This window comes from Kitasatospora sp. NPDC127111, assembly GCF_042677465.1.
Lineage (GTDB): Bacteria > Actinomycetota > Actinomycetes > Streptomycetales > Streptomycetaceae > Kitasatospora.
Genome location: NZ_JBHXTG010000045.1, coordinates 1 through 57,671, shown reverse-complemented (window position 1 = coordinate 57,671; position 57,671 = coordinate 1). Strand labels below are relative to the sequence as shown.

Annotated in this window: 47 protein-coding genes, 2 tRNA genes and 1 pseudogene (1 of these 50 running past the window's edge); 36 read left to right on the top strand and 14 right to left on the bottom strand. The window is 72.8% G+C overall.

The genetic code is table 11. The annotated features are described in order from the left end of the window. The 5 genes from ACFVHB_RS25055 to ACFVHB_RS25035 all read left to right on the top strand — a co-directional run. Positions 1-123 carry the 3' end of a RimK family alpha-L-glutamate ligase gene (locus ACFVHB_RS25055; RefSeq protein WP_380326424.1) on the top strand. Its footprint begins 810 nt before the window's first position, so 123 of the gene's 933 nt are visible here — the last part of the coding sequence; its start codon lies beyond the left edge, outside the window; the stop codon is at positions 121-123. A gap of 51 nt (positions 124-174) precedes the next feature. Next, positions 175-1,005 (top strand): putative RNA methyltransferase, encoded by an 831-nt coding sequence (locus ACFVHB_RS25050; protein ID WP_380326421.1) that lies wholly within the window; start codon positions 175-177, stop codon positions 1,003-1,005. Positions 1,006-1,101: 96 nt separating this feature from the next. Beyond that, positions 1,102-2,679, top strand: coding sequence for an AAA family ATPase (locus tag ACFVHB_RS25045; RefSeq protein WP_380326418.1), 1,578 nt, complete (start codon positions 1,102-1,104; stop codon positions 2,677-2,679). 8 nt (positions 2,680-2,687) lie between these two features. After that, entirely contained in the window at positions 2,688-3,068 is a 381-nt protein-coding gene (locus ACFVHB_RS25040; RefSeq protein WP_380326416.1) for a nucleotide pyrophosphohydrolase, read from the top strand. A 166-nt stretch (positions 3,069-3,234) separates the two neighbouring features. Next, on the top strand, positions 3,235-4,014 hold the full coding sequence (locus tag ACFVHB_RS25035) for a DUF6099 family protein (RefSeq protein WP_380326413.1): 780 nt from the start codon (positions 3,235-3,237) through the stop codon (positions 4,012-4,014). Between the two features lie 288 nt (positions 4,015-4,302). Here the strand turns inward: ACFVHB_RS25035 and dapD are convergent, their stop codons facing one another. After that, on the bottom strand, positions 4,303-5,292 hold the full coding sequence (gene dapD, locus ACFVHB_RS25030) for a 2,3,4,5-tetrahydropyridine-2,6-dicarboxylate N-succinyltransferase (protein ID WP_380326410.1): 990 nt from the start codon (positions 5,290-5,292) through the stop codon (positions 4,303-4,305). A gap of 163 nt (positions 5,293-5,455) precedes the next feature. Between dapD and ACFVHB_RS25025 the strand changes: the two genes are divergently transcribed. The 3 genes from ACFVHB_RS25025 (at position 5,456) to argF (ending at position 11,089) form a co-directional block, all read left to right on the top strand. After that, positions 5,456-7,141, top strand: coding sequence for a 3' terminal RNA ribose 2'-O-methyltransferase Hen1 (locus ACFVHB_RS25025; RefSeq protein ID WP_380326407.1), 1,686 nt, complete (start codon positions 5,456-5,458; stop codon positions 7,139-7,141). Continuing rightward, complete coding sequence (locus ACFVHB_RS25020) at positions 7,138-9,849, top strand: polynucleotide kinase-phosphatase (protein WP_380326404.1); 2,712 nt, start codon at positions 7,138-7,140, stop codon at positions 9,847-9,849. Before ACFVHB_RS25025 ends, ACFVHB_RS25020 begins: the two co-directional genes overlap by 4 nt. Positions 9,850-10,087: 238 nt before the next feature. After that, positions 10,088-11,089: an ornithine carbamoyltransferase gene (argF, locus tag ACFVHB_RS25015; protein WP_380326401.1), complete on the top strand. Its 1,002-nt coding sequence runs from the start codon at positions 10,088-10,090 to the stop codon at positions 11,087-11,089. Positions 11,090-11,149: 60 nt separating this feature from the next. Here the strand turns inward: argF and ACFVHB_RS25010 are convergent, their stop codons facing one another. The 5 genes from ACFVHB_RS25010 to ACFVHB_RS24990 all read right to left on the bottom strand — a co-directional run bounded on the left by ACFVHB_RS25010 (position 11,150) and on the right by ACFVHB_RS24990 (position 14,819). Further along, entirely contained in the window at positions 11,150-11,716 is a 567-nt protein-coding gene (locus tag ACFVHB_RS25010; RefSeq protein ID WP_380326398.1) for a superoxide dismutase family protein, read from the bottom strand. Between the two features lie 223 nt (positions 11,717-11,939). Continuing rightward, positions 11,940-12,386: a type II toxin-antitoxin system VapC family toxin gene (locus ACFVHB_RS25005; RefSeq protein ID WP_380326395.1), complete on the bottom strand. Its 447-nt coding sequence runs from the start codon at positions 12,384-12,386 to the stop codon at positions 11,940-11,942. A gap of 48 nt (positions 12,387-12,434) precedes the next feature. Continuing rightward, positions 12,435-13,529 (bottom strand): hypothetical protein, encoded by a 1,095-nt coding sequence (locus tag ACFVHB_RS25000; protein WP_380326392.1) that lies wholly within the window; start codon positions 13,527-13,529, stop codon positions 12,435-12,437. Between the two features lie 177 nt (positions 13,530-13,706). After that, positions 13,707-14,228 (bottom strand): SigE family RNA polymerase sigma factor, encoded by a 522-nt coding sequence (locus tag ACFVHB_RS24995; protein WP_380326389.1) that lies wholly within the window; start codon positions 14,226-14,228, stop codon positions 13,707-13,709. 216 nt (positions 14,229-14,444) lie between these two features. Beyond that, a complete protein-coding gene (locus tag ACFVHB_RS24990) occupies positions 14,445-14,819 on the bottom strand; it encodes a hypothetical protein (protein ID WP_380326386.1) in 375 nt (124 codons plus the stop codon). A 30-nt stretch (positions 14,820-14,849) separates the two neighbouring features. Between ACFVHB_RS24990 and ACFVHB_RS24985 the strand changes: the two genes are divergently transcribed. The 4 genes from ACFVHB_RS24985 to ACFVHB_RS24970 all read left to right on the top strand — a co-directional run bounded on the left by ACFVHB_RS24985 (position 14,850) and on the right by ACFVHB_RS24970 (position 20,425). Beyond that, positions 14,850-15,932, top strand: a complete 1,083-nt coding sequence (locus ACFVHB_RS24985) for a hypothetical protein (RefSeq protein ID WP_380326383.1) — start codon at positions 14,850-14,852, stop codon at positions 15,930-15,932. Beyond that, complete coding sequence (locus ACFVHB_RS24980) at positions 15,929-16,078, top strand: hypothetical protein (RefSeq protein ID WP_380326380.1); 150 nt, start codon at positions 15,929-15,931, stop codon at positions 16,076-16,078. Before ACFVHB_RS24985 ends, ACFVHB_RS24980 begins: the two co-directional genes overlap by 4 nt. Before the next feature lie 231 nt (positions 16,079-16,309). Next, positions 16,310-18,955, top strand: coding sequence for an aconitate hydratase AcnA (acnA, locus tag ACFVHB_RS24975; RefSeq protein WP_380326377.1), 2,646 nt, complete (start codon positions 16,310-16,312; stop codon positions 18,953-18,955). A gap of 165 nt (positions 18,956-19,120) precedes the next feature. After that, positions 19,121-20,425, top strand: a complete 1,305-nt coding sequence (locus ACFVHB_RS24970) for a glycoside hydrolase family 18 protein (protein WP_380326374.1) — start codon at positions 19,121-19,123, stop codon at positions 20,423-20,425. Positions 20,426-20,494: 69 nt separating this feature from the next. Here ACFVHB_RS24970 and pepN read toward each other — a convergent pair whose 3' ends face one another. Continuing rightward, complete coding sequence (gene pepN / locus ACFVHB_RS24965; RefSeq protein ID WP_380326371.1) at positions 20,495-23,068, bottom strand: aminopeptidase N; 2,574 nt, start codon at positions 23,066-23,068, stop codon at positions 20,495-20,497. Positions 23,069-23,286: 218 nt separating this feature from the next. On the opposite strand from pepN, the gene ACFVHB_RS24960 reads away from it, so the two are divergent. Then, positions 23,287-23,928, top strand: a complete 642-nt coding sequence (locus ACFVHB_RS24960; protein WP_380326368.1) for a DsbA family protein — start codon at positions 23,287-23,289, stop codon at positions 23,926-23,928. A gap of 93 nt (positions 23,929-24,021) precedes the next feature. Here the strand turns inward: ACFVHB_RS24960 and ACFVHB_RS24955 are convergent, their stop codons facing one another. Continuing rightward, positions 24,022-25,437 carry an amino acid permease gene (locus ACFVHB_RS24955; RefSeq protein ID WP_380326365.1) on the bottom strand — a complete coding sequence of 472 codons (1,416 nt, stop codon included), beginning with the start codon at positions 25,435-25,437 and terminating at the stop codon, positions 24,022-24,024. A gap of 294 nt (positions 25,438-25,731) precedes the next feature. On the opposite strand from ACFVHB_RS24955, the gene ACFVHB_RS24950 reads away from it, so the two are divergent. The 4 genes from ACFVHB_RS24950 (at position 25,732) to ACFVHB_RS24935 (ending at position 29,180) form a co-directional block, all read left to right on the top strand. Next, positions 25,732-26,346 carry a biotin transporter BioY gene (locus tag ACFVHB_RS24950; RefSeq protein WP_380326362.1) on the top strand — a complete coding sequence of 205 codons (615 nt, stop codon included), beginning with the start codon at positions 25,732-25,734 and terminating at the stop codon, positions 26,344-26,346. 122 nt (positions 26,347-26,468) lie between these two features. Beyond that, positions 26,469-26,954, top strand: a complete 486-nt coding sequence (locus ACFVHB_RS24945; RefSeq protein ID WP_380326359.1) for a ribose-5-phosphate isomerase — start codon at positions 26,469-26,471, stop codon at positions 26,952-26,954. A 319-nt stretch (positions 26,955-27,273) separates the two neighbouring features. Further along, positions 27,274-28,503, top strand: coding sequence for a PP2C family protein-serine/threonine phosphatase (locus tag ACFVHB_RS24940; RefSeq protein ID WP_380326356.1), 1,230 nt, complete (start codon positions 27,274-27,276; stop codon positions 28,501-28,503). A 482-nt stretch (positions 28,504-28,985) separates the two neighbouring features. Next, on the top strand, positions 28,986-29,180 hold the full coding sequence (locus tag ACFVHB_RS24935; RefSeq protein WP_380326353.1) for a hypothetical protein: 195 nt from the start codon (positions 28,986-28,988) through the stop codon (positions 29,178-29,180). A gap of 45 nt (positions 29,181-29,225) precedes the next feature. Here ACFVHB_RS24935 and ACFVHB_RS24930 read toward each other — a convergent pair whose 3' ends face one another. After that, positions 29,226-30,020 (bottom strand): DUF6348 family protein, encoded by a 795-nt coding sequence (locus ACFVHB_RS24930; RefSeq protein ID WP_380326351.1) that lies wholly within the window; start codon positions 30,018-30,020, stop codon positions 29,226-29,228. Between the two features lie 214 nt (positions 30,021-30,234). On the opposite strand from ACFVHB_RS24930, the gene ACFVHB_RS24925 reads away from it, so the two are divergent. Next, positions 30,235-30,780 (top strand): hypothetical protein, encoded by a 546-nt coding sequence (locus ACFVHB_RS24925; protein ID WP_380326348.1) that lies wholly within the window; start codon positions 30,235-30,237, stop codon positions 30,778-30,780. A 122-nt stretch (positions 30,781-30,902) separates the two neighbouring features. Here ACFVHB_RS24925 and ACFVHB_RS24920 read toward each other — a convergent pair. Continuing rightward, positions 30,903-30,976: transfer RNA gene (locus ACFVHB_RS24920), tRNA-Gly, on the bottom strand. Positions 30,977-31,119: 143 nt separating this feature from the next. Between ACFVHB_RS24920 and ACFVHB_RS24915 the strand changes: the two genes are divergently transcribed. The 5 genes from ACFVHB_RS24915 to clpX all read left to right on the top strand — a co-directional run bounded on the left by ACFVHB_RS24915 (position 31,120) and on the right by clpX (position 36,129). After that, positions 31,120-31,193: transfer RNA gene (locus ACFVHB_RS24915), tRNA-Pro, on the top strand. 375 nt (positions 31,194-31,568) lie between these two features. After that, complete coding sequence (gene tig, locus ACFVHB_RS24910) at positions 31,569-32,972, top strand: trigger factor (protein WP_380326345.1); 1,404 nt, start codon at positions 31,569-31,571, stop codon at positions 32,970-32,972. Between the two features lie 278 nt (positions 32,973-33,250). Then, positions 33,251-33,868 carry an ATP-dependent Clp protease proteolytic subunit gene (locus ACFVHB_RS24905; RefSeq protein ID WP_305067940.1) on the top strand — a complete coding sequence of 206 codons (618 nt, stop codon included), beginning with the start codon at positions 33,251-33,253 and terminating at the stop codon, positions 33,866-33,868. A 59-nt stretch (positions 33,869-33,927) separates the two neighbouring features. Beyond that, positions 33,928-34,590 (top strand): ATP-dependent Clp protease proteolytic subunit, encoded by a 663-nt coding sequence (locus ACFVHB_RS24900; protein WP_380326342.1) that lies wholly within the window; start codon positions 33,928-33,930, stop codon positions 34,588-34,590. A 249-nt stretch (positions 34,591-34,839) separates the two neighbouring features. Then, entirely contained in the window at positions 34,840-36,129 is a 1,290-nt protein-coding gene (gene clpX / locus ACFVHB_RS24895; RefSeq protein ID WP_030309676.1) for an ATP-dependent Clp protease ATP-binding subunit ClpX, read from the top strand. Positions 36,130-36,213: 84 nt separating this feature from the next. Here clpX and ACFVHB_RS24890 read toward each other — a convergent pair whose 3' ends face one another. Both ACFVHB_RS24890 and ACFVHB_RS24885 read right to left on the bottom strand, forming a co-directional pair. Then, positions 36,214-36,990, bottom strand: coding sequence for a hypothetical protein (locus tag ACFVHB_RS24890; RefSeq protein WP_380326339.1), 777 nt, complete (start codon positions 36,988-36,990; stop codon positions 36,214-36,216). Positions 36,991-37,069: 79 nt separating this feature from the next. Continuing rightward, the gene (locus tag ACFVHB_RS24885) at positions 37,070-37,900 is read right to left on the bottom strand and encodes a hypothetical protein (protein ID WP_380326336.1); all 831 of its coding nucleotides are present in this window, start codon (positions 37,898-37,900) and stop codon (positions 37,070-37,072) included. Positions 37,901-38,094: 194 nt separating this feature from the next. Here ACFVHB_RS24885 and ACFVHB_RS24880 point away from each other — a divergent pair, with 194 nt between their 5' ends. Then, positions 38,095-40,734, top strand: a complete 2,640-nt coding sequence (locus tag ACFVHB_RS24880) for a valine--tRNA ligase (protein ID WP_380326333.1) — start codon at positions 38,095-38,097, stop codon at positions 40,732-40,734. 262 nt (positions 40,735-40,996) lie between these two features. Next, positions 40,997-41,524: a hypothetical protein gene (locus tag ACFVHB_RS24875; RefSeq protein WP_380326330.1), complete on the top strand. Its 528-nt coding sequence runs from the start codon at positions 40,997-40,999 to the stop codon at positions 41,522-41,524. Positions 41,525-41,556: 32 nt separating this feature from the next. On the opposite strand, the gene ACFVHB_RS24870 is transcribed toward ACFVHB_RS24875, so the two are convergent. Then, on the bottom strand, positions 41,557-43,110 hold the full coding sequence (locus tag ACFVHB_RS24870; RefSeq protein ID WP_380326327.1) for a chitinase: 1,554 nt from the start codon (positions 43,108-43,110) through the stop codon (positions 41,557-41,559). A 297-nt stretch (positions 43,111-43,407) separates the two neighbouring features. On the opposite strand from ACFVHB_RS24870, the gene ACFVHB_RS24865 reads away from it, so the two are divergent. From ACFVHB_RS24865 to rodA, 8 genes are all read left to right on the top strand, one after another. After that, positions 43,408-44,799: a bifunctional folylpolyglutamate synthase/dihydrofolate synthase gene (locus ACFVHB_RS24865; RefSeq protein WP_380326324.1), complete on the top strand. Its 1,392-nt coding sequence runs from the start codon at positions 43,408-43,410 to the stop codon at positions 44,797-44,799. Positions 44,800-44,801: 2 nt separating this feature from the next. Then, positions 44,802-45,146 (top strand): DUF4233 domain-containing protein, encoded by a 345-nt coding sequence (locus ACFVHB_RS24860; protein WP_380326321.1) that lies wholly within the window; start codon positions 44,802-44,804, stop codon positions 45,144-45,146. A 151-nt stretch (positions 45,147-45,297) separates the two neighbouring features. Then, positions 45,298-45,711: a nucleoside-diphosphate kinase gene (ndk, locus tag ACFVHB_RS24855; protein WP_380326319.1), complete on the top strand. Its 414-nt coding sequence runs from the start codon at positions 45,298-45,300 to the stop codon at positions 45,709-45,711. 313 nt (positions 45,712-46,024) lie between these two features. After that, positions 46,025-47,050: a rod shape-determining protein gene (locus tag ACFVHB_RS24850; RefSeq protein WP_305067939.1), complete on the top strand. Its 1,026-nt coding sequence runs from the start codon at positions 46,025-46,027 to the stop codon at positions 47,048-47,050. A 96-nt stretch (positions 47,051-47,146) separates the two neighbouring features. Continuing rightward, positions 47,147-48,097: a rod shape-determining protein MreC gene (gene mreC, locus ACFVHB_RS24845; protein ID WP_380326316.1), complete on the top strand. Its 951-nt coding sequence runs from the start codon at positions 47,147-47,149 to the stop codon at positions 48,095-48,097. Positions 48,098-48,100: 3 nt separating this feature from the next. Then, entirely contained in the window at positions 48,101-48,742 is a 642-nt protein-coding gene (gene mreD, locus ACFVHB_RS24840) for a rod shape-determining protein MreD (protein ID WP_380326313.1), read from the top strand. A gap of 66 nt (positions 48,743-48,808) precedes the next feature. After that, on the top strand, positions 48,809-51,070 hold the full coding sequence (gene mrdA, locus ACFVHB_RS24835) for a penicillin-binding protein 2 (RefSeq protein WP_380326310.1): 2,262 nt from the start codon (positions 48,809-48,811) through the stop codon (positions 51,068-51,070). Then, positions 51,067-52,269 (top strand): rod shape-determining protein RodA, encoded by a 1,203-nt coding sequence (rodA, locus tag ACFVHB_RS24830; protein WP_380326307.1) that lies wholly within the window; start codon positions 51,067-51,069, stop codon positions 52,267-52,269. The genes mrdA and rodA overlap by 4 nt, the downstream gene beginning before the upstream one ends. A gap of 136 nt (positions 52,270-52,405) precedes the next feature. Here rodA and ACFVHB_RS24825 read toward each other — a convergent pair whose 3' ends face one another. Next, entirely contained in the window at positions 52,406-53,698 is a 1,293-nt protein-coding gene (locus tag ACFVHB_RS24825) for a M14 family zinc carboxypeptidase (RefSeq protein ID WP_380326304.1), read from the bottom strand. A 292-nt stretch (positions 53,699-53,990) separates the two neighbouring features. Here ACFVHB_RS24825 and ACFVHB_RS24820 point away from each other — a divergent pair, with 292 nt between their 5' ends. The 3 genes and pseudogenes from ACFVHB_RS24820 to ACFVHB_RS24810 all read left to right on the top strand — a co-directional run. Next, entirely contained in the window at positions 53,991-55,916 is a 1,926-nt protein-coding gene (locus ACFVHB_RS24820) for a TIGR03960 family B12-binding radical SAM protein (RefSeq protein WP_380326301.1), read from the top strand. 216 nt (positions 55,917-56,132) lie between these two features. Next, on the top strand, positions 56,133-56,933 hold the full coding sequence (locus tag ACFVHB_RS24815) for a TIGR03936 family radical SAM-associated protein (RefSeq protein ID WP_380326298.1): 801 nt from the start codon (positions 56,133-56,135) through the stop codon (positions 56,931-56,933). A gap of 396 nt (positions 56,934-57,329) precedes the next feature. Next, positions 57,330-57,671: pseudogene (locus tag ACFVHB_RS24810) on the top strand (hypothetical protein); the annotation flags it as partial.

Genomic DNA, 57,671 nt, shown 5'->3' with positions numbered 1-57,671 from the left:
GGCGGGAACCCCCGGCTCCCGGGCCCCCGGCTCCCGGGTCCGCTTCCGGGCCTGCTCCCGGGTCCGCTTCCGGGCCTGCTCCCCGGTCAGCGGGATGCGCCGCCGCGCACCGCCGGTCGTTAGGCTTGCCCTTCCGGCCGGGACGCACGACCGGATGGCGAGAGAAGACGGACGTTGCTGCAGGACATCGAGCCCTACCTGGCGTGCCCGCACTGCGCGCAGGCCCTCACCCTCGACGGGCGCACCCTGCGCTGCCCGACCGGGCACAGCTTCGACGTCGCCAAACAGGGCTACGTCAGCCTGCTCGCCGGCGACGCCCACACCGGCACCGGTGACACCGCCGAGATGGTGGCCGCCCGCAGCGACTTCCTCGCCGCCGGTCACTACCGACCGATCGCCGACGCGCTCGCCGACGCCGCCGCGGCCACCGCGCCCGAAGGCCTCGTCGCCGACCTGGGCGCCGGCACCGGCCACTACCTCGCCCACGTGCTCGACGCCCTGCCCGCGCTGCCCGGCGCCGCCCTCGACATCTCCAAGTACGCGCTCCGCCGCGCGGCCAAGGCCCACCCCCGGATCGGTGCCGTCGTCTGCGACGCCTGGCGCCCGCTGCCGTTGCGGGACTCCTCCGCCGGCCTCGTCCTGAACGTCTTCGCCCCGCGCAACGGCCCCGAGATCCGCCGGGTGCTGCGCCCCGGCGGCACCCTGCTGCTGGTCTCGCCCACCCCGCGCCACCTGCGCGAACTGGTCACCGCGCTCGGGCTGCTCTCCGTCGACGAGGAGAAGCAGCGCCGGATCGACGAGAAGCTCGGCCCCCACCTCGCGCCGGCCGGGCAGCAGGAGGTCGAGTTCACCCTGCGGCTCTCCGCCGCCGACGTCCGCACCGTCGTCGGCATGGGCCCGAGCGCCTGGCACACCGACCGGGAGCGGCTGGCCGCCTGGCTCGCCGACCTGCCCGACCCCGTCGAGGTCACCGCCTCCGTCACGGTCGCCGCCTACCGGCGCTGAGCGGGGCGTTTGCGCCCCGGGCCCGCCCTCCCCATTGGGATGAATCTGCCGGGCAGGCACGTTTCTGCCGCCCGGGCGGCGGCTAACGTCCGACGGGTGAACCGCGACGCCACCCGGCCCGCCGTGCCGGCCCACCCTCACCAGCGGACCTCGGACCTCGGCCTGCGGGCCCCGGAACCCGGGCGGTGGATCCCGGAGCCCGAGCCGCGCGCACCCGACCTCGGCCGCCCGCCCGCGCAGCGCCCCACCGTCGAGGAACTCCGGCTCACCTCGTTCAAGTCCTACCGGCGCGCGAGCCTGCCGCTCGCGCCCCTCACCGTGCTGCACGGGCCGGCCGGCGTCGGCAAGTCCAACGCGCTCGACGCCCTCGCCGTCCTCTCCCGCCTCGCGCTCGGCGAGGAGATCACCGACTCGCTCGACGGCCTCCCCGGCCGGCCCGGTCCGCTCGCCACCCCCGTCCGCGGCGGCCTCGCCGGCTGCGTGCCGCACGGCCGCAACGCCCTCATCCTCGGCTGCACCGTCCGATCCGCCGACGGGCCGATCGGCCTCGAAGTCGTCGTCCGCACCGACGGCCCGGTCCGGATCGCCCGGGAGCAGCTCACCCTCGACGGCCGGACCCTGATGGAGACCGGCGAACAGGACCTCCGGCACCAGCGGATCAACGTCAGCTGGCACAACGACACCCGGCAGGGCGACATCCGCGCGCCTTTCCCCAACACCGCCCTGATCACCGCACAGCTCCCGCTGCGCGTCGCCGGCTCCTCACCCGGCGAGCGCACGGTCCTCGCCGCGGCGGAACACCTGCTCACCGCGCTGCGCGAGGTCTTCCCCGTCCACCCCGTGCCCGCCCTGATGCGCGGCTGGGCCCGCCCCGACCCGCAGGCCCGGCTGGTCAGCACCGCCGCCAACATCTCCGCCGTCATCGCCCGGCTCAGCAACGAGTGCTCCCGCCGCTACGGCCAACTGCTGCGCGTCGTCCAGTCCGCCGCTCCGCACCCGCTGCTCGGACTCGACCTGGCCCGGCGCGGGATCGGCACCGGAGAGCGCGTCCTCGCCGTCTTCGACGAGGGCGTCCTCGGCCGCACCGGCGCCGACCAGGCCTCCGACGGCATGCTGCGCCACCTCGCGTTCGCCGCCGTGCTGCTCACCGGCGCCGGCGTGCTCGACCTCGACCCCGCCGCCGAGGTGCCCTGGGCGCACCGCCAGCTCACCGTGCTCGCCGGGGACCTCGGCGCGGGGCTCGGCACCGAACAGACCGCCTCACTGCTCCGGCTCGCCCGCGACATGGCCGGGCGCAACCAGCTGCGGGTCCTGGCCGCACTGCAGGAGCCGGCCGCCGCCCGGGAGGCGCTCGGCGGGGACGGGGAGCTGCCGCCGGGCGTGGCGCTGGTCGAGTGCCGGCGCGACCCGGGGTCCGGGCACACCGTGCTGCGCACCGAGACCGCGCGGGTGCCGGCCCAGGGCGGGGCGCGGGTCGCGGGGGCGGTGGGGGCCGGCGCGGCGGGGGACGCCGGGCCGCCCGGGTCGGTGAGTGGAGCGGTGGCCGGGTCGGTGAGTGGGGACGCGCCCGGGGCGGTGAGTGGGCCGGTGAGCGGAGCGGTGGCTGGGTCGGTGAGTGGGGACGCGCCCGGGTCGGTGGCCGCGTCCGGGGATGCGGTAGACCTGGAGGAGTGAGTGAACGAATGACGGAACCCGCGGACCCGACCCTGGAGAGCCTGCGGCAGCGGCTGACGGCGTTCGCGGCGGCCCGCAGCTGGGAGCCCTTCCACACGCCGAAGAACCTGGCGGCGGCGTTGACCGTGGAGGCCGGCGAGCTGCTGGAGATCTTCCAGTGGCTCACGCCCGAGCAGGCGGCGGCGGTGATGTCCGACCCGGACCGCGCACACCGGGTGCGGGACGAGGTGGCCGACGTCCTGGCCTACCTGCTGCAGTTCTGCACGGCGGTCGGCGTGGACCCGCTGACCGCCCTGGCTGCCAAGATCGACCGCAACGAGCTGCGCTTCCCCGTGCCCGGTGCGGGTGGCGGTTCCGGGGCCGACGTCAAGCCGGATGTGGGCGAATAACCCTTGTGAGGGACGGAAGTTATCCACAACCCCGGGTTGTCCACAGCTTCCGAAGAGGTGGCTGCGCCGATCCGTTTCCGGGCGCACGCTTTCGCCGTGACCAGGTGCCTCCGCGGTCGAGCGACCGCGGAGGCACGGCGAGAACGTGCGGAAGGGGTGGCGGCCGATGGAGGCGCTGCGACTGATCAAGACGGCCCGGCACGCCCTGGCCGAGGCCAGGAACGTGCCGGACGTGCTGGCCGAGGCGCGGCAGGCCGCGCTGCTCACCGAGGCGGTCGGCGCCCGGCTAGCGGAGCTGGACGACGGCGAGTCGGCCGGCCTCGGGCAGCAGCTGGCGGAGGCCGGCAGCCACGCGGCGGGCTGCCTGGACCACTCTTCGGGGGAGTCCTCCGCCCTGTCGGGCCTGGGCGCGGGCGGCCGGGCCGGGCGGCTCACCGAACTCGGTGCGCCGGCCCCGATGCTGGCCGAGCTCGGCGGGCTGCTGCGGGACGTCGGCGAGACGCTGGTGGTGCTGGCCTGCGGCGCCGACACCGAGAGCCTGTACTGGACGTGCATCGACGGGGTCGACGCGGCCGCCGACTGCACGGACCTCGTCACCCGGCTGGGGCAGGTGGTCCGACAGGCGGCGGGGGAATGTGCGCCGGAGCCGGCGGAGCCCGCGGCGGCCGGCCCGCAGCTGCCGCCTCAGACCTCGGAGGCGGAGAAGTCGTTACTCGTGCTCAGGCTCGGTCCGCCGGCCGGCCGGTCGGCGGTCGCGGCACCGGACGACTGCAGCTCCGCGAGGTCCGCGGTGACCGAGGCGAGCAGCTCCTGCATCTGCTCCAGCAGGGTCTTCGGAGGGGCCGGCACCGCCGACGCGTCGGCAGCCGGATGCTGCGGCACGGCGGATGCCTCGGACCAGGGTTCGGACATGAGCGGACCTCTTCGGATCGGTAGTGCGGTGTGAAGCGGCTGGTGACGGCCCGGCACACCGGAGCCACCGCCGTTGCAACCAACGAACCGCCCGGTAGCGGGTCACCGGGCACCACTCAATGCGGTCCAACTCCCGTCGGTGGTCAGCCTCCCGGGTGAGGCGGGCTTGCCGTCGCCGAGCCGCCTCGGTTAGGGCGCGTCCCGTGGCCGGGTGGCCGGGCGACGGCGGTCGGGCGGACCGGGGACGGAGTGGTCGTACGGAGGAAACCGAAAGGGCCCCGGCGCCGTGGTGGCGCCGGGGCCCGGAACCCCGGGAAGGGGGTCAGTTGTGGGCGTGCAGCTCCGCGTTCAGACCGCCCCAGGAGCCGGAGCGGGCGATGACCTCGACCGCGCCGGTCTGGGAGTTGCGGCGGAAGAGCAGGTTGTCCTGGCCGGAGAGCTCCACGGCCTTCGCCACCTTGCCGTCCGGGGTGGTGACCCGGGTGCCGGCGGTGACGTAGAGGCCGGCCTCGACCACGCAGTCGTTGCCCAGCGAGATGCCGATGCCCGCGTTGGCGCCGAGCAGGCAGCGCTCGCCGACCGAGACGACCTGCTTGCCGCCGCCGGACAGGGTGCCCATGATCGAGGCGCCGCCGCCGATGTCGCTGTGGTCGCCGACCACGACGCCCGCACTGATCCGGCCCTCGACCATGGAGGTGCCCAGGGTGCCGGCGTTGAAGTTGACGAAGCCCTCGTGCATCACGGTGGTGCCGGAGGCGAGGTGCGCGCCGAGCCGGACGCGGTCCGCGTGGGCGATGCGCACGCCCGACGGGGCGACGTAGTCGGTCATCCGCGGGAACTTGTCGATCCCGTACACGGCGAGCTGGCCGCCCTGGGCGCGGACCGCCAGGCGGGCCTGCTCGACCTTGTCCACCTGCACCGGGCCGATGCTGGTCCACGCGACGTTGGCCAGCAGGCCGAAGAGGCCGTCCAGGTTCTGGCCGTGCGGCTTGACCAGGCGGTGGCTCAGCAGGTGCAGGCGCAGGTAGGCGTCGTGCGCGTCGATCGGCTTCTCGTCCAGCGAGGCGATCGTGGTGCGCACGGCGACCACCTCGACGCCGCGGCGCGCGTCGGCGCGCAGCGCCTCGGCCGCACCGGCGCCCAGCTCGGCCTCGGCCTGCTCGGCGGTCAGGCGGACGGTGCCGGCCGGGCCGGGCTCGGTGGCCAGCGCGGGGGCGGGGTACCAGGTGTCGAGGATGGTGCCGTCGGCGGCGATGGTGGCCAGACCTGCGGCGACGGCGCCGCTTGCGAGGGAGGTGGATTCTGCAGTCACATCGTGCACGTTAACGAATGCGGGCCCCCGGTGCCGAACACGCTCACCGTGCGGACAGGCCGCCCGCGGCTCCCGTCCGGGTCGGCGCCCAGGCGGGCGGCGGGGCCGGGCGCCCGCGAAAAGGCGGTGCCCGGGTGGCCGCTCCTCGGCAATACTCGGGCGGGTGTTCATGTCGATCTCCACCACCGGTACGGCCGAGAACCCCGCCACCGACCTGGGCTTCCTGCTGCACAAGCACCCGGGCAAGGTCCAGCGGTTCTCGACCTCACACGGCGAGGCCCACGTCTTCTACCCCGAGGCGGGCGACGAGGCCTGCACGGCCGCGCTGCTGCTCGACGTCGACCCGATCGCGCTGGTCCGCAAGGGCCGGGGCAAGGGCCGCGGCGGCTCGCCGGACTTCGCGCTCGCCCAGTACGTCAACGACCGCCCCTACGCGGCCTCCTCGCTGCTCGCGGTGGCGCTGCGGACGGTGTTCCGGACGGCGATGAAGGGCGTCTGCGAGGCCCGCCCCGGGCTGGCCGAGCAGCCCCGTCCGTTGCGGATCTCGCTGCCCGCCGTGCCGGCCAACGGTGCGGGCGACGGCGGTGGGCCGGCGATGGCGGGTCGGCTGTTCGAGCCGCTGGGCTGGCAGGTCGAGGCGTCGGCGGTCCCGCTGGACGAGACCTTCCCCGAGTGGGGCGAGTCGCGTTACGTCCGGCTGGAGCTGGCCGCGGCGGAGATCCGTCTCGCGGACGCGCTGCAGCAGCTGTACGTGCTGCTGCCGGTGCTCGACGGCGCCAAGCACTACTGGGTGGCCCCGGACGAGGTCGACAAGCTGCTCGCCGCCGGTGAGGGCTGGTTGGCCGACCACCCCGAGCAGGCGCTGATCGCGCGCCGCTACCTGTCCCGGCGGTGGACGCTCACCCGGAGGGCGATGGAGCGGCTGGAGCTGGCGCGGCTGGCGGAGGCCGACGACCGCGAGGTCGAGGAGATCGACAACGCGGTCGACGACACCGTCGACGAGGCCGCCGACGAGACCGGCCCGCAGGGGACCGGCCCGCAGGCGTCGGTGCTGCGCGGGGCGGTGTCGCCGGGGGCGGTGTCGCAGGAGCAGCGGTCCGCCGCGGACGAGGCTGCCGGCGAGAAGCCGGTCTCGCTGGCCGAGCAGCGTCGTACGGCGATCACGGCCGCGCTGCGCGAGGTCGGGGCGGCCCGGGTGGCCGACCTCGGCTGCGGGCAGGGCGAGCTGATCGGCAAACTGCTCAAGGACGCCCGGATCACCGAGGTGCTCGGCGTGGACGTGTCCGCGCGGGCGCTGTCCGCGGCCGCGCGCAAGCTGCGGCTGGAGCGGTTGCCCGAGCGGATGGCGTCCCGGGTCAAGCTGGTCCAGGGCGCGCTGACGTACACGGACGCGCGGCTCAAGGGATTCGACGCGGCGGTGCTGTGCGAGGTGATCGAGCACCTTGACCTGCCCCGGCTGCCGGCGCTGGAGTACGCGGTGTTCGGATCGGCCCGCCCGGCGGCGGTGGTGGTCACGACGCCCAACGCCGAGTACAACGTGCGCTGGGAGAGCCTGCCGGCCGGGCACGTCCGGCACGCCGACCACCGCTTCGAGTGGGACCGCGCCGAGTTCCGGGCCTGGGCCGAGCGGGTGGCGGCGGCGTACGGCTACACCGCGGTGATCCGCCCGGTCGGCCCGGAGGATCCTGAAGTGGGTGCGCCGACCCAGCTCGCCCTGTTCCGCATCGGCACCACGGACGAGCCGATGGCCGAGGCCACGCCCACGCCCGCGTCCGAGCGCGCGAACGTGAGCACCGAACCGAACCCCGCCGAGACCGCCACGACGCCCGAAGGGGGCGAGACCCGATGACCGACGACGCACAGTCCCCGGAACCCACCACCGACGCCCCCGCGACGGATGCCCCTACCCCGGAGGCTCCCGCGACGGAGGCCCCCGTCCCGGACGGGTCCGCCCCGGACGCCGTCCCGCCGGCCGCCGCTGCGAAGCCCCGTCGCCTCCCCGTCACCGACGTCTCCCTCGTCGTCCTGATCGGCACCAGTGGCGCCGGGAAGTCCAGCTTCGCCCGCAAGCACTTCCTCCCAACCCAGGTGGTCTCCTCCGACTTCTGCCGCGGTCTCGTGGCGGACGACGAGAACGACCAGTCCGCCTCCGCCGAGGCCTTCGACGTGCTGCACTACATCGTCGGCAAGCGCCTCGCCGCCGGCCGGCTGACCGTCGTGGACGCCACCAACGTCCAGCCGGAGGCCCGCAAGCAGCTGGTCCGGATCGCCCGCGAGCACGACGTGCTGCCGATCGCGATCGTGCTGGACGTCCCGCCGGGCGTCTGCGCCGAGCGCAACCGGAGCCGCCCGGACCGGCAGCTGCCCGCGCACGTGGTCCCGCGCCAGCACCGCGAGCTGCGCCGCTCACTGCGGGGCCTGGAGCGCGAGGGCTTCCGCAAGGTGCACGTCCTGCGCGGGGAGGCGGAGGTCACGGCCGCCGAGATCGTGCCGGAGAAGCGGTTCAACGACCTGCGCCACCTCACCGGCCCGTTCGACATCGTCGGCGACATCCACGGCTGCCGCTCCGAGCTGGAGACCCTGCTCACCCGCCTCGGCTACTCGCTGACCAGGGACGAGGCCGGCCGTCCGGTGGACGCCGCGCACCCCGCGGGCCGCACCGCCGTCTTCGTCGGCGACCTGGTCGACCGCGGCCCGGACACGCCGGGCGTGCTGCGCCTGGTGATGGGCATGGTGGCGGCCGGGCACGCGATCTGCGTGCCGGGCAACCACGAGAACAAGCTCGGCCGGGCGATGGACGGCAAGAAGGTGACCGTCTCGCACGGCCTCCAGGAGTCGCTGGACCAGCTGGCGGGGGAGTCGGAGGAGTTCCGCGCCGAGGTCCGGGCGTTCATGCGTGGCCTGGTCAGCCACTACTTGCTGGACGGCGGCGCCCTGGTGGTCTGCCACGCCGGCCTGCCGGAGAAGTACCACGGCCGGGCCTCCGGCCGGGTGCGCTCGCACGCGCTGTACGGGGACACCACCGGCGAGACCGACGAGTACGGGCTGCCGGTGCGCTACCCGTGGGCGGAGGAGTACCGGGGCCGGGCGCTGGTGGTCTACGGCCACACGCCGGTGCCGGTGGCGAGCTTCCTCAACAACACCATCTGCCTGGACACCGGTTGCGTCTTCGGCGGCAGCCTGACCGCGCTGCGCTACCCGGAGCGCGAGCTGGTGAGCGTCGAGGCCGAGCAGGAGTGGTACGCGCCGGTCCGGCCGCTGCACACGGACGCGCCGGGTCCCCGCGAGGGCCGTCCGCTGGACCTCGCCGACGTGGCCGGTCGCCGGGTGGTGGAGACCTCGCTGCACGGCCGGGTCGCCGTGCGCGAGGAGAACGCGGCGGCCGCGCTGGAGGTGATGAGCCGGTTCGCGATCGATCCGCGGCTGCTCGCCTACCTGCCGCCGACCATGGCGCCGAGCGCGACCTCGCGCCGCCCCGGCTACCTGGAGCACCCGGAGGAGGCCTTCTTCGCCTACCGCGAGGACGGCGTCCGCGAGGTGATCTGCGAGGAGAAGCACATGGGCTCCCGCGCGGTGGTGCTGGTGGCCCGGGAGGACACGGCACTGGAGAAGCGGTTCGGCCTGGCCGGGCCCGGGGCGATCTGGACCCGCACCGGCCGGGCGTTCCTGGGCGACGACGAGCTCACCGCCGCCGTCCTGGGCCGGCTGCGGGCCGCCGCCGAGCGTGCCGGGCTCTTCGACGAGCTGGACACCGGTTGGCTGCTGCTGGACGCCGAGCTGATGCCGTGGTCGCTGAAGGCCGCCGAGTTGCTGCGACGTCAGTACGCGGCGGTCGGCGCCGCGGCGGGCGCGGCCCTGCCGCAGGTGCTCGCCGCACTGGAGCAGGCGGCCGGGCGCGGGCTCGACCTCGCCGAGTTGACGGCCCGCCAGCGGCAGCGCGCCGCCGACGCGCAGGCGTTCACCGAGGCGTACCGGCGGTACTGCTGGCCGACCGAGGGGCTCTCGGGCATCCGGCTGGCGCCCTTCCAGGTGCTGGCCGCCGAGGGGGCGAACCTGGCGGTGCGTCCGCACGACGAGCACCTCGCCTGGATCGACCGGCTGGTCGAGGCCGACCACGCCGCCGAGCCGCAGGCGCCCGTCCTGCACCGCACCGGCCGGCTGCTGGTGGACACCGCCGACGAGGCGTCCGTCGCCGCGGGCGTGGCCTGGTGGGAGGAGCTGACCGGGGCCGGCGGCGAGGGCATGGTGGTCAAGCCGCTGGCCTCGATGGTCCGGGGCAAGGCAGGGCAGGGGCGCCCGGGCGGGCTGATCCAGCCCGGCGTCAAGGTCCGTGGCCGCGAGTACCTGCGGATCATCTACGGTCCGGACTACACGCAGTACCTGGACCAGCTGCGCCAGCGGTTCCTCGGGCACAAGCGCTCGCTCGCGCTGCGCGAGTACGCGCTCGGCCTGGAGGCGCTGGACCGGCTGGCGGCGGGCGAGCCGCTGTGGCGGGTGCACGAGCCGGTGTTCGCGGTGCTCGCCCTGGAGTCGGAGCCGGTCGACCCGCGCCTCTAGGGCCTTTCCGGCGCTGTCTCGTGGGGCGGGCCGGGTCGCGCGGTCAAAGCGCGCGACCCGGGCCGCCCCCCCCGGCAGGGTCCTCGGCGGGGGCGGCCCGGGCTGCGTCGAGCCGGGTCAGGGCGAGGCGGGGCGAGGTCGGGCGGGATGAGCTGGACCTCTTTGCATATAAATTCCGAAGGTCGTATACAATTGCCGCTTCGCATCCCCGTCCCGTCCGTCACCCCAGGAGCCCGGCATGGCGTTCAACCTCCGGAACAGGCACTTCCTCAAGGAGCTCGACTTCACTCCCCAGGAGTTCCGCTTCCTGGTGGACCTCGCCGCTCAGCTCAAGGCGGCGAAGTACGCGGGCACCGAGCAGCCCCGGATGCGCGGCAAGAACATCGCGCTGATCTTCGAGAAGACCTCCACCCGGACGCGCTGCGCCTTCGAGGTCGCCGCCCACGACCAGGGCGCCACCACCACCTACCTGGACCCGTCCGGCTCCCAGATCGGCCACAAGGAGTCGATCAAGGACACCGCGCGGGTGCTCGGCCGGATGTTCGACGGCATCGAGTACCGGGGTCACGGCCAGTCGATCGTCGAGGAGCTGGCCGCCCACGCCGGCGTCCCGGTCTGGAACGGCCTCACCGACGAGTGGCACCCCACCCAGATGCTCGCCGACGTGTTGACCGTGCGGGAGCACACCACCAAGCCGCTCACCGAGGTGGCCCTGGCCTACCTCGGCGACGCCCGCTCCAACATGGGCAACTCGCTGCTGGTCACCGGCGCCCTGCTCGGCATGGACATCCGGATCGTCGCCCCCCGCGAGCTGTGGCCCGCCGAGGAGGTGCAGAAGGCGGCGCAGGAGCTCGCCGGGACCAGCGGTGCCCGGATCACCCTCACCGAGGACGTCGACGAGGGCGTGGCCGGTGCCGACTTCCTCTACACCGACGTGTGGGTCTCGATGGGCGAGCCCAAGGAGGTCTGGGCCGAGCGGATCGCCCTGCTCAAGCCGTACCAGGTGTCGATGGACACCGTCCGGGCCACCGGCAACCCGGCCGTGAAGTTCCTGCACTGCCTGCCCGCCTTCCACGACCTCGGCACGGTGGTCGGGCAGCAGATGTTCGAGGCGACCGGGATGGCCGAGCTGGAGTGCACCGACGAGCTGTTCGAGTCGGAGCACTCCGTGGTGTTCGATCAGGCGGAGAACCGCCTGCACACCATCAAGGCCGTCCTGGTCGCCACCCTGGGCTCCTAGGACTCCGAGGGCTGCTGGACTCCTGGGCTCCTGGGTTCGTGGGTTCCCGCGAACCGGGCTTCACGGCTCCAGCTTCACGCAGGCGGCGCGGTCGCCCGCGCCGTGCGGGCCGGCCGGGGTGCCGGCGTGCAGCACCAGCGAGCGGGCCTCGCCCGGCCTGGGCTGCCAGGACACCGCGGCGGCGGCGCTGCCGTCGCCCCGGTGGTCGGTGCGCAGCGTGAGCCGCAGTTCGTTGCGGTCGTTGGCGAACGCGGGGTCGGTGGACGGCCGGACCGGGTCCGCGACGTCCTGGTAGTGCGGGCCGGACGCGGCCGGGTCGGCCCCGCACGAGCCGGTGTGCAGGTGCGCCGGGAACTCGTGGTCGGGGGCGAGCCCGGTCGCGGTCAGCGTCAGCACCGTCCGCCCGGGCAGCGTGCGGTCGACCACCACCCGGACGTGCGAGCCGTACGGCACGAGGTCCGGCGCGTGGCTGATCGCGGTCGGCGGGACGAAGGCCGTGGCCGGGTCGAAGTCGGCCTCGACGACCGAGACCGGCGAGTCGTCGGCAGCCGCCGGCACGGTGGGCGGAGCGGCGGCCGGGGTCAGGAGGGCGAGCGGGAGCAGCGCGGCGGCGAGCGGAGCGGACATCGGCGGACCTTCCGGAGGCGGTGCGACGGACGCCCTGCACAACGGCGTCCCGCCCCCGGCGGACACCCCCGGCCCGGCGGACGGCCGCCCCGCGGACGCCCCCGGCCCTCCGGGCCGGCGGACACCCCTGCGCCCGGCGGACGCCCCCGCCCCGGGCGGACGCGCCCCGCAGAGGCTTCCCGAGTCCGGGCGCCCGTCCGGGCCGCCCGCCCTGACCCGCGCCTTACGGGTGGCGGTGGGAGCCCTGGATGCCCCGGATCTCGCAGCGCGGCCCGCTCGCCCGCATCAGCCGCAGGTCCGCCGTGATCAGCGGCGCCCCGAACTGCTCGGCGACCGCGACGTACGCGGCGTCGTCCGGTGTGAGGTTGTCCTTGAGCTCCCAGATCCGGCCGAGCAGCGGGGCCACCTCGACCTTGCGGATCGCCAATCCGGGCAGGCGCGCCGCGAGTTCGCCGACCCGCTCGGCGCTCAGCTCCTTGGCCAGGTAGAGGCCGCGCAGCGACTGCATCACCTCGATGACGATGTGCTCGGGGGCCACCCACTCGCCGCCCGCGTCGAGCTCCGCCCGGGCCGCCGCCCCGCGCTCGCCCTCGTCGGCGAGCGCCAGTACCAGCGCGGACGCGTCCACCACGATCATCAGTCGGCCCCCGGCCTGTTCCAGCGTGTGCAACTCACCGGCCACCGTACCCGGGGGAGCCGGTGGGAGCGGCGGCCGCCCTCAGTGCCCGGGGGAGACGGGGGCCAGCGTGGCCGAGGCGGTCGGATCGGGCCGGTCCTTGCCCGGGGTGCTGTCGCGGAAGGGCCGGATCGCCCGGTCCGCCTGGTCGGCCCGCTCCGGCGTGATCCACTCCTGGAGGCCCTGGCCGGTCACCGCGGCCTTCAGCTGCTCCAGGCCGAGCGGCAGCTCGCGCGGCTCGCCGAGCACGCCGCCGGAGAACTCGGTCAGGGTGATCCGGTTGTTGTCCGCGCGCAGCAGGTCGGCGGTGCGGGAGCGGAAGCCGTCGTTCGAACTCTCGGTCAGCAGCAGGGTGCTGCCGTCGGGGAGCTTGGCGACCTCGCAATGGCTGAGCCGCCGGGAGGCGTTGACCTTCTCGCAGGTGTAGCGGTCGTCGTAGCCGATGTAGTGCGGGTCGGCGTTGGGGCCGGGCGGATTGGAGCCGGGCCGGAACAGCACACCGAGGCCGCCCTCGAACTTGACGTCGAGCTGGACCGGGCCCTTGCCGTCGTCGTAGCTGAGCTCGCCCGCGGACATCACGTCGGCCGCCTCCGGGCCCTTCCAGCCGACCCGTCCGTGGTAGCCGGCGTAACCGCCGGTCGTGCCGCTCGTCGGCAGGCCCTCGACCACCGCCAGGACGGCCGCGTGGCCGGTGAGGGCGACCTTGCCGGCGTTCACCCCGGTACCGGGGTTGCGCTTCTCCGGGCCGTCGTCGGCCCTCGGGTCCTTGGTGGAGGCGGGAAGGGGCTTCTTCGTGCCGCCGGCCCCGCCGCCGGACGGCGAGGCCGAGGCGGCGGCCGACGCCGACGCTGACCCCGACGCCGATCCCGATACCGACGCCGACGCGGCCCCGCCCGCCGCCACGACAGCGGAGGCGGCACCGGAGCCGCCACCGGGGGTCAGGGCCACCGCGCCGCCGACCGTCAGCAGGACCGCCGCGGTGACCGCGCCGGCGGTGGCGACGCGGCGACGGCGCCGCAGCGCCCGGCCCTGCGCGGCCGCGCCGGCGACCAGCGGTCCGAGGTCCGGGCCGACCTCGGCCAGTGCCCGGTCGAAGGTGGCGGACAGCCGGCGGCCGTCGGATTCCAGTTCGTCCATGTCTTCTCGGTTCCTTCCCTCTGAGGTGCGCCGACGGGCAGCGCAGTGCGTGTTCAAGGCAGCCCTGTACCGGAGGCAGCCCTGTACCGGGCAGCCCTGCACCGGAGGCGGTGCTGTACCGGAGGCGGTGCTGTGTCGAAGGTCGTGCCGTACCGAGGGCGGTGCCGTGCCGGTTCGTCAGGCGGCCAGCCGGCTCGCGTCCTGCGGGCCGAGGACGGTGCGCAGCCGTTCGAGGGCGCGCAGGCTCTGGCTTCGCACCGCGCCCGCGCTGACGCCGAGTTCGGCCGCCGTCTCGTCGACGCTGCGGTCCTCCCAGTAGCGCAGCACCAGCACGGCGCGGTCCCGCGGCGACAGTGCGCCCAGGGCCGTGAGCAGGGTGACGCGCAGGTCCGGGTCGCCCTCGGGGGCGACGCCGTCCGGCAGTTCACCGAAGGCGGGCTGCTCGGCGCTGCGCCGCAGCCGCCGGTGGGAGAGGTAGCTGCGGACCAGCGCGCTGCGGGCGTAGGCGTCCGGGTGTTCGGCCTTGCGCACGCGTGACCAGGAGGAGTAGAGCTTCGCCAGCGTGGTCTGGGTGAGGTCCTCGGCGAGGTGCCAGTCGCCGCAGAGCAGCAGCGCGGTCCGGAAGAGCTGGTGCCCCCGGCTGTACGCGAAGGCCTCGAACTCCGCGGACTCCTCGGCCCGTCGCGTCTTCCTGATCACCGGTGTTCCCCTCGTCCCGTGATGTGCGTTCCCCCTGCGCCCGGTTAGACGCCTGAGCCCGACGGGCGCGTTACGACCGACACGGCTTCACGGTTTCACGACCTCGCGACCTCGCGACCTCGCGACTTTACGGCTTCGCGACCCGCGCCCCCGCGCCTCCCCCGCGCCCCGCGACCTCACGGCGCCGCGGCGGCCGTCAGCGGGTGCCCGCGGACCTCACCGCAGCAGGGAGCCGGCCAGCAGCCCCGCCAGCACCGAGGCCGCGTTGGCCGTCCCGGACGCGGCCCACGGGAGCGGCCCGCCCGGCCGCAGCCCGGTGAGCGGGCGCAGCAGCGCCGCCTCCACCGCGCAGACCGCGGTTTCGCCCGCCGTGAAGGCCGTCCAGTACGCTGCGCCCGACCCTCCGGCTCCGGCGGACCCGGCCGCGCAGCGGCTCAGGGACCACCAGAGCAGCGGGTGCGTCGCCAGGTTGACCAGGACGGCGGCCGCCGCCGCGCGGGCCGGGCGGACGCCGCCGGCCCGGGCCAGGGCAACGGTGTAGAGGGGTACCTCGACGAGCAGGGTGAGGGCGAGGGCCGACGGATAGGGCACGGCGGGGATCGTGCCACGGGGAGGGGGAGCGTGGCCATCGCCACCGTGGAAGGGGCGGCCGGCCGGCCCCTCGCCGGGCCGGCCGGCCGGCTGGGCACCGCACCGCTGGCCGGGTTCGCGCTGGCCGCCGCGGCGGCGCTGGTCCTGGCGCTGCGCGCACCGGCGGGGCTGGCGGTGCTCGGCCTGGCCGCGTTCGGGGTGCTGCACAACGTGCTGGAGCTGCGTTACGTGGCGGGCCGGTTCGCCGCCGTGCTGGCCGGACCGCTGCTGCGGCTGCTGCTGGTCCTGGTGACCGGCATCGTGTGCTGCCGGCTGGTGCCGCCCGCGCTGGTGCCGCACCCGGTGGCGCAGGGCGCCGAGATCGTGCTCGCGTACGGGCTGCTGGCCGCGGCCTGCTGGTCGGGGCTGCGCCGCCGCCCGCTGCTGCTGGCCGGGAGCGGGGTGGTGCTGGCGGTGGCGTCGGCGGCTTCAATGGCGTTCCCGGCGTACCACTTCGTGGTGCTGGCGCACCTGCACAACGTGGTGCCGCTGCTGTTCCTGTGGGAGTGGTCGCGGCGCCTGGTGCGCGGCCGGGCGGCGTTCCTGGCGCTGCAGTGCGGCTGGGTGCTGCTGGTGCCGGGGCTGCTGCTGGCCGGGGTGCTGGACCGCTGGCTGGCGCCGGGGGCGGCCTGGACGGGCTGGACGGCGAGGCTGGCGGCGGCGTACACCCCGCCGGGGTGGCTGACGCCGGGGGTGGGGCTGCGCTTCCTGGCGGTGTTCGCCTTCCTGCAGTCGATGCACTACGTGGTCTGGGTCTGGTTCCTGCCGAGGTACGCGCCGGACGCGACCGGGGCCTTCGAGCGCCGGCTGCCGGCCCTGCGCGGCGGGCGGGCGTGGCTGCTGGGCGCGGTGGCGGGCGCTCTGCTGGCGGTGCTGTTCGCGGCGGACTACGCGCAGGGCCGGATGCTCTACGCGGCGCTGGCCAGCTACCACGCCTACCTGGAGTTCCCGGTGCTGCTGATGCTCGTCCTCGGCCTGGGCGCCGGGCCCGCCGCGGCAGTCGAACACCCGCAGTCCGGGCTGGAACGAACGTCCGCGCACCCGCGCGAACGCGACCGTGAGGAGAACGCATGATCACCCTGCTGGCCGATGTCGCGCCCGAGCCGAGCGGCTCCGGTGGCTCCCTGGTGGCCGTCCTGCTGGTGGCCGCCGCCGTGGTGGCGGGGGCCGTCTGGCTGATCCGGCTGGAGCGCAAGAAGCGCGGCCCCGACGGACACTGAGCACGGCGTTCGCGGTAGACAGGTCCCGGGGCATGCCTGCGGTGGTGTCCGCGGCGCCATGCACTATGGTTTATCTCGACATCGAGATAACTGCCCCTTAGGATATATCTCGACATCAAGATACTTGCCGAGAGGCGCTCACCGGCGGTGCGGGCAAGGTAAGCCTAAGTAAGGCTGACCTTACCACCGTGGCGGCCGGATACCGCACGAAGCACCTAGAAGGAGTCAGTCGTGTCCGCGAACAGCTTCGACGCCCGCAGCTCGCTGCAGGTGGGCGACGAGTCGTACGAGATCTTCAAGCTCTCCGCCGTCGAGGGTTCCGAGCGGCTGCCGTACAGCCTCAAGGTGCTGCTGGAGAACCTGCTCCGCACCGAGGACGGCGCCAACATCACCGCCGACCACATCCGCGCGCTCGGCAACTGGGACGCCTCGGCCCAGCCGAGCCAGGAGATCCAGTTCACCCCGGCCCGCGTGATCATGCAGGACTTCACCGGTGTGCCGTGCGTCGTCGACCTCGCCACCATGCGCGAGGCCGTCAAGGAGCTGGGCGGCGACCCGGCCAAGATCAACCCGCTGGCCCCGGCCGAGCTGGTCATCGACCACTCCGTCATCGCCGACAAGTTCGGCACCCCGGACGCCTTCGTCCAGAACGTCGAGATCGAGTACGGCCGCAACAAGGAGCGCTACCAGTTCCTGCGCTGGGGCCAGACCGCGTTCGACGAGTTCAAGGTCGTCCCGCCGGGCACCGGCATCGTCCACCAGGTGAACATCGAGCACCTGGCCCGCACGGTCATGGTCCGGGGCGGCCAGGCCTACCCGGACACCTGCGTCGGCACCGACTCGCACACCACCATGGTCAACGGCCTGGGCGTGCTGGGCTGGGGCGTCGGCGGCATCGAGGCCGAGGCCGCGATGCTCGGCCAGCCGGTCTCCATGCTGATCCCGCGGGTCGTGGGCTTCAAGCTGACCGGCGAGCTGCCGGCCGGCACCACCGCCACCGACCTGGTGCTCACCATCACCGAGATGCTGCGCAAGCACGGCGTGGTCGGCAAGTTCGTCGAGTTCTACGGCGACGGCATCGGCTCCATCCCGCTGGCCAACCGCGCCACCATCGGCAACATGTCGCCGGAGTTCGGCTCGACCTGCGCGATCTTCCCGATCGACGCCGAGACCATCAACTACCTGAAGCTCACCGGCCGTGACGAGCAGCAGCTCGCCCTGGTCGAGGCGTACGCCAAGGAGCAGGGCCTCTGGCACGACCCGTCGGTCGAGCCGGTCTACTCCGAGTACCTGGAGCTGGACGTCTCCACCGTCGTCCCGTCGATCTCCGGCCCGAAGCGCCCGCAGGACCGCGTGATCCTGGCCGAGGCCGCGTCGAAGTTCGCCGAGGCGCTGCCGGCCTACTCGGCCGAGGCCTCCAAGCCGACCACCGTCACCGCCCCCGACGGCTCGTCGTACACCATCGACAACGGCGCGGTCGTGATCGCCTCGATCACCTCCTGCACCAACACCTCCAACCCCTCCGTCATGCTGGGCGCCGCCCTGCTGGCGAAGAAGGCCGTGGAGAAGGGCCTGCACGTCAAGCCCTGGGTCAAGACCACCCTGGCGCCCGGCTCCAAGGTCGTCATGGACTACTACGAGAAGGCCGGCCTGCTCCCGTACATGGAGAAGCTGGGCTTCAACCTGGTCGGCTACGGCTGCGTCACCTGCATCGGCAACTCGGGCCCGCTGCCCGAGGAGGTCTCGGCCGCCGTCAACGAGGCCGACCTGGCCGTCGTCTCGGTGCTCTCCGGCAACCGCAACTTCGAGGGCCGGATCAACCCCGACGTCAAGATGAACTACCTGGCCTCCCCGCCGCTGGTGGTCGCCTACGCCCTCGCCGGCAACATGAACGTCGACATCACCAAGGACGCCCTGGGCCAGGACGCCGACGGCAACGACGTCTTCCTCGCCGACATCTGGCCGTCCGAGCAGGAGGTCGCCGACGTCGTCGCCGGCTCCATCGACGAGGCCATGTTCGACAAGGGCTACCAGGACGTCTTCGCCGGTGACCACCGCTGGCAGTCGCTCCCGGTCCCGACCGGCAACACCTTCGAGTGGGACGCCGAGTCCACCTACGTCCGCAAGCCCCCGTATTTCGAGGGCATGGCCAAGACCCCGAGCCCGGTGACCGACATCGCCGGCGCCCGCGTCCTGGCCAAGCTGGGCGACTCGGTCACCACCGACCACATCTCCCCGGCGGGCAACATCAAGCCGGGCACCCCGGCGGCGCAGTACCTGACCGCCAACGGTGTCGAGAAGCGCGACTTCAACTCCTACGGTTCCCGTCGTGGCAACCACGAGGTGATGATCCGCGGCACCTTCGCCAACATCCGCCTGCGCAACCAGATCGCGCCGGGCACCGAGGGCGGCTACACCCGCGACTTCACCCAGGCCGACGCGCCGGTGTCGTTCATCTACGACGCCTCGCAGAACTACCAGGCCGCCGGCATCCCGCTGGTCGTCCTGGCCGGCAAGGAGTACGGCTCCGGCTCGTCCCGCGACTGGGCCGCCAAGGGCACCGCGCTGCTCGGCGTCAAGGCCGTCATCGCCGAGTCCTACGAGCGCATCCACCGCTCGAACCTGATCGGCATGGGCGTCCTGCCGCTGCAGTTCCCGGAGGGCCAGAACGCCGACTCCCTCGGCCTGACCGGCGAGGAGACCTTCTCCATCACCGGCGTGACCGAGCTCAACGAGGGCCGCACCCCCGCGACCGTCAAGGTCAAGGCCGGCGACAAGGAGTTCGACGCGGTCGTCCGCATCGACACCCCCGGTGAGGCGGACTACTACCGCAACGGCGGCATCCTGCAGTACGTGCTGCGCAGCCTGATCGGCTGAACCGAGCAGTAGCGCCGAGAGGCCGGACCGCGCACGCGGTCCGGCCTCTCGTGCGTTCCCCGGTCGTTCCTCCGGCGTTCCCCTTGTGCGTTCCGGCGCAATGGACTAAACCTCTTTGTCGTCTGGTCCAGACCACTTGACGATGCCTCAGAGGACAGGTCCGGTATGCCCACACGCGCCTCCGCCATGCTCGCCGCCGCCACCGTCGCCGTACTGCTGACCACCACCGCCACCGCGACCGCCGCCGAGGCCCACCACGGCCCGAAGCCGCCGGGGCAGCGGGTCGGCTACTTCACCCAGTGGGGCGCCGAGAGCTCCGCGAAGCGGGTGCAGGAGTCCGGCCAGGCCGGGAAGCTCACCGTCGTCAACTACGCCTTCGGCAACGTCTCCGCCGACGGCACCTGCTTCGAGACCAACGACCCCGGCCAGGGCGACGCCCGCAACGACTACCAGCGCGCGTTCTCCGCCGCCGAGTCGGTGGACGGGGTGGGTGACACCGCCGACCAGAAGCTCAAGGGCCACTTCAACCAGCTGCGCAAGCTGAAGGCGAAGAACCCGCAGCTCAGGACCGTGATCTCGCTCGGCGGATGGAGCTGGTCCAAGTACTTCTCGGACGCCGCCGCCACCGACGGGGCGCGGAGGAGGTTCGTCTCCTCCTGCATCGACCTCTACCTCAAGGGCGACCTGCCCCGGCTCGCGGACTCCCCGGAGGGCGGCGCGGGCGCGGCCGCCGGCGTCTTCGACGGCATCGACGTCGACTGGGAGTACCCGGGCGGCGGCGGTGACGCCGGCAACGTCGTCCGGCCCGAGGACGGTCGCAACTTCACCCTGCTGATGGCCGAGTTCCGCAAGCAGCTGGACGCGCTGGGCGGCCGGAAGGGCAAGCACTACCTGCTCACCGCCGCCGTCGCCGCCAACGAGACGGTGGCCGACCGACTGGAACTGCCCGAGGTGGCCAGGTCCGTGGACTGGCTCAACCTGATGACCTACGACCTGCACGGCCCGTGGGAGGGCAAGGGCCCGGCCAACCACCAGGCCAACCTCTACTCCGACCCGGCCGACCCGGAGCCGCTGCAGCGCAGCGCGGACAAGGCGGTCGACCACTACGCCCGGCGCGGCCTGCCCGCCCGGCAGACCGTGCTCGGCGCGCCGTTCTACGGCCACGGCTGGACCGGCGTCCCGGCCGGCGACCGGGGCGGGCTCCACCAGCCGGCCACCGCGGCCGCCGCCGACCTCACCTACCGGGAGATCAACGCGCTGCCCGGCAAGCTGTACGTCGACCGCGAGCACGGCGCGTCCTGGAAGTACGACGGCACCACCTTCTACAGCTACGACAGCGCCGAGGTGCTCACCCGGAAGGCCCGCTACGCCCGCTGGAACGGCCTGGGCGGCGTGATGGTCTGGTCGCTGGACGGCGACGACGACCGGGGCAGCGCGATCGCCGCCCTGGACCGCGGCCTGCGCGGCTGAGCCCGCGACGCACGGGGGCCCGCCGCGCGTCCACGCGGCGGGCCCCGGCGGTGCGGGACTGGCCCGGGCTCAGAGCCGGTCGCAGGCCTGCGCCCGCAGCGCCCGGGCCAGGTCGTCCCGCCGCTCCGTCACCAGCCGGCGCAGCGCGGGCGCCGCGTCCGGGTGACCGTTCAGCCAGGCGTCCGCCTCGGCCAGCGTCGCCCCGCTGATCTGCGCGTGCGGGAAGAACCCGCCGACGATCCGCATCGCGATCTCGATCGTCCGCTCGGACCAGACCCGCTCCAGCAGCTTGAAGTACGGCGCCGCGTACAGCGCGGTGAGGTCGCGGTGCGCGGGCAGCGCGAAGCCGGCGATGTTCGCCTCGACCAGGGCGTTGGGCAGCTCGTCCGAGTCGACCACGGCCGACCAGGCGGCGGCCTTCGCCTCAGGGGTCGGCCGGGCGGCCAGGCACTGGGTGTACTGGCGCTTGCCGCCGGCCGTGTTGTCGGCCGCCAGCTCCCCGGCCAGCTCCTCGTCGGAGGCCTGGCCGGCCGCGGCCAGCGCCAGCCAGAGCGACCAGCGCAGCTCCTGGTCGACGTCCAGGCCGTCGATCCGGGCGGTGCCGGCCAGCAGGCCGCGGACCAGGCCGAGGTGCTCGGAGCCGTTGGCGGTCTGCGCCAGGAAGCGCGCCCAGGCCAGCTGGTGGTCGCTGCCCGGCGCGGCGGCGCGCAGCTCGCGCAGCGCGCCGTCGGCCAGCAGCCGGCCGCCCTCGCCGCGCCAGTCCGGGTCGGCGTACAGGTCGACGGCGCCCTTCGCCTGGAGGTGCAGCGACTGCAGCACGCCGATGTTGGCCTCCCGGCCGGCGAAGCGCAGCACCAGGGCGACGTAGTCGCGGGCCGGCATCAGGGCGTCGCGGGTCAGGTTCCAGACCGCGGACCAGGCGAGCGCCCGGGCCAGGTCGTCCTCGATGTCGCCGAGGCCGGTGCGCAGCGTCTCCAGCGACCCGGCGTCGAAGCGGATCTTGCAGTACGTCAGGTCGTCGTCGTTGAGCAGCACCAGCGCGGGCCGCGGGCGGCCGGTGGCCTCGGCGACGACGGTGCGGGCGCCGGTGACGTCCAGCTCGATCCGGTCGGTGCGCACCAGCGCGCCGTCGGCGTCCCGGTCGTAGAGGCCGACCGCGATCCGGTGCGGGCGCAGCACCTCGCCGTTGCCGGTGTCCTGGAGGACGGCGAGCTCGGTGATCCGGCCCTCCGCGTCGACGGTGACCTCCGGGGTGAGCACGTTGACGCCGGCGGTCTGCAGCCAGGCGGCGGCCCAGGCGGTGAGGTCGCGGCCGCTGGTCTCCTCCAGGACGTCCAGCAGGTCCTTGAGCTCGGTGTTGCCGAAGGCGTGCCGCTTGAAGTACCGGCGGGCGCCCTCGAAGAAGGCGTCCGAACCGACGTACGCCACCAGCTGCTTGAGCACCGAGGCGCCCTTGGCGTAGGTGATGCCGTCGAAGTTGAGCTTGGCGTCCTCGAGGTCCCGGATGTCCGCGGTGATCGGGTGCGTGGTCGGGAACTGGTCCTGCCGGTAGGCCCAGGCCTTGCGCTGGTTGGCGAAGGTGATCCAGGCCGCCGAGTAGCGGGTGCGGGCGCCGATCAGCGCGTAGGAGCCCATGAAGTCCGCGAAGGACTCCTTCAGCCAGAGGTCGTCCCACCAGCGCATGGTGACCAGGTCGCCGAACCACATGTGCGCCATCTCGTGCAGGACGACGTTGGCGCGGCCCTCGTACGCGGCGTCGGTCACCTTCGAGCGGAAGACGAACTCCTCGCGGAAGGTGACGCAGCCCGGGTTCTCCATCGCGCCGATGTTGTACTCGGGGACGAAGGCCTGGTCGTACTTGCCGAACGGGTACGGGTAGTCGAACTCCTCGTGGAAGAAGTCGAGTCCGAGCTTGGTGACGCCGAGGATCTCCTCCGCGTCGAAGTAGGGGGCGAGCGACTTGCGGCACATCGCGGACAGCGGGATGTCCAGCACGGTGCCGTCCGCGAGCGTGCGGCTGTAGTGGTCGCGGGCCACGTGGTACGGGCCGGCCACGACGGCGGTGAGGTAGGTGGAGATCGGCCGGGTCGGTGCGAACTCCCAGGTGCGGGCGTCGCCCTCGTCGGTCACCCGGGTGTGCACGGCGTTGGACCGGACGTCCCAGGCGGCCGGGGCGGTGACGGTGAAGGTGAACGGCGCCTTCAGGTCGGGCTGCTCGAAGGTGGCGAACACCCGGCGGGCGTCGGCCGGCTCGTAGTGGGTGTAGAGGTACGTCTCGCCGTCGGCCGGGTCGGTGAACCGGTGCAGGCCCTCGCCGGTGCGGCTGTACGCGCAGTCCGCGTCGACCACCAGGACGTTCTCCGCGGCGAGGCCGTCGACGTGCACCCGGGCGCCGTCGAAGGCGGTGGCCGGGTCGAGCGCGCGGCCGTTCAGGGTGACCGAGCGGACGGCGGACGCCAGCAGGTCGAGGAAGGTCGAGGCACCCGGCTCGGCGCAGCGGAAGGAGACGGTGGTGGTGGAGCGGAAGGTCGCGGCCGCGGGGTCGGGGGCCGAGGTCACGTCCAGCCGGACCCGGTAGCCGTCCACGGCCAGGATGCTGGCCCGCTGCTGGGCTTCGTCGCGGCTCAGGTTCTTGCCCGGCACGGCGGTACTCCTTTGTCCGGCACGCACGGTGGTGCGGTTCGCTGGTGCGGTTCAGTGCTGCGCGTTGTGGTGCTGCGGGGGCATCCTTTCACGCCCCCCGCGCCGGTACCATTGCACAATTCGCGGCGCGGGCCCGGAATCAGGGGTGCCGGGCGGGCGTTCAGGTCGGGGGAGCCCCGCGCGGGGGCCGCCGCTTCCGACGAAGGACGAAGGACGACGTGACGACTGCCGCTGATGCCGCCGACCGCAAGACCGCCGACTTCTGGTTCGACCCGGCCTGTCCGTGGGCCTGGATGACGTCCCGCTGGCTGATCGAGGTCCAGCAGCTGCGCCCGGTGGACGTGAACTGGCACGTGATGAGCCTGTCGGTGCTGAACGAGCACCGTGACCTGCCGCAGGAGTACCGCACCCTGCTGGACAACGCCTGGGGCGCGGTCCGGGTCTGCATCGCCGCCGCCGAGAAGCACGGCGACGAGGTGCTCGGCCGGCTCTACACCGAGCTGGGCACCCGCTTCCACAACCAGGGCCTGCCGCAGAACCGCGAGACGATCGAGGCGGCGCTGGTCGCCGCGGGCCTGCCGGCCGAGCTGGCGGACGCGGCCGGCACCGACGCGTACGACGAGGCCCTGCGCGCCTCGCACAAGGAGGGCATCAGCCTGGTCGGCGAGGACGTCGGCACCCCGGTGATCGCGGTCGAGGGCGCGGGCGGCGAGCGGGTGGCGTTCTTCGGCCCGGTGGTCACCCCGGCACCGCGCGGCGAGGCCGCCGCCCGCCTCTGGGACGGCACCCTGCTGGTCGCCTCCACCCCGGGGTTCTACGAGATCAAGCGCACCCGTACCGCCGGCCCGTCCTTCGAGTGACGGACGGGCCCCGGCAGCGCTCACCCGCCCGGGGCAGCACGAAGGGCCCGGTACCGCCGAGCGGTACCGGGCCCTTCCGCGTGCGCCTCGCCGCTACCGGGCGGCCGCGGCGTCCCGGCGCTGCTTGACCAGGCCGGCGGCGATGAGCAGCGCGACCAGCACGCCGGCCGCGTACAGCTGCTCCCGGTTGCCCTCGGTGGTGGTCATCAGCCCGAGGATGCCGACCACGGCGGCCATCGCCGCCCAGGTCAGGTACGGGTAGCCCCACATCCGGACGGTGAGCAGCTCGGGCGCCTCGCGCTCCAGCCGGCGGCGCATCTTCAGCTGGACGACGCAGATGAAGAACCAGACCACCAGGATGGCGACGCCGGTGGTGTTCATCAGCCAGGTGAAGACGGTGTCCGGCCAGAACTTGCCCGCCAGCACCGCACCGAAGCCGAACAGGCAGGAGGCGAGCACGGCGATCCGGGGCACCCCGCCGCTGACCTTGGCCAGCGCCTTCGGGCCCTGCCCGCGGGAGACCAGCGAGTACGCCATCCGGGAGGAACCGTAGATGTTGGCGTTCATCGCGGAGAGCAGGGCGATCAGCACCACGGCCTCCATGATGGTGCCGGCGCCGGGCACGCCCAGGTGCTGCAGGACGGTCACGTACGGGCCGTTCTCGACGACCGACGGGTCCTTCCAGGAGACCAGCGTGACGACCAGGGCCATCGAGCCGATGTAGAAGACCGCGATCCGCCAGACCGCGGTGCGCACCGCGTTGGCGACGTTCTTCTTGGGGTCGTCGGACTCGGCGGCGGCGATGGTGACGGTCTCCAGGCCGCCGTAGGCGAAGACCGAGGCGAGCAGGCCGACGATCAGTCCGCTGACGCCGGTGGGCAGGAAGCCGCCCTGGCCGGTGAGGTTCGTCGTGCCGGGGGCGCCGGGGCCGAGCACCCCGGCCACGCCGAGCGCGCCGAGCACCAGGAAGGCGATGATCGCGGCGACCTTGATCGCGGCGAACCAGAACTCGAACTCGCCGAAGTTCTTCACCGCGGTGAGGTTGCTGGCGCAGAAGAAGACCATGAAGAGGCCGACCCAGACCCAGGCGGAGACGCCGGGGACCCAGCCGTTGACGATCTTCCCGGCGGCGGTGGCCTCGGCGGCCACGCCGCAGCAGAGCATCACCCAGTACATCCAGCCGGCGGTGATCCCGGCCCAGGGCCCGATCTCCTTCTCCGCGTGCACCGAGAAGGAGCCGGAGGCCGGGCGGGCGGCGGACATCTCGCCGAGCATCCGCATGATCAGCATGACCAGCAGCCCGGAGAGGGTGAAGGCCAGGATGATCGCGGGTCCGGCCGCCGCGATGCCCGCCCCGGAGCCGACGAAGAGGCCGGCGCCGATGACCCCGCCGAGCGCGATCATCGAGAGGTGGCGCTGCTTGAGGCCGTGCGAGAGCTGCCGGCCGCCGGCCGGGTCGGCGGGGGCGGAGGTCGCCGCGGGCGCCGGGGGCGCGGAGGTACGGGCCATGGAGAGGGATCCAGACTGTTCGGATTGCGGTGCGAGTTGCCCAATATCCGGTGGCGCGGCCGACCGTGCCAAGATTCCCGGCCCCGGGCCCACGATGCGGACCGGATCGTGACGGAGATTGGCCGGAACCGTCACGTTCCGTCGTGACGGGTGGGCCGGATCCGACAAGGACGGCCTCCGGGGCTTTGTCCGGTTCCCCATCGTGCACGAAGCGGAACAGCGCGTAGGTTCACAGCTGTTCACTCATCTGATCATCAGACCGATTCTCAAGAGGAAACCCGGAGGAAGATCCCGATGGCCACCGCCAGCGCCCCGACCGTCAGCACCCCGACCACGAGCCGCGCCGTCCTCGCCGATCTGCTGCCCGCCGCCTCCACCCGGCTCGGCGCCCAGGCCCGCGACCTCGCCCTGGTGGCCGGCGGCGCCGCCCTCACCGGCCTGGCCGCCCAGCTGTCGGTGAACGTCCCCGGCTCCCCGGTGCCCGTCACCGGCCAGACCTTCGCCGCGCTGCTCGTCGGCACCGCGCTCGGCGCCCGCCGCGGCATCGCCTCGCTCGGCCTCTACCTGCTCGCCGGCATGGCCGGCCTGCCGTGGTTCGCCCAGGGCACCTCCGGCTGGTCGATGCCCTCGCTCGGCTACGTGCTCGGCTTCGTCCTGGCCGCCGGCCTGACCGGCGCGCTGGCCCGCCGCGGCGCCGACCGCACCCCGGTGAACACCGCCGTCACCATGGTCCTCGGCAGCCTCGCCATCTACGCCGTCGGCGTGCCCTACCTCGCCGTCTCGCTGCACGTGTCCCTCGCCCGCGCCGCCGAGCTGGGCCTCTACCCGTACCTGGTCGGTGACGCCCTCAAGGCGGCCCTCGCCGCCGGCGCCCTGCCGCTCACCTGGAAGCTCCTCGGCCGCCGCTGAGACGCCCCCTTCCCGGGCCCCGGCCCGCTCGGCTCGCGGGCCCCGGCTCGCCTTCCGGAGGCGGCTCGCTCGGCCTCGGCCCCCTGCGCGGCCCAGGTGGACGCGCATGCCACACTCGTGCCATGCGCGTCTACCTGGGCTCCGACCATGCCGGATACGAACTGAAGAACCACCTCGTCGAGTGGCTCAAGGAGGCCGGCCACGAGCCGGTCGACTGCGGGCCGCACATCTACGACGCCCTCGACGACTACCCGCCGTTCTGCCTGCGCGCCGCCGAGCGCACCGCCGCCGACCCGGAGGCGCTGGGCGTCGTGATCGGCGGCTCGGGCAACGGCGAGGCGATCGCCGCCAACAAGGTGAAGGGCGTGCGCGCCGCGCTGGCCTGGAGCGAGCAGACCGCTTCGCTCGGCCGCGAGCACAACAACGCCAACGTGATCTCCATCGGCGGCCGGATGCACACCCAGGAGGAGGCCACCAAGTTCGTGGAGATCTTCCTCAACACCCCGTACAGCGGGGACGAGCGGCACACCCGCCGGATCACCATGCTGAGCGAGTACGAGACCACCGGCGAGCTCCCGCCGATCCCGGCCCACCACCCGCAGGGCTGATCCACCCTCCCACCCTCCTGCCCTCCCGACGGCCGGCCGCGCTCCCGCAGCGCGGCCCGCCGCCGCGTCCGCCGGGGGCGCGCGCCCCTGTGTGATCGGCCACAGCGGCCCTCCGCCCGCCGGGCGCACCGAAAGCCCCGCGCGCGGGGCGCATGCGTCACCCGCGTGGTTCGTACGCCCAGCCCCCGCACGCTTCCTGACGCAGCGGCCGCCGCCCGCCGCGATCGGCCGAAACCGGCTGACACGCCCACGCCACGGCGGAGCCGCCCTCGTCCGAGCCGTCGACGCCGGGCGGCAACCGTGGATATGGTCGGTCCCCATGGCTGGCAGACCGCCGGGCGCACCGCCCCAGACGACTGCGACGAGGCCCGGCGCCGCCACGGTGCCCGACCCCGTGACGGCCCGGTTGCGCAAGAGGCTCCGCCGGGTCCGCCGAAGGCTGCGCACCGCCGGTGTCGACTACTTCCGCGGCGGCGCCGCCGACTGGCCGGTGCTCTGCGCGCTCGCCCTGCTCGTCCCGCTGCTGATCCTGCTCAACATCTGGATCCCCGCCTGGGCCCCGCCCACCTCCCTGGTCCTGCCGATCCTGGCCGCCGCCCTGCTGCTGCGCCCGGGCAGCCTCGTGGTGCTGTACGCGCTGGCCGCGCTGGGCCTCTCCGCCGAGTCCGTGATCCACACCGGCCAGCGGGTCGCCAGCGCCGACCCCGACGCCTACACCTACGGCGTCACCCCCGGCGCCGCCCTGGTGGTCGGCGCGGCCGGCGTCGGCGGCCTGCTGCTGGCCCAGTTCCGCAGCCGGGTCGGCGTCCCCTGGTGGGGCGGCTCCACCATGCTCTTCGACCTGCGCGAGCGGCTGCGGGTGCAGAGCCGCGTCCCGAGGCTCCCGGACGGCTGGCACGCCGACATGGCGCTGCGCCCGGCCGGCGGGCAGTCCTTCTCCGGCGACTTCGTGGTCGCCGCCCGGACCGGCCCCGGCCAGCGGGTGCTGGAGGTGGTCCTCGCGGACGTCTCCGGCAAGGGCATGGACGCCGGCTCCCGGGCCCTGCTGCTCTCCGGCGCCTTCGGCGGCCTGCTCGGTTCGCTGCCCGCGCACGACTTCCTGCCCGCCGCCAACGGCTACCTGCTCCGCCAGGCCTGGGAGGAGGGCTTCGCGACCGCCGCCCACCTGGTGCTCGACCTGGACACCGGCGAGTACGAACTGCTCTCGGCCGGCCACCTGCCCGGCATGCAGCGGCTGGCCGGCGCCGGGCGCTGGGAGGTCAAGGAGGCCGAGGAGGGGCCGGCGCTCGGGATCTTCGACGGCGCCAAGTTCGAGGGCGTGCGCGGCCGGCTGAACCGGGGCGACGTCCTGCTGCTCTGCACCGACGGCATGGTCGAGGCGCCCGGCCGCGACCTCTCCGAGGGCATGGACCGGCTGATGGGCGAGGCCGACCGGCTGGTCCCCGGCGCCGGGCCCGGCGCGGGCACCGGCGCGGCCTCCCGGTTGATCGAGACGGTCGCCCGGGACATCAACGACGACCGCGCCGTCCTGCTGCTCTGGCGCGATTGAGCGGGCGCCGTTCCGGGCATTTACCGGGGGCAGGCGCTGTCAAGCCCGGGAGCTGATCTTCGGCCATTCCGGACGGGCCGTCACCGTTGCGGACCTGCCGGTTCCGTTCCCGCCCGTCGGGCGTTTCCCGGCCGCTCAGCGCGGCCCCGCCGACGATTCGTCAGAATGTCTCGGCTATCGTCTCGGTCGGCGGAAACTCGTCTCGCATCGCAGGATATCGGCGTTCGGCCGACAGTCAGACCTTTACGCAATCGGCACGGTCGACCACACTGAGTCCGGGCGGGACTGGTCAGGATTCGGGGGATGGGGGGCGTCACGTGCGGCACGACGGACACCGTGCGGTCGTACCGGACTCTCCCTCCGGCGGCTTGGCGCCGGACGAACTGCCGTTCCGCCTCGGGACCGTCGGACAGGCCGGGGTCCGGCTTCGCAGGGGCTGTCAGCCGCTGGCACCCCGCTATGAAACGAGGAAGTGAGTCCGGGTGGCACTCTCCGTCTCCGCGCTGGTCCTGTTCGGCATCATCTGCTTCATCTTCATCCGCAACAAGCAGCTGAAGACCGGGCACTTCATCCTGGCCGCCCTGTTCGGCTTCATGCTCAACCAGAGCACGGCCGCCAAGCCGATCCAGGACTTCCTGACCCAGATCGCCAAGAGCATCTCCAGCATCGCCAGCTGACCCCGGGTCCTCCGGGGGTGTCATCAGCGGGGGCGGCCGTCCGGGTCACCGGCCGGCCCGTCTGGCCTGCCGCCAGCGCCCGAACAGGCCCCGGGCGCGCACCGCCGCCGGGACGGACGCGCGGACCGGCGCGGGCATCGCGGTGCCCGCCGGCGCGGGCGGCGGCACCGCCGGCTCGCGGGTCGTCAGCAGTACGAACAGCCGCGCCCAGCACAGCCGTTCGCCGCGCGGCCAGTCCAGCGAGCGCAGCGCCGCCGAGGCCGCCTCCGACACCTCGCCGTTGACCCGGACCTCGGCGACGTCGTCCCCGGCCTTGCCGCCCAGGAACAGCTTGACCCCGTTCGGCCCGGGCGCGGCCAGGTCCGGCAGCAGCGCGGGCGCCAGCGCGGGCAGCAGGCGGTGCTCCGCCAGCCAGCCGGCCAGCCGTTCGTTGCCGAAGCCGAACACCGCCGCCGGCCCCTGCACGGCGTGCCAGCCCGGCAGCTCCGGGTGGTCGGCGTGGTCGCCGTGGCGGCCCCCGCCCTCGGTCAGCTCCACCAGCGCCGAGGCGGTGGTGGTCGCCCACATCCGGACCGCGTTGGCGAGCTTCTCCTCCTCGGTCTTGCCGAGCCCGGCCGCGCAGTCCCAGACCACCGGCGCGTCCGCCCGGCCCAGCTGCAGCACGTAACCCAGGTCGACGTGGCCGGCGCCGCCGTCGTCGCCGGGGTGCTCCCGGACGGCCACCGCCGTCGTCCCCGGGCCGCGCACCACCTCGCCGTCGACCCTGAACACCTGGCCGAGGCGCGCCATCTCCCGGACCACACAGCGCTGTATGACGGCCAGTCGGTCCTGGGGACGCACGGATACTCCTCCATCTCGGGCTCGCAGCCACCGCGGGCTCGCAGTCGTCTCGAACTGCGCTCGAACGCCGCCGAGGCTATCGGCCCGGAGCCTCACCGGGAAACCGCCGCGGAGCCGCGGCACGGTGGGTGCGGCCGACCGCTCCGGTCGCGGGAATGTCCGAGATGCACCATTTTGGGTAGCGGCAACCGTAGGCACCCGCCTGGAGAACCGCATGGCCCGCACCGACCTGACGCCCCCTCCGCCGAAGCTCCGCGCCCCGGACGGCGCCGGGCTGGTCGCCGAGATCGAGGCGTACCTCGCCTCGCTGCCCGCCGCGGCGCGCACCGCCGTCCCCTACGTCTACGTCCCGCGGCTCGGCTCCACCGTCCAGCTCTGGAACGCCGGCCACCCGCTGCCGCGCCCCACCCTGCTGAACCGGCTCACCCGGCGCCCGGCCCGCCCGGTCCCGGTGAGCGCCGCCGACCACCTGCGGCTCGCCTCCCGCTACATCGGCGCCTTCGGCTGGCTCCAGGGCGCGATGTGGGACACGGCCGGCCGGGTCTGCCTGCTCGGCGCCCAGGCCGCCGTCCTCGCCCACGGCTACGGCACCCCGGCCACCGTCCGCACCGCGCGGGTCCAGCTGATGGAGGTGCTGCACGCGACCGGGCACCCGGTCAGCTCACCGGACGAGTACAACGACCGGCCCACCACCCGTGAGGGGGACGTCCACCTGCTGCTCGACCGGGCCGCCGCCCGAGCCGGACGGCTCGGCCTCTGAACGCCGGCGGCCCGGTCTGACGTGGCGTCGGGGAAAGCGAACGGCGCCAGGAAAAGCGAACGGCGCCGGGGAAAGCGAACGGCCCCGGAGGGACGGTGGACGTCCCTCCGGGGCCGGACTGCTGGAGCGGGCGACGAGAATCGAACTCGCGTGACTAGTTTGGAAGACTAGGGCTCTACCATTGAGCTACGCCCGCATGATCCCCCGGCCGTCGCCGGACGGAAGGTCGGGAACAGCGTACCTGGTCCGGTCGGCTGCGCGCACACCGCATTCGTTTCCCGGCCTCTGATATGTCGGCGAGCCGACGGGGCCCGGCGTGTACGCTTCCTCTCGGCACCACGGGGTGTGGCGCAGTTTGGTAGCGCGTCCGCTTTGGGAGCGGAAGGCCGTCGGTTCGAATCCGGTCACCCCGACAGTGCGGCAGGGTCTCGCCCACGGCGGGGCCCTGTTGGCGTCTTCGCGTGCCCCCACCGTACGCCGGTGGTGGACCTCGCGCCCGCCGGGGCGGCTCCGGAGCCCGCCGGAACGGGTCGGGCGGCCGTCGGCGGTGGCGTCCTGGCGTCCGCCTTTCGTGGTACCGGTAGGATGGGGCGCTGGCGGTAGTCCCTGCGGCGTCCACCCAGGTCAACCGCACGAGGGCGAGGAGTCACGCTCACCGTCCACCCCCAACGGGAGATGCAGCTCCAACCGCCCATCGCCCGTCTCGCCCGACCCGCCCGTACCGGCCCCGGCCGGCGGCACGGGGAGGGCGGAGGCAACCTGACCGCAAGCCCATAGGAGACCTAACCGTGAAGAGCGCCGTCGAGACTCTGAACCCGACCCGGGTTCGACTCACCGTCGAGGTGCCCTTCGAGGAGCTCAAGCCCAGCCTCGACGCGGCGTACAAGAAGATCAACCAGCAGGTCTCGGTCCCGGGCTTCCGCAAGGGCAAGATCCCGAACCGGGTCATCGACCAGCGTTTCGGTCGTGGCGCCGTGCTGGAGGAGGCCGTCAACGACGCCCTCCCGCGCTTCTACACGCAGGCCGTCGACGAGGGCAAGATCGAGGTCCTCGGCCAGCCCGACATCACCAACATCGAGGGTGTCGAGAAGATCGCCGACGGTGGTGACCTGAAGTTCACCGCCGAGGTCGACGTCCGCCCGGAGATCACCCTCCCGGACTTCTCCTCCATCGAGGTCACCGTCGACCCGATCGTCGTCACCGACGAGGACGTCGACAAGTCCCTGGAGCAGCTGCGCGAGCGCTTCTCCTCGGTCAAGGACGTCGAGCGCGCCGCCGCCGCCGGCGACATCGTGGTCGTCGACCTCGAGGCCAAGGTCGACGGCGAGGTGCCGGAGGACGGCACCGCCGCCGGCGTCAGCTACGAGATCGGCTCGGGCCGCCTGATCGACGGCATCGACGACGCCGTCATCGGCCTGGAGGCCGGTGGCACCGCCACCTTCACCACCGAGCTCAAGGGCGGCACCCAGGCGGGCAAGACCTCCGAGGTCACCGTCACCGTCACCGCCGTCCAGGAGAAGGAGCTGCCGGAGCTGGACGACGAGTTCGCCCAGCTGGCCAGCGAGTTCGACACCCTGGAGGACCTGAAGGCCGACTCCCGCAAGCGCCTGGAGCGCATGAAGGAGTACGACCAGGCCACCCAGGCCCAGGAGAAGGTCCTCGACGCGCTGCTCGGCCTGGTCGAGATCGAGTTCCCGGAGAAGCTCCTCAAGGACGAGATCGAGACCCGCAAGCACAACCTGGAGCACCACCAGCTGGAGCCGATGGGCCTCAACCTCGCGACCTACCTGGAGACCCAGGGCAAGTCGGAGGAGGAGTACCTGGCCGAGCTCGAGGAGCAGGCGAAGAAGGGCATCAAGACCCAGTTCGTCCTGGACCAGATCGTCGCCGACGAGGAGCTGGGCGTTAACCAGGAGGAGCTCACCGAGCACCTCATCCGCCGCGCCGCCGGCTCGGGCCTCACCCCGGACCAGTTCGCGCAGCAGGTCGTCCAGGGTGGCCAGGTGCCGCTGCTGGTCGGCGAGGTCGCCCGCGGCAAGGCGCTGGCCACCGTGGTCGAGGCCGCCAAGGTCGTCGACACCGAGGGCAACGAGATCAACTTCGACGACGACGAGACCGACGAGTCGGGCGAGACCGTCGAGGCCGCCGCCGAGGCCCCGGCCGCCGAGGCCGAGGAGAACACCGAGGCCTGATCGCCCCGGTCGCCCTGAAGCAGCAGCGGGCCCGGACGCCGTACACGGTGTCCGGGCCCGCCGTGTTCCCGGCGCGCCGCCACGCCGCGCGCCGGGAACCCTGCGCTCACAGCGAACAGTTCTGCGTGAGGGATTCTGCGGCCCGGCCTGCGCGTTAGGGTCCTTGGACAGCAACAATCACGACGTGATACCCGGAAGCTGTGCGACATCGTGACGGCCGTGGAGCGACCGTCCAAATCGACTGAGCAGGTGGCTAAGTGACGTTCCCGCAGATGCAGATGCCTGGCCCGATGGCGCCGCACGCCGCCTCTGGTGACGTGCTCGGCGGCCTGGGCGACCAGGTCTACAACCGGCTGCTCAACGAGCGGATCATCTTCCTCGGCCAGCAGGTCGACGACGACATCGCCAACAAGATCACCGCCCAGCTGCTGCTGCTGGCCGCGGACCCGGACAAGGACATCTTCCTCTACATCAACTCCCCGGGCGGCTCGATCTCGGCCGGCATGGCGATCTACGACACCATGCAGTACATCAAGAACGACGTCGTCACCATCGCGATGGGCATGGCGGCCTCGATGGGCCAGTTCCTGCTGACCGCGGGCGCCAAGGGCAAGCGCTTCTCGCTGCCGAACGCCAACATCCTGATGCACCAGCCGTCCGCCGGTCTCGGCGGTTCGGCCACCGACATCCGCATCCAGGCCGAGCAGCTGCTCCGCACCAAGAAGCGGATGTCCGAGCTGATCGCCTTCCACAGCGGCCAGTCCTTCGAGCAGATCACCGCGGACTCCGACCGCGACCGCTGGTTCACGCCGGAGGAGGCCCTCGAGTACGGCCTGATCGACGCGATCATGCACAGCGCCGCGGACGTCCCCGGCGGCGGCGGCACGGGCGCCTGAGCCTCGGCCCCGGCTCCCACGAGACCACAGCCACAACGCTCCGGAGGACTAGAACCCCCATGAACATCCCCAGCCTGTCCAGCGCCAAGGCACGCGTCGAGGACATGCGCGCCGAGGGCCGCTACATCGTCCCGCGCTTCGTCGAGCGCACCTCGCAGGGCATCCGCGAGTACGACCCGTACGCCAAGCTGTTCGAGGAGCGCATCATCTTCCTCGGCTCGCAGGTGGACGACGTCTCCGCGAACGACATCATGGCCCAGCTGCTCTGCCTGGAGTCCATGGACCCGGACCGCGAGATCCAGATGTACATCAACTCGCCGGGCGGCTCGTTCACGGCCCTGACGGCCATCTACGACACCATGCAGTACGTGAAGCCGGACATCACCACCGTCTGCATGGGCCAGGCGGCCTCCGCGGCGGCCGTGCTGCTCGCGGCCGGCACCCCCGGCAAGCGGATGGCGCTGCCGAACGCCCGTATCCTGATCCACCAGCCGTACACCGAGACCGGCCGCGGTCAGGTGTCCGACCTGGAGATCCAGGCCAAGGAGATCTTCCGGATGCGCGAGCAGCTGGAGGAGATGCTCTCCAAGCACTCGAACAAGACCGTCGAGCAGGTCCGCGACGACATCGAGCGCGACAAGATCCTCACGGCCGAGGAGGCCGTCGAGTACGGTCTCGTCGACCTGGTCATCTCGACCCGCAAGGCCTCGCTGACCTCCTGAGGTCGGCACCGCGGGGGCGGGGCGCGCCGGTGGTGGCACGCCCCGCCCTCCGCACACCGGCGTGCTCCGGCGACGGCATCTGTTCGGTATCAATTCGCCCAGGGCGTAGGGCAGACCCGGCGAAGAGGACGGAATCAGGGGCGCGGCAGAGTACCGTCGGATAGCGAGACCGATCGCCGTCGGCGTTGACGGTCCACAGCACCAGGCCCCGGAACCCCCGCGGGGCCCCTGGCGAAGGGGAAGCACCTCGTGGCACGCATCGGAGACGGTGGCGACCTGCTCAAGTGCTCGTTCTGCGGCAAGTCGCAGAAGCAGGTGAAGAAGCTGATCGCCGGCCCAGGCGTGTACATCTGCGACGAGTGCATCGACCTGTGCAACGAGATCATCGAGGAGGAGCTCGCCGAGACCTCCGAGGTGCGCTTCGAGGAGCTGCCGAAGCCGCGCGAGATCTACGAGTTCCTGGACCAGTACGTGGTCGGCCAGGACCTCGCCAAGAAGGCGCTGTCGGTGGCCGTCTACAACCACTACAAGCGCGTGCAGGCGGGCGAGGCCGGCCGCAGCGGCGGCAACGGCCGTGAGGACGCCATCGAGCTGGCGAAGTCCAACATCCTGCTGCTCGGCCCCACCGGCTCCGGCAAGACGCTGCTGGCGCAGACCCTGGCCCGGATGCTGAACGTGCCGTTCGCCATCGCGGACGCCACCGCGCTGACCGAGGCGGGGTACGTCGGCGAGGACGTCGAGAACATCCTGCTCAAGCTGATCCAGGCGGCCGACTACGACGTCAAGAAGGCCGAGACCGGGATCATCTACATCGACGAGATCGACAAGGTCGCGCGCAAGAGCGAGAACCCGTCGATCACCCGCGACGTCTCGGGCGAGGGCGTGCAGCAGGCGCTGCTGAAGATCCTGGAGGGCACCACCGCCTCGGTGCCGCCGCAGGGCGGGCGCAAGCACCCGCACCAGGAGTTCATCCAGATCGACACCACCAACGTGCTGTTCATCGTGGGCGGCGCGTTCGCGGGCCTGGAGCGGATCATCGAGGGCCGGGCGGGTGCCAAGGGCATCGGCTTCGGCGCCAACATCCGCTCCAAGCGGGAGCTGGACGCCAGTGACCACTTCCGCCAGGTGATGCCGGAGGACCTGGTCAAGTTCGGCATGATCCCGGAGTTCATCGGCCGTCTCCCGGTGATCACCAGCGTGCACAACCTGGACCGCGAGGCGCTGCTGCAGATCCTCACCGAGCCGAAGAACGCGCTGGTCAAGCAGTACCGGAAGCTCTTCGAACTGGACGGCGTGGAGCTGGAGTTCTCCCGGGACGCGCTGGAGGCCATCGCCGACCAGGCGATCCTGCGCGGCACCGGCGCGCGCGGCCTGCGGGCCATCATGGAGGAGGTGCTGATGTCCGTGATGTACGAGGTCCCCTCGCGCCAGGACGTCGCCCGCGTGGTGGTCACCGGGGACGTCGTCTCCAAGCACGCCATCCCGACCCTCGTCCCGCGCGACATGATCAAGCGGGAGCGGCGCGAGAAGAGCGCCTGACCCCCGGACGTGCGAAGGGCCCCTGGTGCGTCACCAGGGGCCCTTCGGCGTTCCGTGCGGGGCCGCGCCCCACCGGGGGACCTCCTACTTCGGGACCTCGGCGACCGCGCGCAGGTCACGGGCCTCGGCGGCGAGCTTCTCCAGGTCCGGCGCCTTGCCGTCCTCGGGCGCCCGCATCAGCAGGATCAGGCTGCTGTTGTCGGCCCAGGCGCAGATGCCCAGGTCGGTGCCTTCCTGGGTGGCCTTGGCGCACTCCATGGTGCCGCCCTTGGGGCCGGCGTCCACCGGGTGCCGGTTGCTGACCGTCGGGCCGCCGGAGGAGAAGCCCTTGAACATGGCGTCCAGCTCCTGCTTGGGCAGCAGCACCTTGCCGTAGCCGCCGACCACGATGAGCTGCGGGTCCTCGGAGGAGTCCAGGTACACCGCGCTGACGCCGGTCGGGTTCCAGGCCCCGTCGCCCTTGCCGAACTCGGAGGTGATCTCCTCCTCCATCTTCCGGGCGATCTCGTTGTCGTCGTCCTTCGAGAGGGCCTGGAACTTCGCCGGCAGGACGATCTTCTGGGTGCCCGCGTTGGACGTCACGTCGAGCACGAAGTACGCGACGGCGCCGCCGATCAGCGCCAGCACGCCGACGAAGACGCCGAGCAGGATCCACAGCGTCTTGCGGGACTTCTTGGGCGGCGGCACCGGGGCGTACGCGCCGTACCCGGCCGGGCCGGCCTGCGGCGGCACCGCGCCGAGGCCCGGCGTGCCGGCCGGCGGCGGGGGCGTGGCCCCGTAGCCGGGCTGGGACGGGACGGGCGCGCCGCCGTAGGGCTGGCCGGCGGGCGGCGGGGCGCCGTAGGGGTTCTGCTCGGACACGGTGGCCCTTTCTGGGGACGGACGGAGGGCACGCGCTGCCCGGGGCCCGGACAGCGAGGAGCGTGACGCCTGCGTCTGGCTACTTGGCGACGACCATGGCGTCGCGGATCGCCCGGGTCTTCTCGGCGGCCTGGGCGGGGGTGAGGGCGGTGCCGCCCACCTTGATGAAGGACACCCGCGCGGTGGTGGACCTGTCGGCCCAGACGCAGACGGTGGTGGAGCTCTTGGGCGCGCTGCCGCCGATCGAGATGCCGTAGGTGCCGCAGGAGAGCTTGGCCGAGGAGTCGTGGCTGTACTGGGCCGGGAAGTCCGTCATCGGGGTGGTCCAGGTGGCACCGCCGTTGGTGTCCTTCTTGGAGTCCTCGATGATCGCGCCCGGGTCCTTGATCTTCCCGTACACGCCGAGGACGCTGATGGTGCCGTCGGTGGCGTCGGAGCCCTTGGCGTAGCTGGCCAGCAGGACGTGCAGGTCGGTGCCGATCTTCTCGGACTGCTCGGCCTTGGCCGGGTCGGCGGCCTGCTCCTTCACCGACTTCTGGGTGTAGCCGTCCGGCAGCGTCTGCGGCGCGCTGATCTTGTAGTCGCCGCCGCCGGAACCGCCGATCAGCTTGTAGACGCCGAAGCCGCCGCCACCGAGCACCAGCGCGGCGATCACCAGTCCGACCACCAGGCCGCCCTTGCCCTTCTTCGGCGGCGGCGCCACCGGGTAACCCGGCTGGCCGTACGGCGCCTGCTGCGGCACCCCGTAGGCCGGCTGGGCCCCGTACTGCGGCGCCGGGGCGCCCTGCTGCGGGTAGCCGTACTGCGGCTGCGGCGCGCCGTAGGGCTGCTGCGGCTGCGGCGGCCCGTACGGTGCCCCGTAGGGCTGCTGCGGCTGACCCTGCGGATACTGCTGACCCTGGCCGTACATCTGCGTCTGTGCTCCCCCGCCGCACCCGCGGCCTGTCTGTCGTGGTCTGGAGTCGTCCGTGTCCGTACGAAGGACCGGACGAGTGTGCGGGCACGGTACCGTACCCGGCCGACGGCCGTCCGGAGCGGGCGCGCGGAGTCCGCGGACCGAAAGCGGTTCGTAACCCACGTCCGCGGTTACGTAAACTGTGCGTCGTGACCGACACCACGAACCAGCGCCCCGCGAGCTCTCACGCCGGGGACGACGCAGCCACCCTCCCGACGACCTACGCTCCGGCGGATGTAGAGGGCGAGCTGTACGAGCGCTGGGTAGAGCGCGGTTACTTCACGGCCGACGCGAAGAGCGAGAAGCCGCCGTACACCATCGTCATCCCGCCGCCGAACGTCACGGGCAGCCTCCACCTGGGCCACGCCTTCGAGCACACGCTGATCGACGCGCTCGTCCGCCGCAAGCGGATGCAGGGCTACGAGGCCCTCTGGCAGCCCGGCATGGACCACGCCGGCATCGCCACCCAGAACGTGGTCGAGCGCGAGCTGGCCAAGGAGGGCAAGTCCCGCCACGACCTGGGCCGGGAGGCCTTCGTCGAGCGGGTCTGGCAGTGGAAGGCCGAGTCCGGCGGCCAGATCTCCGGCCAGATGCGCCGCCTCGGCGACGGCGTGGACTGGTCCCGCGAGCGCTTCACCATGGACGAGGGCCTGTCCCAGGCCGTCCAGACCATCTTCAAGAAGCTCTACGACGACGAGCTGATCTACCGCGCCGAGCGCATCATCAACTGGTGCCCGCGCTGCCTCACCGCGATCTCGGACATCGAGGTGGAGTACCAGGACGACGACGGCGAGCTGGTCTCCATCCGCTACGGCGAGGGCGACGCCTCGATCGTCGTCGCCACCACGCGGGCCGAGACGATGCTCGGCGACACCGCCGTCGCGGTCCACCCGGACGACGAGCGGTACAAGCACCTGGTCGGCACCGAGATCGAGCTCCCGCTCACCGGCCGCCGCATCCCGGTCGTCGCCGACGCGCACGTCGACCCCGAGTTCGGCACCGGCGCCGTCAAGGTGACGCCCGCGCACGACCCGAACGACTTCGAGATCGGCCAGCGCCACAACCTGCCGGCCATCGCCGTCATGGACGAGCACGCGGTCATCACCGCGCACGGCCCGTTCCTGGGCCTGGACCGACTGGAGGCCCGCTCGGCGATCGTCGCCGCGCTGCGCGCCGACGGCCGGATCGTCGCCGAGAAGCGCCCGTACGTCCACTCGGTCGGCCACTGCTCGCGCTGCAAGACCACGATCGAGCCGCGGCTGTCCATGCAGTGGTGGGTCAAGGTCGGCCCGCTCGCCAAGGCCGCCGGTGACGCGGTCCGCGACGGCAAGGTCAAGATCCACCCGCAGGAGATGGAGAAGCGCTACTTCGACTGGGTCGACAACCTGCACGACTGGTGCATCTCGCGCCAGCTGTGGTGGGGCCACCGGATCCCGGTCTGGTACGGCCCGAACGGCGAGGTCGTCTGCGTCGGACCGGACGAGCAGCCGCCGGCCGGCGAGGGCTGGCACCAGGACACCGACGTCCTGGACACCTGGTTCTCCTCGGGCCTGTGGCCCTTCTCCACCCTCGGCTGGCCCGAGCAGACCGAGAGCCTGGCGAAGTTCTACCCGAACTCCGTCCTGGTCACCGGCTACGACATCCTCTTCTTCTGGGTCGCCCGGATGATGATGTTCGGCCTCTACGCGATGGACGGCACCCCGCCGTTCCACACCATCGCGCTGCACGGCATGGTCCGTGACCAGAACGGCAAGAAGATGTCGAAGTCCTTCGGCAACGTGGTGAACCCGCTGGACTGGATGGACAAGTACGGCTCCGACGCGCTGCGCTTCACGCTGGCCCGTGGCGCCAACCCGGGCGTCGACGTGCCGATCGGCGAGGACTGGGTCCAGGCGGCCCGCAACTTCGCCAACAAGATCTGGAACGCCACCCGCTTCGCGCTGATGAACGGCGCCACCGTCGAGGGCCCGCTGCCCGCGCCGGAGGAGCTGACCGCGTCCGACCGCTGGATCCTGTCGCGCCTCAACAGCACGGTCGCCGAGGTGGACGCCTTCTACGAGGACTACCAGTTCTCGAAGCTCTCCGAGGCGCTCTACCACTTCGCCTGGGACGAGGTCTTCGACTGGTACGTGGAGCTCTCCAAGACCACGCTGGCCAAGGGCGGCGCGCAGGCCGACGCCGCGCGCCGGGTGCTCGGCGAGGTCCTCGACGTCACCCTGCGGCTGCTCCACCCGATCGTGCCGTTCGTCACCGAGACGCTGTGGACCACGCTCACCGGTTCCGAGTCGGTCGTCATCGCCGACTGGCCGCAGGACAGCGGATACCGCGACGCCGAGGCCGAGGCGGAGATCGCCACGCTCCAGCGGGTGGTCACCGAGGTGCGCCGGTTCCGTACCGACCAGGGGCTGAAGCCGGGCCAGAAGGTCCCGGCCCGGCTCGACCTGGCCGGCACCGCGCTCGTGCCGCACGAGGACGCGATCCGCTCGCTGACGCGCCTGACCGCGCCCGAGGAGGGCTTCGCGGCCACCGCCTCGCTCCCGGTCGCCGGTGCCACCGTGGCCCTGGACCTCTCCGGCACCATCGACGTCGCGGCCGAGCGCAAGCGCCTGGCCAAGGACCTCGCGGCCGCCGAGAAGGAGAAGGCCCAGACCACCGCGAAGCTCGGCAACGAGGCGTTCCTCGCCAAGGCGCCGGACGACGTGGTCGCCAAGATCCGCGCCCGCCAGGAGGCCGCCGAGGCCGACATCGACCGGATCACCGCCCAGCTCGCGGCGCTGCCGCAGGCCTGACGGCCGGTAACCCTCCGAGGGGCCGCATCCCGCCGACGCGGGGTGCGGCCCCTCGGCATTTCCGGGGCATCCCTTTCCTGCTCCTAATAGCCCAATGCCGTTGCTCCCTTCCGGCGAATATTCATCCTGGACCGGGTGAGGCCGTATTCCGCCCGAATTCATTCCGGTCTTGCCCGCGCGGGTTCGCGGAAGTCGGCAGGTCGGATGTGTACGGTGTGCAGCAGTTCCGCTGATCCGACGGCACCGAACGGGAGGGCACGGCGTGGTTGCGACCGAGGAGTTGGCCGACGAACTGCCTGCTGAGGCGGTCGAGGAGGCCAAGGGCAGGGCGGCGACGCTGTTGCTCGCGTTCCGGCACGGCAACCAGCTCGCGTTCGACGACGAGTTGGACCGGATCATGGCGGAGCACGCGCACCGCGAGGTCACCACCCTGCTCACCTGGATCGCCGCCGAGGCGGTCCGCAAGGCGTACGCGCCCGAGGTCGGCGACCGGGTGCTGCGCGCGATGGCCCGCCGGGCCCCGGCCGACACCGGCGCGGTGGAGGTGGACGAGGAGACCGCGGACGCGGCCCGGCTGATCGAGGCGGTGGCCGGCGGCCGGGTCGCCGAGGTCCGCGGGCTGGTGGCGGCCACCGCCGACACCACCTTCCTGCTCGGCGGCCTGCTGCAGGGCGTCGCCATGATGCTGCCGTTCCTGCCGGAGGGCGAGGTGGCCGAGATCACCGCCGAGCTGCGCCGCCGGCACTCCGGCCCGTGCCCCGACATCCCCGAGGCCCGGGCCGGAGGCTGAGCGCACCGCCCGCGCCGGGCGGGCGACCGGTTCTACGGCATGGCGTGCAGGTGTGAACCTACGGTGCCCGCGATCCCGCCGCCCGCCCTGGCGTCCCAGTTGGTCGACCAGGTCATCGCCCCGCCGATGCCGGGCCACCTGGTGTCGGGCTTGAAGCTGCCGCAGTTGGTGCCGGCGGCCAGGCAGTCCAGCGCGTTGTTCACCACGCCCGGGCCGACGTACCCGCCGCCCGCCGCGCTGGTGGAGGCGGGGACCCCGAGCCCGACCTGGTCGGGCCGCAGTCCGCCCTTGAGCTGGATGCAGGCCAGCGCGGTGAGGAAGTCGACGGTGCCCTGGGCGTGGACCTGACCGTCGCAGCCGAGCATCGTGCCGGAGTTGTAGTACTGCGTGTTGACGATCGTGAGGACGTCCTTCACGTTCAGCGCCAGCTTGAAGTACTCCGTCCCGGTCGACTGCATGTCGATGGTCTGCGGCGCCGTGGTGAGCACGAAGCCCTTGCCCGCCCTTGCCGCCAGGCTGTGCAGGGCCTGGCCCAGGTAGGTGGCGTTGACGCCGTTCTCCAGGTCGATGTCGACCCCGTCGAATCCGTAGCTCCGCATCAGCGCCCAGGCGGTGTCGGCGAAGGTGGTCGCGGAGGCGGAGCTGTTCACCGCGACGGTGCCGTTCTGGCCGCCGACCGAGAGGATCACCTTCTTCCCGGCCGCCTTCTTCGCCGCGATGTCGGCCTTGAACTGGGCCTCGGTGTAGCCGCCGAGCCGGGAGGAGAGGGTCGGGTCCAGCGTGAAGCTCAGGCCGCCGGGCGTGGTGGTGGCGTCCGCGAAGGAGACCGCGATGACGTCGTACGCGGCCGGCACGTCGCTGATCCGCTGGACGGTGGCGCCGTTGTCGAAGTTCTGCCAGTAGCCGGTGAGCAGGTGCTTGGGCAGGCCCGGCCGGTCGGTCGGGGTGTCCGTGGGCGTCGGCGTGCCGGTGCCGGTCGGGGGCGGGCTTCCGGTACCGGTCGAGGTGGGGCTTCCGGTGCCGGTCGGGGTGGGGGTGGTGGCGGTCGGCGAGGGCTTCGGATCGCCCGGGCCGATCAGCGAGACGTCGTCGGCCAGGAAGGCCGGCTGCCCGTACCAGCCGTGCAGGTAGACGGTGACGCCGGTGGTGTTCGCCCCGGTGGTGAAGGTGGTGCTCAGCTTCGTGTACCCGGTCGAGGTGGTCCAGGTGCTGGGGTCGGTCCCGCCGGTGCCGCGGGCGCCGAGGTAGACGTACGGGCCCAGGACCCAGCCGCTCAGCGTGTACGTCGAGGAGGGCTTCACGGTGACGGTCTGGACGCACTCGCCGGTGTCCCCGGCGCCCGGGGTGGAGCGCAGCGCGAACGCGCCGGAGTGGACGGCGGTGGTCTCGGGCACGGCGGCGGAGCAGGTCCAGCCGGTGAGGTGGTTGCCGTACTCGAAGCCGCCGTTGGTGATCAGGTCGACGTCGGCGGCGTGGGCGCCGGTGCCGTCGGCGAGGACCAGTCCGCTCAGGCCGATCGTGATCGCGCTCGCCCCGGCGAGCAGGCTGTGGACGGCGCGCGGGCGCGCGTGTCGGGCAGGTGGCATGACTCCAGCTCCTGTGGGGGAGGCCGGCGGCCCTCGTGGGGGAGGGGCGTCCGGGTGTCGATGGTGTGCGTGCGGGAGCTACCGACAACTCAAGTCCCTGTCGGGGAGGGAGACTTGCCTCACAAGGTGGAGTAGACCAATCCGACTGTCAAGGGGGCGGCCGGGCGGCGGCCGGCCGGGATGGGGCCGATTCCGGGCGCCCGGGGGATAGTGAACGCGGAAAACGAACAAGCCCCGGACAAAGGCGCGGTTCTCACCCTGTGGGGACCGCCCGGCGGTGCTCCGTAGACTGTGGTCGTGAGCGACAAGGCCGATCCGAACCCGTACACCCTCCGCCCCGCCGACGGCGCCCAGGGAGACCCCCTGCGCGAGGTCGAGCTGGAGCTCGCCAAGCGCTGGCCGGAGAACAAGCTGGAGCCCTCGCTCGACCGGATCGAGGCGCTGATGGACATCCTGGGCCAGCCCCAGCGGTCCTTCCCCTCCATCCACATCACCGGCACCAACGGCAAGACCTCCACCGCCCGGATGATCGAGCAGCTGCTCAACACCTTCGAGCTGCGCACCGGCCGCTACACCAGCCCGCACGTGGAGAGCGTCACCGAGCGGATCAGCCTGGACGGCGCCCCGATCGGCCCCGAGCGGTTCGTCGAGGTCTACCGCGACATCGAGCCGTACGTGCAGATGGTCGACGCCCAGCAGCCGGTCGCGATGTCCTTCTTCGAGGTGCTGACCGGCATGGCGTACGCCGCCTTCGCCGACGCCCCGGTCGACGTCGGCGTGATCGAGGTCGGCATGGGCGGATCCTGGGACGCCACCAACGTCATCGACGCCGCCGTCTCCGTGATCACCCCGATCTCGCTCGACCACACCGACAAGCTCGGCGAGACCACCGGCGAGATCGCGGTCGAGAAGTCCGGGATCATCAAGCCCGGCGCGGTCGCCGTGGTCGCCCAGCAGCAGCTGGACGCCGCCCAGAGCATCCTCAAGCGCGCCGTCGAGGTCGACGCCACCGTGGCCCGCGAGGGCATGGAGTTCGGTGTGATGCGCCGTGAGATCGCCATCGGCGGTCAGCTGGTGACGCTGCGCGGACTCGGCGGCGAGGACTACGAGGACGTCTTCATCCCGCTGCACGGCGCCCACCAGGCCCAGAACGCCGCCGTGGCGCTGGCCGCGGTCGAGGCCTTCTTCGGCGTCGGCGGCGCGCGCGGCGGACAGCTGGACGCCGACAAGGTCCGCCAGGCCTTCGCCGGCGTCGCCTCGCCGGGCCGGCTGGAGGTCGTCCGCCGCAGCCCCACCATCGTCCTGGACGCCGCCCACAACCCCAACGGCGCCCAGGCCACCGTCGCCGCGCTCGGCGAGTCCTTCGGCTTCACCCGGCTCGTCGGCGTGATCGGCACCAGCGGCGACAAGGACGTGGCGGGCCTGCTGGAGGCCTTCGAGCCGATCCTGGCCGAGGTCGTCATCACCCAGAACTCCACCCACCGCGCGATGGACGTCGACGCGCTGGCCGCCCTGGCCGTCGAGATCTTCGGCGAGGACCGCGTCCAGGTCGAGCCCCGGCTCGACGACGCCATCGCCGCCGCCGTCACCCTCGCCGAGGAGGAGGGCGACCTCGGCGGCGCCGGGGTGCTGGTCACCGGCTCGGTCATCACGGTGGGCGAGGCCCGCCTGCTCCTCGGGAGGAAGTGACGATGAGGACGCTCTGCTCCTCGACGCTGATCGGCGAGGCGTTGTTGATCATGTTCGCGGCGCTGGTCGCGATGCAGCTCTCGGACGTCCCGACCGCCACGATCTGGACCGTCAGCGGCATCGCGATGGCCCTGTGCGTCGCGCTCTGCGGCATGATCACCCGGCCCGGTGCGGTGCCGATCGGCTGGGCGCTGCAGATCGGCCTGATCGCCAGCGGCTTCATCCTGCCGACGATGTTCGGCCTCGGCGTGGTCTTCGCCGGCCTCTGGTGGTGCTCGGTGCACTACGGCCGCAAGATCGACGAGTTCAAGGCGGCCCGCGCCGCCGAGGCCGCCGCCCCGGCCTAGACCGGGCCCGCTCCGGGCCGCCGCCCCAGCGGCCCGGACCAGGCCCGGACCGGCCGCAGAGGGCCCTGCTCACGCAAGGTAACCTCTGCGGTAGTCGCACTCCGTACGCCGAGGAGGAGTGCGTGCCGAACCGATCCCCAGGAGACGCACCGTGTCCCAGCGCACTCTCGTCCTGCTCAAGCCCGACGCCGTCAAGCGCGGCCTGGCCGGCGAGATCATCAGCCGCATCGAGCGCAAGGCCGGCTGGCGGCTCACCGCCGTCGAGCTGCGCACCTTCGACCGGGCGACGCTGGAGCAGCACTACGCGGAGCACGTCGGCCGCCCGTTCTACGAGCCGCTGCTGGAGTTCATGACCTCCGGCCCGTCGATCGCGCTGATCGTCGAGGGCGAGGAGGTCATCCGCGGCATCCGCATGCTGGCCGGGGCCACCAACCCGCTGGAGGCCGGCGCCGGCACCATCCGCGGCGACTACGCGACCATCACCCGCGAGAACCTGATCCACGCCTCCGACTCCCCGGAGTCCGCCGAGCGCGAGATCAAGATCTTCTTCCCCGCGCACGCCTGATCCACCGGGCTCCGGGACCTTCGGGTGCCCCGGTCGGGACCATTGGCCCGGCCGGGGCATTCTTATCGTGAAATAGGGAACTGGGGGTGCCGACACGGCGTCCCAATGCCCGGAGAAGCGATCACGCTCCGGACAATGGACGGTATGCCCCACCTCGACGTCCGTCCTGGCAGGCGTGACTACGATGGACGCGACTCAAGGGCCCGGTACGGCTGGTCAGCTGGCCTTTGCCCAAGCCGTGGGCGCACGCATTTCGTCCACCCCCGCAATGACTCCGAGCCCGGGAAGGCACCGACACCCCATGGCAACCAACCTGTCGTTCATCGGCCGCGACCTGGCGATCGACCTCGGAACCGCCAACACGCTGGTGTACGTCAGGGGCAAGGGGATCGTCCTCAACGAGCCGTCCGTGGTCGCGGTCAACACCAACACCGGCGGCATCCTGGCGGTCGGCGCCGAGGCCAAGAAGATGATCGGCCGCACCCCCGGCAACATCGTCGCCATCCGCCCGCTCAAGGACGGCGTGATCGCCGACTTCGAGATCACCGAGCGGATGCTCCGCTACTTCATCCTCAAGATCCACCGCCGCCGCTACCTGGCCCGCCCCCGCGTCGTGGTCTGCGTGCCCTCCGGCATCACCGGCGTCGAGCGCCGCGCCGTCATCGAGGCCTCCTCGCAGGCCGGCGCGCGCCAGGTCCACATCATCGAGGAACCGATGGCCGCCGCCATCGGCGCCGGCCTGCCCGTCCACGAGGCCACCGGCAACATGGTCGTCGACATCGGCGGCGGCACCACCGAGGTCGCCGTCATCTCGCTCGGCGGCATCGTCACCGCCCAGTCCATCCGGGTCGCCGGCGACGAGCTGGACAACGCCATCGTCCAGCACATCAAGAAGGAGTACTCGCTGCTCCTGGGCGAGCGCAGCGCCGAGCAGATCAAGATGAGCATCGGCTCGGCCTTCGCCCTCGAGGGCGAGAAGGACGAGCACGCCGAGATCCGCGGCCGCGACCTCGTCAGCGGCCTGCCCAAGACCGTCGTCATCTCCGCCGCCGAGGTCCGCGAGGCCATCGACGAGCCGGTCAACTCCATCATCGACGCGGTCAAGACCACCCTCGACCAGTGCCCGCCCGAGCTGGCCGGCGACGTCATGGACCGCGGCATCGTGCTCACCGGCGGCGGCGCCCTGCTCCGCGGCCTCGACGAGCGGCTGCGCCGGGAGACCGGCATGCCGATCCACATCGCCGAGAACCCGCTCGACTCCGTCGCGCTCGGCTCCGGCAAGTGCGTCGAGGAGTTCGAGGCACTCCAGCAGGTACTCGACGCCCAGCCGCGCCGTTAGCACAACCGACAGACCGGACAGTCAAACTGAAACGGCCCCCGCCCGGGCCCCACAGCCCGGGTGGGCGGCCAGGTACGAAGGGGCAGTACCAGCACCGTGAGGGACACACGAGAGAGCCGGCTGCTGCTCATCCTGCTGGTGGCCGTCGCCTTCGCGCTGATCACCGTGGACATCAAGGGCGGTGAGAGCTCCCCGCTCGGCGGCGCCCGGCGGGCCGCGGCCGGCGTCCTCGGCCCGGTCGAGCGCGGCGCCGCCACCGTGGTCGACCCCGTCGCCGACACCGTCCGCGCCTTCCGCGACGCCGCCACCCACAGCGGCCGCACCGACCAGCTCGCCCGCGAGAACACCGAGCTGCGCCAGAAGCTCGCCTCCACCGACGCCGCCGGCGCCCGCACCAAGCAGCTCGACGACCTGCTGCGCACCGCCGGCGCCGGCGGCTACACCGTGAAGGCCGCCCAGGTCATCGCGATCGGCCCGGCCCAGGGCTTCTCCTGGACCATCACCATCGACGCCGGCGGCGACGACGGCCTCACCCGCGACATGACGGTCATCAACGGCCAGGGCCTGGTCGGCCGGATCACCACCGTCGCCCCCACCACCGCCACCGTGCTGCTCGCCTCCGACCCCGGCTTCACCGCCGGCGCCCGGCTGGAGGGCAGCGGCGAGATCGGCTTCGCCGCCGGCGGCGGCACCAGCGCCATGAAGGTCTCCCTGCTCAACGGCAAGGCCCAGGTCAAGGAGGGCGACCGGCTGGTCACCTTCGGCTCGCAGAGCGGCCGCCCGTTCGTGCCCGGCGTCCCGGTCGGCAAGGTCGTCCAGGTCGAGGCCAACCCCGGCCAGCTCACCAAGACCATCCTGGTCGAACCCTTCGTCCAGTTCACCCGGCTCGACCTCGTCGGCGTGGTGGTCGTGCCGCCGCGCACCGACCCGCGCGACGCCGTCCTGCCGCCCGCGCCCGCCGCCCAGGGCCAGGCCCCCGCGGCGCCCGCCGCCCCCGCGGCACCGGCCGCCGCCGCACCGCCCGCCAAGCCCTCCGGGGGGAACTGAGCCATGCGCCTCGCCCGCGTCCCCGTCACCGCCGTCCTCATCCTGCTCGGCCTGATCCTCCAGGTCAGCGTCTTCGGGCGGCTCCAACTCCCGGGCGCCACCCCGGACATACTGCTGCTCGTGGTGGTCGGCCTGGCCATGGTCTACGGGCCGACCGGCGGCTGCCTGGTCGGCTTCGCGGCCGGCCTGCTGGCCGACCTCGCACCGCCCTCCGACCACGCCATCGGCCGCTACGCCCTCGTGCTCTGCCTGATGGGCTACGCCGCCGGGCTGCTCCGCCCGGACCACGGCCGGCAGCGTTCGGTCTCCAGCGCGCTGCTCGTGGTGGCCGTCGCGGCGGTCGCCTCCACCCTGCTGTACGCGATGGTCGGCGCCCTGGTCGGCGACACCGCCGCCCGCCACGTCGGCCTCGACAGCCTGGTGCTCACCGCCCTGCTGTACGACCTGCTGCTGGCGCCGTTCGTGGTGCCCGCCGTGATGCTGATCGGGCGCCGCTTCGGCAAGGACCCGGTGGCGGCCGCCGCCGGGGACGACGAGGGCGGCCCCGGCCTGGGCACGCTCGCCCGCTACCGCACCACCCGCGAGGTGTCGTCCGGGCCGACCTACAAGAAGCGGCGCCCGTTCGGCCTCTCCAAGCGGCCCTAGCCGCCCCGGCCCAGGCCCGTTGATGCCCGTGATTCCCGGAAACCCGCACTCTGGAGCGCACGAGACGTGAGCAACATCCCCGAGACCGGCCGCACCCGGCGGGTGACGATCCGTCTGGTGGTGCTGCAGATCCTGGTGCTGTCGCTGCTCGCCACCCTCGGCGGGCGGCTCTGGTACCTGCAGATCCGCAACGCCAAGGAGTACACCGCCAAGGCGACCGGCAACCACATCCGCGAGGTCGTCGAACCCGCCGTGCGCGGCGAGATCCTCGACGCGTCCGGCCGGATCCTGGCCGGCAACGAGACCAAGCTGGTCGTCTCGGTCAGCCGCACCTCGCTGCTGCAGCAGAAGGACGGCGGCAAGGCGGTGCTCGGCCGGCTCGCCGAGGTGCTCGGCATGCCGGCCAAGGACGTCCAGGAGAAGGTCCGGCTCTGCGACGCCAAGACCCCGCAGCCCTGCTGGAACGGCTCGCCCTACCAGCCGATCCCGGTCACCAAGGAGGCGACCACCCAGCAGGCGATGCAGATGATGGAGCGCCGCGAGGACTTCCCCGGGGTGACCGCGCAGCCCACCGCCGTGCGCCACTACACCGGCGTCGAGGGCGCCAACCTGGCCCAGGTGCTCGGCTACCTCTCGCCCGTGACCGACGAGGAGGTCTCCAAGACCGCCGACAAGACCGGCCTGGACCGCTACCTCCCGGCCGACCAGATCGGCCGGGCGGGGCTGGAGTCGGTGTACGACCGCGACCTGCGCGGCACCGCCGGCATCACCAAGCTGGAGGTGGACAACCTCGGCCGGGTGATCGGCACCGCCGGCGCGGTCGCGCCGCAGACCGGCAACAACCTGGTGACCAGCATCGACGCCCGGGTGCAGAAGGTCGTCGAGGACAACCTGGCGCAGGCGATGAACGACGCCCGCAAGACCTTCGACAAGGTGACCAACCGCAACTACGAGGCCGACTCCGGCGCCGCCGTCGTGATGGACGTGCACACCGGGCGGATCGTCGCGATGGCCAGCGCCCCGACCTACGACCCCAACCTGTGGCAGGGCGGCATCTCCGGCAAGGACTACCAGGCGCTGACCAGCAAGGAGTCCAACTTCCCGCTGCTGAACCGGGCCATACAGGGTCAGTCCGCCCCCGGCTCGACCTTCAAGGTCATCTCCACCACCGCCGCCGTGCAGGCCGGCTACTCGCTGGACGGGCGCTACCCGTGCCCGAAGAGCATGACCATCGGCGGCCGCGAGTTCAAGAACTTCGAGAGCGAGAGCTTCGGTGACATCTCGCTGGAGAAGGCGCTGGAGATCTCCTGCGACACCGTCTTCTACGGCCTGGCGTACGACCAGTGGATGAAGGACGGCGGCATCAAGCCGAAGAAGGAGCCGGGCGACTGGTTCTTCAAGACCGCCCACCAGTTCGGCCTCGGCGCCAAGACCGGCATCGACCTGCCCAGCGAGGTCACCGGCCGGGTGCCGGACCGGCAGTGGAAGCAGTCCTTCTTCGACAACAACAAGGACGCCTGGTGCAAGCAGGCGGAGAAGGGCGGCAACAGCTTCTCCGACCAGATCGCCCGGGAGAACTGCGTCGACGGCTACCAGATGCGCGCCGGTGACGCCGTCAACTTCGCGATCGGGCAGGGCGACACGCTCGTCACCCCGATCCAGATGGCCCGCATCTACTCCGCGCTCTCCAACGGCGGCACCTTCTACCGGCCGACCATCGCCAAGGCGGTGATAAGCCCGAGCGGGGAGCTCGTCCGCGAGATCGCCCCGCACGAGGACGCGAAGTTCCCCGGCGACCAGAAGCTGCTCAGCTACATCGACCAGGCCACCGCGGGCGTCATCACCAGCGGTACGGCGGCCTGGAAGTTCGCCGGGGCCGGCTGGCCGCAGAACAAGATCGAGCTGCACGCCAAGACCGGCACCGCCGAGGTCGAGGGCAAGCAGACGACCTCGTGGCTCACCACGTACAGCAGGGACTACGCGGTCGTGATGACGATAAGCCAGGGCGGCACCGGCTCCGGCGGTTCGGGTGACGCCGTCCGCCGCATCTACCAGGCGCTGTACGGCGTGGTGGACGACAAGGGCACCGTCGACGGCAGCAAGGCGCTGCTGCCCAAGCCGCAGACCGAGCTGCCGAAGTTCAACCCGGACGGCACCGCGATCATCAAGCCGGCCGCGTACACCCAGGAGCCCGGCGACCCGGGCGTGACCGGCGGCTCGCCGCGGGTCTTCCTGGACCCGGCGCAGCCGTCCGGCCCGGTGGTCCTGCTCACGGCGGCGGACGCCGCCCTCGAACCCACCCGGGGCACCGGGAGGAGCCGGGCATGAGTTCCTACGGTTCGTACCGGCAGCTGCGGCTCGCGCCGCAGCGCGCCGGGATGTCGAAGAAGACCCTCGCCAAGGACTCCCCGCTCTGGCGGATCGACTGGATACTGCTGCTCGCCGCCGTGATCCTCTCGCTCGGCAGCTCGCTGCTGGTCTGGTCGGCCACCCGCGGGCGGGACTCGCTCACCCACGGCGATCCGCAGTACTTCCTGTTCCGGCACCTCACCAACGTGGTGATCGGGATGGTGCTGTGCGCGGTGGTGATAGGGATAGGGAGCCGCCGCTTCCGCACGGTGGTGCCGTTCCTGTACGTCGGCGTGATCCTGCTGCTGGTGGCCACCCTGAGCCCGCTCGGCTCGACCATCAACGGCCAGCACTCCTGGATCCAGCTCGGCGGCGGCTTCTCCGTGCAGCCGGCCGAGTTCGCCAAGCTGGCGATCGTGCTGGCGATGGCCGTGGTGCTGGCGGACCAGGTGGACGCGGGGGAGCGGGAGTTCCCCTCGCACCGGGCGGTGTTCCGCGGGCTGGTCTGGGCGACGGTCCCGATGGCGGTCGTGATGCTGATGCCGGACGCCGGTTCGGTGATGGTGATGGCGGTCATCGTGCTGGGCATCCTGCTCGCCTCCGGCGCGGCCAACCGGTGGGTGTTCGGGCTGATCCTGGCCGGGGTGGCCGGCTGCATCGCGATCTGGAAGCTCGGCGTGCTGAGCAAGTACCAGATCGACCGCTTCGCCGCCTTCGCCAACCCGGCCCTCGACCCGTCCGGCGTGGGCTACAACACCGCGCAGGCCCGGATCGCGATCGGCTCGGGCGGGCTGACCGGCAAGGGGCTGTTCCACGGGACGCAGACCACCGGGCAGTTCGTGCCGGAGCAGCAGACCGACTTCGTCTTCACGGTGGCCGGCGAGGAGCTGGGCTTCCTCGGGGCGATGGCGATAATCGTGCTGCTCGGCGTCGTGCTCTGGCGGGGCTGCCGGATCGCCCGGCACGCGACCGACCTGTACGGCACCATCGTGGCGGCCGGAGTGGTCGCCTGGTTCGCCTTCCAGGGCTTCGAGAACATCGGGATGTGCCTGGGCATCATGCCGGTGGCCGGCATCCCGCTGCCGTTCGTCTCCTACGGCGGGTCGTCGATGTTCGCGACCTGGGTGGCGATCGGGCTGCTGCAGGCGGTGCAGAGCCAGCGGCCGATAGCGGCCTGAGCGCGGGCGACCGGGCCGGAGCGGGCCCGGGCGTGACGACCGGCGGGGCCGGTCCGGGGCACTCCCCGGGCCGGCCCCGCCGGCGTTACCCGCCTCGCCGCCGGCCTCGTTACCCGCCTCGTCGCCGGCCGGGCCGCTACGGCAGCAGGCAGTCGGCGGCGGCCAGCACCGCCCGGGTCTGGTGCGCCACCTGCGTCTCCACCGGCACCCAGCGGGCGCCCAGCCGCCGCAGGCCGTCCAGGCCCGCCGCGACGATCGCCCGGGCCTGCTCCCGGCCGGCCTCCACCGCCGGGCCGCCGGTGTCCGCGAGCAACCGCAGCAGCACCGAGGCCACCCGCAGCGGGATCCGCTCCGCGACGATCCGGGCCGCGGTCACCCGGGACACCGACAACGGCCGGCCGCACCAGTCCGCCAGCCACTCGTCCGCCAGCGGCGGGCAGACCCCCAGGTTGAACTCGGCGGTGCGCAGCAACGACCCGCCCACCGCGCGCCGCGCGTGCGGCGGGACCAGCGGCAGCAGCGCGGACAGCCGCCCGGTGCGCTCCCGCAGCCTGGCGGCCGCCGCCGCCACGGCCGGTCCGACGTCCGGGTGCCGGCCACCGTCGCCGACCGCGTCGACCGCCCACATCGGCACCTCCAGCACGGCCGTCACCCCGCCGTGCCGCCCGGCGTAGGACCAGGTGGAGAGCTCCGGCCGGTCCGGCAGCGCCTGCACCCCGGCCACACCCGGCGCCGGCATCAGGTACGTCCCCGGAGCCGGGCTGGCCCAGCCCACCGCGTCGTACGAGTCGACGTCCAGCGGGATGCCGCCGCGCGCCACCGAGCGGGCGAACCGCTCGGTCAGCCCCGGCACCGGCCGGGTCAGCTGCACGAACGCGCCGCCGAAGTCCACCCCGTGCAGCGAGCACTGCAGGACCGGGCGCAGCTCGTCGATCAGCCCGGTCAGCACCAGGCTCTCCGGCATCGGGGCGCGGCCCGCGTCGGCGGCCGGCAGCAGCTCCGGCTGCTCCTCGAAGGCGGGCCGGTAGAAGTGCTCGTAGTGCCGGACCGCGGTGAGCGGGCCGTCCAGCCAGCCCTCGTTGAGCGCCGCGCCGTCCGGGTCCAGGCAGAGCAGGACGTGCCAGGAGGCGCCCGGCCGGGGCGGCCGGTCCAGCACCTTCCCGGCGAGCCGCAGCGCGGCCGCGACGCCGACCGGCTCGTTCGGGTGCGGGCCGCCGACCACCAGCACGGCGCGTTCGCCGGCGTCCACGGAGAGCAGCAGCAGCGGGCGGCCACCCCGGGAACGGCCCGCCTCGCGCAGCCGGCAGCGGTCCGGGTGGAGCCGCGCCAGCCGGCTCGCGGCGGCCTCGGCGCGGGCCAGCGTCGGGTAGCGGGCCGGGCGGCTCTCCGGGGGCGTGCGGCGGGGCACCCGCCGGCCGGTGTCGGTCATGCCGGGCGGCCGGAGTCGGTGCCGACGTGCATGGGCAACTTCCTTGTCCCGATGGCGTGCAGGGCCTCCCGGCGGAGCCCTGCCAGTACCGCACGGGCCGTCCGGGACTGTCAACAGCCGGTGAGCAGCCGGTGAGCGGCGCGCGCCGGGCGCCCGCACCGCCCCCGCCGCCCCGCCGGGCGCCCCCGGGATTCGGCTACCCTTGAGGGTCACCCCCTCCGGACGTCGCCCACCACCCCGACCGGGGTCCGCTGCGCGCGACACCTCTCAACGTCGTAAGGGTTCCTAGTACATGACTGTCGAATCGGTCTTCCCACGCCTGGAGGCCCTCCTCCCGCACGTCCAGAAGCCGATCCAGTACGTCGGCGGCGAGCTGAACTCGACCGTCAAGGACTGGGACGCCTGCGACGTCCGCTGGGCGCTGATGTACCCGGACGCCTACGAGGTGGGCCTGCCCAACCAGGGCGTCATGATCCTCTACGAGGTGCTCAACGAGCGCGAGGGCGTGCTGGCCGAGCGCACCTACAGCGTCTGGCCGGACCTCGAGGCGCTGATGCGCGAGCACGGCGTCCCGCAGTTCACCGTGGACGCGCACCGCCCGGTGAAGGCCTTCGACGTGTTCGGCCTCTCCTTCTCCACCGAGCTCGGCTACACCAACATGCTGGCCGCGCTCGACCTCGCGGGCATCCCGCTGGAGGCGAAGGACCGCACCGACGAGGACCCGATCGTGCTGGCCGGCGGCCACGCCGCGTTCAACCCCGAGCCGATCGCGGACTTCATCGACTGCGCGGTGGTCGGCGACGGCGAGCAGGCCGTGCTGGACATCACCGAGCTCATCCGCGGCTGGAAGGCCGAGGGCCGCCCGGGCGGCCGCGACGAGCTGCTGCTGCGCCTGGCCCGCACCGGCGGGGTGTACGTGCCGAAGTTCTACGACGTGGAGTACCTGGCCGACGGCCGGATCGGCCGCGTCGTGCCGAACGCCCCGGGCGTGCCGTGGCGGGTCTCCAAGCACACCGTCATGGACCTCGACGAGTGGCCCTACCCGAAGCAGCCGCTCGTCCCGCTCGCCGAGACCGTGCACGAGCGGATGTCCGTCGAGATCTTCCGCGGCTGCACCCGCGGCTGCCGCTTCTGCCAGGCCGGCATGATCACGCGCCCCGTGCGGGAGCGAAGCATCACCGGCATCGGCGAGATGGTCGAGCGCGGGCTGAAGGCCACCGGCTTCGAGGAGGTCGGCCTGCTGTCGCTGTCCAGCGCCGACCACACCGAGATCGGCGACATCGCCAAGGGCCTGGCCGACCGCTACACCGACGACAAGATCGGCCTGTCGCTGCCGTCCACCCGCGTCGACGCCTTCAACATCGACCTCGCCAACGAGCTGAGCCGCAACGGCCGCCGCTCGGGCCTCACCTTCGCCCCCGAGGGCGGCAGCGAGCGCATGCGCAAGGTGATCAACAAGATGGTGTCGGAGGAGGACCTGATCCGCACCGTCGCCACCGCCTACGGCAACGGCTGGCGCCAGGTGAAGCTGTACTTCATGTGCGGCCTGCCCACCGAGACCGACGAGGACGTGCTCCAGATCGGCGAGATGGCGAAGAACGTCATCCAGAAGGGCCGCGAGGTCACCGGCCAGAACGACATCCGCTGCACCGTCTCCATCGGCGGGTTCGTGCCCAAGCCGCACACCCCGTTCCAGTGGGCCCCGCAGCTGTCCGCCGAGGCCACCGACGAGCGCCTGGCCAAGCTGCGCGACTCCATCCGCGGCGACCGCAAGTACGGCAAGAACATCGGCTACCGCTACCACGACGGCAAGCCCGGCATCGTCGAGGGCCTGCTCTCCCGCGGTGACCGCCGGGTCGGCGCGGTCATCCGCGCGGTGTACGACGACGGCGGCCGCTTCGACGGCTGGCGCGAGCACTTCTCCTACGACCGCTGGATGGCCTCGGCCGAGAAGGGCCTGGCCGGCACCGGCGTCGACGTCGACTGGTACACCACCCGCGAGCGCACCTACGAGGAGGTGCTGCCCTGGGACCACCTGGACAGCGGCCTCGACAAGGACTGGCTCTGGGAGGACTGGCAGGACGCCCTCGAAGAGGTCGAGGTCGACGACTGCCGCTGGACCCCGTGCTTCGACTGCGGCGTCTGCCCGCAGATGCAGACCGAGATCCAGATCGGCCCCACCGGCAAGAAGCTCCTGCCGCTGACGGTCGTCAAGTAGCGCACCACCGCCGACCCCCGGCCGGGACACCCCGGCCGGGGGTCGGTGCGTCCCGCTGACCAGGGGCGGAGCGAGGGGGCCGGCGGGGCGCGTACCCTTTGAGGTGACAGAGTCCGGGGCGTGGCGCAAAGACGCCACCACGGACGGGGACAACTGACTAAGGACTGAGCGACCCTGGCACGCCGTACGCCCGACGGTCCGCCGCCCGCGCCGACGGTGCAGCGGATCCGTCTCCGCTACACCAAGCGCGGCCGGCTCCGCTTCACCAGCCACCGCGACTTCCAGCGCGCCTTCGAGCGCGCCCTGCGCCGCTCGGCCGTGCCGATGGCCTACTCGGCCGGCTTCACACCGCACCCGAAGGTGTCGTACGCCAACGCCGCCCCGACCGGGGTGGCGAGCGAGGCGGAGTACCTGGAGATCGGTCTCGCCGCGGTCCGTGACCCGGAGGAGCTGCGCGCGCAGCTCGACGAGTCGCTGCCGAACGGCCTGGACGTCATCGACGCGGTCGAGGTCCGGACGCCGAACTTCGTGGAGCGCCTGGAGGCCTCCGAGTGGCAGGTCCGGCTGGACGGTGTCACCCGGGAGGAGGCGGCCCGCGCGGTCGCCGCCTTCCTGGCCGAGGAGCGGGTCGAGGTCGAACGCCTCACCAAGAACGGCGTGCGGGTCTTCGACGCGCGCGGCGCGGTGGCGGCGCTGGAACTCCTCCCGTCCCAGGTCGACGGCGGTGCGGACACGGAAGGCGAAGGGGGCCGCGATGTTCGGACCGGCCGTCCCTGTGCGATACTGCGCCTGGTAGTACGACACGCCACACCCGCCGTACGACCCGACGACGTATTGTCCGGTCTCCGTGCGACGGCCGACCTGGCGCCGCCGGTCCCCGCAGAGGTGACCAGGCTGGCGCAGGGGCCGCTCGACGAGGGGACCGGCACGGTGACCGACCCGCTGGCGCTCGACCGCGCCGCGGCCCCGGCCGGCCCTGTGGCGGCCGGCGAGCCGCGCGCAACCGCGTCCGCCTAGCGGGCGGAGGCCGGGTCCAGTACCCACTGGACCCGCTGGTCCTCCAGGCCCCCGCGGCTCCCCAGGGGAGCGAGCGTCGTCGAAGCACAGGCCGGCCTCTTGCGGCCCGCCGACCCGGATGGTCGGTGGGCCCGAGGACCCCGTCCGGGAGCCACCCGGGGTTGGGGGACGGCGCAGCTTGGGAAAACCTCAGAAGACTGGTCAGACCAGAAGACTTTCGACACCCCGCCGAGCGCGGGGCGCCGAGCGAGACTACGAGCCCCTGTGCGGCCTCGCGTCCGCACGGCGGCACCGGGAAGAAGGCCCGGCCCGGGCATCCGCGTGATGCCGGCCGGCCACCGGTGCCCTGCCGTGCCCGGATACGGAGCCCGGGGGCCTGACGGGAGATCCACCCGCATGCTCGATAACACCGATCCGCAGCAGTCTGCGGCAGCGGAACAGAACGAAACCACCGCGACCGGTGGCGAAGGCGCGTCCGCCGCGCCGCCGCGCCGCCGTCGCCGTGCGGTGTCCCGCCCGGCGGGCACCCCGCAGGGGGCGGCCGCCGAGGCCGCCGAGACGGTGATCCCGGCCGAGGCTCCGGCCGCCGAGGCGCCCGCGGTCGAGGCCGCGCCCGTCGAGGCCGAGCCGGTCGCGGAGAAGCCCGTCCGGGCCCGCCGCACCCGCAAGCGCGCCGAGGCGCCGGTCAGCGCGCCGGCCGAGGCTCCGGCCGCCGAGGCCGCCCCCGCCGCCGAGGCG

What these genes read in the sequence shown, in the direction of transcription:
- ACFVHB_RS25040 (WP_380326416.1), top strand. Translation starts at nt 2,688, where the DNA reads ATGACGGAACCCGCGGACCCGACCCTGGAGAGCCTGCGGCAGCGGCTG.
- ACFVHB_RS25035 (WP_380326413.1), top strand. Translation starts at nt 3,235, where the DNA reads ATGGAGGCGCTGCGACTGATCAAGACGGCCCGGCACGCCCTGGCCGAG.
- ACFVHB_RS25020 (WP_380326404.1), top strand. Translation starts at nt 7,138, where the DNA reads ATGACCGACGACGCACAGTCCCCGGAACCCACCACCGACGCCCCCGCG.
- argF (WP_380326401.1), top strand. Translation starts at nt 10,088, where the DNA reads ATGGCGTTCAACCTCCGGAACAGGCACTTCCTCAAGGAGCTCGACTTC.
- ACFVHB_RS25010 (WP_380326398.1), bottom strand. Translation starts at nt 11,716, where the DNA reads ATGTCCGCTCCGCTCGCCGCCGCGCTGCTCCCGCTCGCCCTCCTGACC.
- ACFVHB_RS25000 (WP_380326392.1), bottom strand. Translation starts at nt 13,529, where the DNA reads ATGGACGAACTGGAATCCGACGGCCGCCGGCTGTCCGCCACCTTCGAC.
- ACFVHB_RS24980 (WP_380326380.1), top strand. Translation starts at nt 15,929, where the DNA reads ATGATCACCCTGCTGGCCGATGTCGCGCCCGAGCCGAGCGGCTCCGGT.
- ACFVHB_RS24970 (WP_380326374.1), top strand. Translation starts at nt 19,121, where the DNA reads ATGCCCACACGCGCCTCCGCCATGCTCGCCGCCGCCACCGTCGCCGTA.
- ACFVHB_RS24955 (WP_380326365.1), bottom strand. Translation starts at nt 25,437, where the DNA reads ATGGCCCGTACCTCCGCGCCCCCGGCGCCCGCGGCGACCTCCGCCCCC.
- ACFVHB_RS24950 (WP_380326362.1), top strand. Translation starts at nt 25,732, where the DNA reads ATGGCCACCGCCAGCGCCCCGACCGTCAGCACCCCGACCACGAGCCGC.
- ACFVHB_RS24945 (WP_380326359.1), top strand. Translation starts at nt 26,469, where the DNA reads ATGCGCGTCTACCTGGGCTCCGACCATGCCGGATACGAACTGAAGAAC.
- ACFVHB_RS24940 (WP_380326356.1), top strand. Translation starts at nt 27,274, where the DNA reads ATGGCTGGCAGACCGCCGGGCGCACCGCCCCAGACGACTGCGACGAGG.
- ACFVHB_RS24925 (WP_380326348.1), top strand. Translation starts at nt 30,235, where the DNA reads ATGGCCCGCACCGACCTGACGCCCCCTCCGCCGAAGCTCCGCGCCCCG.
- ACFVHB_RS24905 (WP_305067940.1), top strand. Translation starts at nt 33,251, where the DNA reads ATGCCTGGCCCGATGGCGCCGCACGCCGCCTCTGGTGACGTGCTCGGC.
- ACFVHB_RS24900 (WP_380326342.1), top strand. Translation starts at nt 33,928, where the DNA reads ATGAACATCCCCAGCCTGTCCAGCGCCAAGGCACGCGTCGAGGACATG.
- ACFVHB_RS24885 (WP_380326336.1), bottom strand. Translation starts at nt 37,900, where the DNA reads ATGTACGGCCAGGGTCAGCAGTATCCGCAGGGTCAGCCGCAGCAGCCC.
- ACFVHB_RS24870 (WP_380326327.1), bottom strand. Translation starts at nt 43,110, where the DNA reads ATGCCACCTGCCCGACACGCGCGCCCGCGCGCCGTCCACAGCCTGCTC.
- ACFVHB_RS24860 (WP_380326321.1), top strand. Translation starts at nt 44,802, where the DNA reads ATGAGGACGCTCTGCTCCTCGACGCTGATCGGCGAGGCGTTGTTGATC.
- mreD (WP_380326313.1), top strand. Translation starts at nt 48,101, where the DNA reads ATGCGCCTCGCCCGCGTCCCCGTCACCGCCGTCCTCATCCTGCTCGGC.
- rodA (WP_380326307.1), top strand. Translation starts at nt 51,067, where the DNA reads ATGAGTTCCTACGGTTCGTACCGGCAGCTGCGGCTCGCGCCGCAGCGC.
- ACFVHB_RS24825 (WP_380326304.1), bottom strand. Translation starts at nt 53,698, where the DNA reads ATGACCGACACCGGCCGGCGGGTGCCCCGCCGCACGCCCCCGGAGAGC.
- ACFVHB_RS24820 (WP_380326301.1), top strand. Translation starts at nt 53,991, where the DNA reads ATGACTGTCGAATCGGTCTTCCCACGCCTGGAGGCCCTCCTCCCGCAC.